Origin of the sequence: Pedobacter sp. BG31, from assembly GCF_042464845.1 — a bacterium.
GTDB classification, from domain to species: Bacteria; Bacteroidota; Bacteroidia; order Sphingobacteriales; family Sphingobacteriaceae; genus Pedobacter; species Pedobacter suwonensis.
Genome location: NZ_JBHNZK010000003.1, coordinates 115344 through 173014, shown reverse-complemented (window position 1 = coordinate 173014; position 57671 = coordinate 115344). Strand labels below are relative to the sequence as shown.

Annotated in this window: 49 protein-coding genes (2 of these 49 cut by a window edge); 27 read left to right on the top strand and 22 right to left on the bottom strand. The window is 39.3% G+C overall.

Annotated features, from left to right (window positions below; translation table 11 throughout):
• From ACFE6N_RS05890 to ACFE6N_RS05870, 5 genes are all read left to right on the top strand, one after another.
• A protein-coding gene (locus ACFE6N_RS05890; protein ID WP_378934716.1) for a glycerol-3-phosphate dehydrogenase/oxidase crosses the window boundary here: on the top strand, window positions 1–188 show its 3' end. The gene continues 1381 nt to the left of window position 1, outside the view; only the last 188 of its 1569 coding nucleotides appear in the window; its start codon lies off the left edge, out of view; its stop codon occupies window positions 186–188.
• A gap of 34 nt (window positions 189–222) precedes the next feature.
• On the top strand, window positions 223–1713 hold the full coding sequence (glpK, locus tag ACFE6N_RS05885) for a glycerol kinase GlpK (protein WP_378935024.1): 1491 nt from the start codon (window positions 223–225) through the stop codon (window positions 1711–1713).
• 208 nt (window positions 1714–1921) lie between these two features.
• On the top strand, window positions 1922–2665 hold the full coding sequence (locus tag ACFE6N_RS05880; protein ID WP_378934714.1) for an MIP/aquaporin family protein: 744 nt from the start codon (window positions 1922–1924) through the stop codon (window positions 2663–2665).
• Window positions 2666–2879: 214 nt separating this feature from the next.
• Entirely contained in the window at window positions 2880–3557 is a 678-nt protein-coding gene (locus tag ACFE6N_RS05875; RefSeq protein ID WP_378934712.1) for an exonuclease domain-containing protein, read from the top strand.
• Window positions 3547–4998 (top strand): DUF294 nucleotidyltransferase-like domain-containing protein, encoded by a 1452-nt coding sequence (locus ACFE6N_RS05870; RefSeq protein WP_145854695.1) that lies wholly within the window; start codon window positions 3547–3549, stop codon window positions 4996–4998. Before ACFE6N_RS05875 ends, ACFE6N_RS05870 begins: the two co-directional genes overlap by 11 nt.
• Window positions 4999–5231: 233 nt before the next feature.
• Here the strand turns inward: ACFE6N_RS05870 and rplT are convergent, their stop codons facing one another.
• From rplT to ACFE6N_RS05825, 9 genes are all read right to left on the bottom strand, one after another.
• A complete protein-coding gene (gene rplT / locus ACFE6N_RS05865) occupies window positions 5232–5576 on the bottom strand; it encodes a 50S ribosomal protein L20 (protein WP_025144714.1) in 345 nt (114 codons plus the stop codon).
• Window positions 5577–5649: 73 nt separating this feature from the next.
• A complete protein-coding gene (rpmI, locus tag ACFE6N_RS05860) occupies window positions 5650–5850 on the bottom strand; it encodes a 50S ribosomal protein L35 (protein WP_010600880.1) in 201 nt (66 codons plus the stop codon).
• A 29-nt stretch (window positions 5851–5879) separates the two neighbouring features.
• On the bottom strand, window positions 5880–6449 hold the full coding sequence (gene infC / locus ACFE6N_RS05855; protein ID WP_051691975.1) for a translation initiation factor IF-3: 570 nt from the start codon (window positions 6447–6449) through the stop codon (window positions 5880–5882).
• 17 nt (window positions 6450–6466) lie between these two features.
• Complete coding sequence (gene thrS / locus ACFE6N_RS05850; protein ID WP_145854697.1) at window positions 6467–8392, bottom strand: threonine--tRNA ligase; 1926 nt, start codon at window positions 8390–8392, stop codon at window positions 6467–6469.
• Between the two features lie 118 nt (window positions 8393–8510).
• Window positions 8511–9602 carry an acyltransferase family protein gene (locus tag ACFE6N_RS05845; protein WP_378934707.1) on the bottom strand — a complete coding sequence of 364 codons (1092 nt, stop codon included), beginning with the start codon at window positions 9600–9602 and terminating at the stop codon, window positions 8511–8513.
• A gap of 132 nt (window positions 9603–9734) precedes the next feature.
• On the bottom strand, window positions 9735–10634 hold the full coding sequence (locus tag ACFE6N_RS05840; protein WP_378934705.1) for a hypothetical protein: 900 nt from the start codon (window positions 10632–10634) through the stop codon (window positions 9735–9737).
• Between the two features lie 398 nt (window positions 10635–11032).
• A complete protein-coding gene (locus ACFE6N_RS05835) occupies window positions 11033–11770 on the bottom strand; it encodes a (Fe-S)-binding protein (protein WP_378934703.1) in 738 nt (245 codons plus the stop codon).
• A gap of 24 nt (window positions 11771–11794) precedes the next feature.
• Window positions 11795–13102 carry an MFS transporter gene (locus ACFE6N_RS05830; protein WP_145854701.1) on the bottom strand — a complete coding sequence of 436 codons (1308 nt, stop codon included), beginning with the start codon at window positions 13100–13102 and terminating at the stop codon, window positions 11795–11797.
• 150 nt (window positions 13103–13252) lie between these two features.
• Window positions 13253–15151, bottom strand: coding sequence for an ATP-dependent DNA helicase RecQ (locus ACFE6N_RS05825; RefSeq protein ID WP_378934701.1), 1899 nt, complete (start codon window positions 15149–15151; stop codon window positions 13253–13255).
• A 115-nt stretch (window positions 15152–15266) separates the two neighbouring features.
• On the opposite strand from ACFE6N_RS05825, the gene ACFE6N_RS05820 reads away from it, so the two are divergent.
• From ACFE6N_RS05820 to ACFE6N_RS05810, 3 genes are all read left to right on the top strand, one after another.
• Window positions 15267–16235, top strand: a complete 969-nt coding sequence (locus ACFE6N_RS05820) for a YhcG family protein (protein WP_378934699.1) — start codon at window positions 15267–15269, stop codon at window positions 16233–16235.
• A 14-nt stretch (window positions 16236–16249) separates the two neighbouring features.
• Window positions 16250–19477 carry an amidohydrolase family protein gene (locus ACFE6N_RS05815; RefSeq protein WP_378934697.1) on the top strand — a complete coding sequence of 1076 codons (3228 nt, stop codon included), beginning with the start codon at window positions 16250–16252 and terminating at the stop codon, window positions 19475–19477.
• A 142-nt stretch (window positions 19478–19619) separates the two neighbouring features.
• Window positions 19620–19883 carry a hypothetical protein gene (locus tag ACFE6N_RS05810; protein WP_378934695.1) on the top strand — a complete coding sequence of 88 codons (264 nt, stop codon included), beginning with the start codon at window positions 19620–19622 and terminating at the stop codon, window positions 19881–19883.
• A 68-nt stretch (window positions 19884–19951) separates the two neighbouring features.
• Here the strand turns inward: ACFE6N_RS05810 and ACFE6N_RS05805 are convergent, their stop codons facing one another.
• A complete protein-coding gene (locus ACFE6N_RS05805; RefSeq protein ID WP_378934693.1) occupies window positions 19952–22162 on the bottom strand; it encodes a B12-binding domain-containing radical SAM protein in 2211 nt (736 codons plus the stop codon).
• Window positions 22163–22366: 204 nt separating this feature from the next.
• Between ACFE6N_RS05805 and ACFE6N_RS05800 the strand changes: the two genes are divergently transcribed.
• Window positions 22367–23083: a hypothetical protein gene (locus ACFE6N_RS05800; RefSeq protein ID WP_378934691.1), complete on the top strand. Its 717-nt coding sequence runs from the start codon at window positions 22367–22369 to the stop codon at window positions 23081–23083.
• Here the strand turns inward: ACFE6N_RS05800 and ACFE6N_RS05795 are convergent.
• The 3 genes from ACFE6N_RS05795 to ACFE6N_RS05785 all read right to left on the bottom strand — a co-directional run bounded on the left by ACFE6N_RS05795 (window position 23074) and on the right by ACFE6N_RS05785 (window position 25051).
• Window positions 23074–23400 (bottom strand): DUF5615 family PIN-like protein, encoded by a 327-nt coding sequence (locus ACFE6N_RS05795; protein ID WP_378934689.1) that lies wholly within the window; start codon window positions 23398–23400, stop codon window positions 23074–23076. The genes ACFE6N_RS05800 and ACFE6N_RS05795 overlap by 10 nt on opposite strands.
• Window positions 23384–23626 (bottom strand): DUF433 domain-containing protein, encoded by a 243-nt coding sequence (locus ACFE6N_RS05790; protein ID WP_378934687.1) that lies wholly within the window; start codon window positions 23624–23626, stop codon window positions 23384–23386. Before ACFE6N_RS05790 ends, ACFE6N_RS05795 begins: the two co-directional genes overlap by 17 nt.
• 234 nt (window positions 23627–23860) lie before the next feature.
• On the bottom strand, window positions 23861–25051 hold the full coding sequence (locus ACFE6N_RS05785; RefSeq protein ID WP_378934685.1) for an NAD(P)/FAD-dependent oxidoreductase: 1191 nt from the start codon (window positions 25049–25051) through the stop codon (window positions 23861–23863).
• 54 nt (window positions 25052–25105) lie between these two features.
• On the opposite strand from ACFE6N_RS05785, the gene ACFE6N_RS05780 reads away from it, so the two are divergent.
• Window positions 25106–26245: a 5-(carboxyamino)imidazole ribonucleotide synthase gene (locus ACFE6N_RS05780; RefSeq protein ID WP_145854714.1), complete on the top strand. Its 1140-nt coding sequence runs from the start codon at window positions 25106–25108 to the stop codon at window positions 26243–26245.
• A gap of 69 nt (window positions 26246–26314) precedes the next feature.
• Window positions 26315–26815: a 5-(carboxyamino)imidazole ribonucleotide mutase gene (gene purE, locus ACFE6N_RS05775; protein WP_378934683.1), complete on the top strand. Its 501-nt coding sequence runs from the start codon at window positions 26315–26317 to the stop codon at window positions 26813–26815.
• A 68-nt stretch (window positions 26816–26883) separates the two neighbouring features.
• Here purE and ACFE6N_RS05770 read toward each other — a convergent pair whose 3' ends face one another.
• Window positions 26884–27447, bottom strand: a complete 564-nt coding sequence (locus ACFE6N_RS05770; protein ID WP_378934681.1) for a YqgE/AlgH family protein — start codon at window positions 27445–27447, stop codon at window positions 26884–26886.
• A gap of 46 nt (window positions 27448–27493) precedes the next feature.
• Between ACFE6N_RS05770 and pdxH the strand changes: the two genes are divergently transcribed.
• The 4 genes from pdxH to ACFE6N_RS05750 all read left to right on the top strand — a co-directional run bounded on the left by pdxH (window position 27494) and on the right by ACFE6N_RS05750 (window position 31091).
• Window positions 27494–28144: a pyridoxamine 5'-phosphate oxidase gene (gene pdxH / locus ACFE6N_RS05765; protein WP_378934679.1), complete on the top strand. Its 651-nt coding sequence runs from the start codon at window positions 27494–27496 to the stop codon at window positions 28142–28144.
• Between the two features lie 89 nt (window positions 28145–28233).
• A complete protein-coding gene (locus ACFE6N_RS05760; protein ID WP_378934677.1) occupies window positions 28234–29127 on the top strand; it encodes a 3-hydroxyacyl-CoA dehydrogenase family protein in 894 nt (297 codons plus the stop codon).
• 31 nt (window positions 29128–29158) lie between these two features.
• Entirely contained in the window at window positions 29159–30181 is a 1023-nt protein-coding gene (ruvB, locus tag ACFE6N_RS05755) for a Holliday junction branch migration DNA helicase RuvB (RefSeq protein ID WP_378934675.1), read from the top strand.
• 397 nt (window positions 30182–30578) lie between these two features.
• Window positions 30579–31091 (top strand): hypothetical protein, encoded by a 513-nt coding sequence (locus ACFE6N_RS05750; protein WP_378934673.1) that lies wholly within the window; start codon window positions 30579–30581, stop codon window positions 31089–31091.
• Window positions 31092–31166: 75 nt separating this feature from the next.
• Here the strand turns inward: ACFE6N_RS05750 and alaS are convergent, their stop codons facing one another.
• Window positions 31167–33785: an alanine--tRNA ligase gene (gene alaS / locus ACFE6N_RS05745; protein WP_378934671.1), complete on the bottom strand. Its 2619-nt coding sequence runs from the start codon at window positions 33783–33785 to the stop codon at window positions 31167–31169.
• A gap of 116 nt (window positions 33786–33901) precedes the next feature.
• Between alaS and ACFE6N_RS05740 the strand changes: the two genes are divergently transcribed.
• The 6 genes from ACFE6N_RS05740 (at window position 33902) to ACFE6N_RS05715 (ending at window position 42425) form a co-directional block, all read left to right on the top strand.
• Window positions 33902–34237 carry a MerR family transcriptional regulator gene (locus ACFE6N_RS05740; RefSeq protein WP_090979577.1) on the top strand — a complete coding sequence of 112 codons (336 nt, stop codon included), beginning with the start codon at window positions 33902–33904 and terminating at the stop codon, window positions 34235–34237.
• A 396-nt stretch (window positions 34238–34633) separates the two neighbouring features.
• Window positions 34634–36619 carry a helix-hairpin-helix domain-containing protein gene (locus ACFE6N_RS05735; RefSeq protein ID WP_378934669.1) on the top strand — a complete coding sequence of 662 codons (1986 nt, stop codon included), beginning with the start codon at window positions 34634–34636 and terminating at the stop codon, window positions 36617–36619.
• A 3-nt stretch (window positions 36620–36622) separates the two neighbouring features.
• Entirely contained in the window at window positions 36623–38710 is a 2088-nt protein-coding gene (locus tag ACFE6N_RS05730) for a ComEC/Rec2 family competence protein (protein ID WP_378934667.1), read from the top strand.
• A 1-nt stretch (window position 38711) separates the two neighbouring features.
• Window positions 38712–39488: an enoyl-CoA hydratase/isomerase family protein gene (locus ACFE6N_RS05725; RefSeq protein WP_378934665.1), complete on the top strand. Its 777-nt coding sequence runs from the start codon at window positions 38712–38714 to the stop codon at window positions 39486–39488.
• A 22-nt stretch (window positions 39489–39510) separates the two neighbouring features.
• Window positions 39511–40158, top strand: coding sequence for a DUF4412 domain-containing protein (locus tag ACFE6N_RS05720; protein WP_090979586.1), 648 nt, complete (start codon window positions 39511–39513; stop codon window positions 40156–40158).
• Window positions 40159–40256: 98 nt separating this feature from the next.
• On the top strand, window positions 40257–42425 hold the full coding sequence (locus tag ACFE6N_RS05715; RefSeq protein ID WP_378934663.1) for a S9 family peptidase: 2169 nt from the start codon (window positions 40257–40259) through the stop codon (window positions 42423–42425).
• A gap of 32 nt (window positions 42426–42457) precedes the next feature.
• Here the strand turns inward: ACFE6N_RS05715 and ACFE6N_RS05710 are convergent, their stop codons facing one another.
• Together ACFE6N_RS05710 and ACFE6N_RS05705 are read right to left on the bottom strand one after the other, a co-directional pair.
• Complete coding sequence (locus ACFE6N_RS05710; protein WP_378934661.1) at window positions 42458–43168, bottom strand: DUF3307 domain-containing protein; 711 nt, start codon at window positions 43166–43168, stop codon at window positions 42458–42460.
• Window positions 43168–43779 carry a SatD family protein gene (locus tag ACFE6N_RS05705; protein ID WP_378934659.1) on the bottom strand — a complete coding sequence of 204 codons (612 nt, stop codon included), beginning with the start codon at window positions 43777–43779 and terminating at the stop codon, window positions 43168–43170. The genes ACFE6N_RS05710 and ACFE6N_RS05705 overlap by 1 nt, the downstream gene beginning before the upstream one ends.
• A gap of 154 nt (window positions 43780–43933) precedes the next feature.
• Between ACFE6N_RS05705 and ACFE6N_RS05700 the strand changes: the two genes are divergently transcribed.
• From ACFE6N_RS05700 to pdeM, 4 genes are all read left to right on the top strand, one after another.
• On the top strand, window positions 43934–44968 hold the full coding sequence (locus ACFE6N_RS05700) for a ligase-associated DNA damage response exonuclease (protein WP_378934657.1): 1035 nt from the start codon (window positions 43934–43936) through the stop codon (window positions 44966–44968).
• On the top strand, window positions 44965–46554 hold the full coding sequence (locus ACFE6N_RS05695) for an ATP-dependent DNA ligase (protein ID WP_378934655.1): 1590 nt from the start codon (window positions 44965–44967) through the stop codon (window positions 46552–46554). Before ACFE6N_RS05700 ends, ACFE6N_RS05695 begins: the two co-directional genes overlap by 4 nt.
• A 329-nt stretch (window positions 46555–46883) precedes the next feature.
• Entirely contained in the window at window positions 46884–49361 is a 2478-nt protein-coding gene (locus ACFE6N_RS05690) for a ligase-associated DNA damage response DEXH box helicase (RefSeq protein WP_378934653.1), read from the top strand.
• A gap of 71 nt (window positions 49362–49432) precedes the next feature.
• The gene (pdeM, locus tag ACFE6N_RS05685; protein WP_378934651.1) at window positions 49433–50071 is read left to right on the top strand and encodes a ligase-associated DNA damage response endonuclease PdeM; all 639 of its coding nucleotides are present in this window, start codon (window positions 49433–49435) and stop codon (window positions 50069–50071) included.
• Here the strand turns inward: pdeM and trxA are convergent.
• The 5 genes from trxA to ACFE6N_RS05660 form a co-directional block, all read right to left on the bottom strand.
• Window positions 50068–50364 carry a thioredoxin gene (gene trxA, locus ACFE6N_RS05680; RefSeq protein WP_378934649.1) on the bottom strand — a complete coding sequence of 99 codons (297 nt, stop codon included), beginning with the start codon at window positions 50362–50364 and terminating at the stop codon, window positions 50068–50070. The genes pdeM and trxA overlap by 4 nt on opposite strands.
• 176 nt (window positions 50365–50540) lie before the next feature.
• Window positions 50541–51155, bottom strand: a complete 615-nt coding sequence (locus ACFE6N_RS05675; protein WP_378934647.1) for a hypothetical protein — start codon at window positions 51153–51155, stop codon at window positions 50541–50543.
• Between the two features lie 81 nt (window positions 51156–51236).
• On the bottom strand, window positions 51237–52595 hold the full coding sequence (locus ACFE6N_RS05670; RefSeq protein WP_378934645.1) for a dihydrolipoamide acetyltransferase family protein: 1359 nt from the start codon (window positions 52593–52595) through the stop codon (window positions 51237–51239).
• Between the two features lie 56 nt (window positions 52596–52651).
• Window positions 52652–53896 carry a competence/damage-inducible protein A gene (locus tag ACFE6N_RS05665; protein ID WP_378934643.1) on the bottom strand — a complete coding sequence of 415 codons (1245 nt, stop codon included), beginning with the start codon at window positions 53894–53896 and terminating at the stop codon, window positions 52652–52654.
• A gap of 4 nt (window positions 53897–53900) precedes the next feature.
• Window positions 53901–56471, bottom strand: a complete 2571-nt coding sequence (locus ACFE6N_RS05660; RefSeq protein WP_244278696.1) for a putative LPS assembly protein LptD — start codon at window positions 56469–56471, stop codon at window positions 53901–53903.
• A gap of 164 nt (window positions 56472–56635) precedes the next feature.
• On the opposite strand from ACFE6N_RS05660, the gene ACFE6N_RS05655 reads away from it, so the two are divergent.
• Window positions 56636–57499 (top strand): N-acetylmuramoyl-L-alanine amidase, encoded by an 864-nt coding sequence (locus tag ACFE6N_RS05655; protein ID WP_145861545.1) that lies wholly within the window; start codon window positions 56636–56638, stop codon window positions 57497–57499.
• 12 nt (window positions 57500–57511) lie between these two features.
• Window positions 57512–57671: the start of an N-acetylmuramoyl-L-alanine amidase gene (locus ACFE6N_RS05650; protein ID WP_378934640.1), read on the top strand. The gene runs 617 nt beyond the window's last position; the window shows 160 of its 777 coding nt (coding positions 1–160); its start codon is at window positions 57512–57514; its stop codon lies off the right edge, out of view.

Below are 57671 nucleotides of genomic sequence, written 5' to 3'. Positions count from 1 at the left end.
TAGAAGATATTTTAAGCAGGAGATTAAGGATCTTATTTATTGATGCACAGGCTGCTAAAGATATGGCGCCTAGGGTAGCCGCTCTACTTTGCAAAGAATTAGCTGCAGATGAAAACTGGAAAACCGAGCAAATTAAAACTTTCAATAAATTAGCTGATGGTTACCTTTATGATGAATATATAAAATAACTAAAAGGCAGAAACCGCTAACCAACTTTTAATGATGAGTAAATACGTCTTATCCATCGATCAGGGAACCACAAGTTCGAGGGCTATTATTTTTAATTATAATGGCGAAATTGTTGCCATCGCGCAGCGCGAATTTACACAGGTTTATCCTAAGGCAGGTTGGGTAGAGCATGATCCAATGGAAATCTGGTCTACACAATTGGCTGTTGTAACAGAAGTAATTGTTAGAGCAGGCTTAACCGTAGGCGATATTGAAGCTATCGGAATTACCAATCAACGCGAAACCACTGTGGTTTGGGATAAAGAAACTGGAAAACCGGTTTATAACGCAATCGTATGGCAAGACAGGCGTACTGCTGGCTATTGCGATGAAATTAAGGCAAAAGGGCTCGGCGATAAAATACAGCAGAAAACAGGTTTGATCATAGATTCTTATTTCTCTGCCACTAAAGCCCGTTGGATTTTGGAAAATGTTGAAGGCGCACGGGAAAAAGCAGAAGCAGGAAAACTGGCTTTTGGCACCATAGATACCTGGCTGATCTGGAAATTAACAGCAGGTGCAAAACATGTAACTGATGTAACCAACGCCTCCCGAACCATGCTCTATAACATCCATACTTTAAGCTGGGATGAAGAATTGCTCGAGCTTTTCTCTATCCCAAAAGCAATGCTTCCGGAGGTAAAATCATCAAGCGAGGTTTATGGTGAAACGGCAGGAAGAATACTGGCTGCAAAAATCCCGATTGCAGGGATTGCCGGCGATCAGCAATCGGCTTTATTTGGGCAAATGTGTACCGAAATCGGAATGGTAAAAAACACCTACGGCACAGGTTGTTTTATGCTGATGAATATCGGAGAAAAGCCAAAAATTTCTGTCAACAACCTGTTAACCACCGTCGCCTGGCAAATTAATGGCAAAGTAAATTATGCTTTAGAAGGCAGTATTTTTATAGGTGGCGCCGTTGTGCAGTGGCTGCGTGATGAAATGGGACTGATTTCTAAATCGGCTGACGTAGAAACTTTAGCTAAAAAAGTAAATGATACCGATGGCGTTTATGTGGTTCCTGCTTTTGCAGGTTTGGGCGCTCCGCATTGGGATCAACATGCACGCGGCACCATAACCGGATTAACCCGCGGCACGAACAAATCACATATTGCCAGGGCAGCATTAGAAAGTATTGCTTACCAAACGATGGATGTGCTGAAAGCGATGGAAGCAGATGCGGGTGTAAATATTTCAGAGTTAAGAGTGGATGGCGGCGCCACCACCAATGATTTGTTGATGCAGTTTCAGGCCGATCTGCTAAACTGTAAGGTAATCAGACCCGATGTAACTGAAGTAACCGCTATTGGCGCTGCCTACCTTGCCGGTTTAGCTACCGGTTTTTGGGAAAGTATCGATCAGATCCGTTCGCAATGGAAAATCAACAAAACTTTCATTGCTGAAGCAGGAATTGATAATACAGAACGAATAAAAGGCTGGAACAGGGCCGTAAAAGCAGCAAGGGTGAGTGCAGAAAGCTAGTAAACGACTATCGCAGAGGGCGATAAAACAAATTGCAATTCATCGAGACAGCTTGTAAGAGATTTAAAGCAGACCATTCGACTAACTCGGGATTGACAATTGATATTTATGCGGCAGCATCCTTAGCTTGGATTAAACAGATGCCTGCTGCAAATTGCTTTTAATTCTAAACGACCTAAAAATTAATTCAATCGCTTAAAATTTTATAATGAATGTATATCTCTCAGAATTTATAGGTACTGCAATCATGATTCTTTTAGGAAACAGTGTTGTAGCTAATGTAGTGCTTAAAGGCACAAAAGGTAATAACGGAGGGTGGATAGTTATTACAACTGCCTGGGCCCTGGCCGTATTTACAGGGGTTGTTGTTGCAGGTCCTTATAGCGGGGCACATTTAAATCCGGCAGTAACCCTCGCACTTGCCATTGGAAAAGGCTTTAGTTGGGCGCTGGTTCCATTTTATGTTTTAGCCCAGTTGGCCGGAGCCATGACAGGATCGTTTCTGGTTTGGTTGATATATAAAGACCATTTCGACGCTACTGACGATCAGGCTTTAAAGGCCGCACCTTTTGCAACTGCTCCGGCCATCAGAAACATGCCCTCGAATTTGTTATCAGAAATTGTCGGAACATTCGTGTTAATATTCGTGATTTTTTATTTTACCGATGCCAGCATGGGCACGAAAGAAACAGTGACCACACCTATTGGTTTAGGCTCCATCGGTGCAATCCCCGTAGCATTTTTAGTTTGGGTAATTGGTTTGGGATTAGGTGGAACAACTGGCTATGCCATCAATCCGGCGAGAGATTTGGGTCCGCGGATTATTCACTTTTTAATCCCAATGAAAGGAAAAGCAAGCAGCGACTGGGCATATGCCTGGGTACCGATTGTTGGTCCTGCTATAGGTTCGATACTGGCCGCTCTGGCATTTTTGCTCATTAGTAAATCGTGATATCTTCGGAAATACCCGCCGAATGCATTCAAAAAAAGTATTAATATGAACTGAAACGGACAGCGCTGTCTACAAAGATTCTGTTTAGCAGAGCTTCCTGGCTCCTGGTTTTGTTGTACTTTTCTCAAAGCAACACTCAATTTAATTATGCCGCTACCGAATAATACTTATCTTTGAAATAACATCCAGCTACTATTTATCTAACCAATCAGAATTGCAAGCATACTTCCTCGTTGTTGATACCGAAACCTCGGGCCTGCCTAAAAATTGGACTGCCCCTTATTCTAAAGAAAAGAACTGGCCTTATATTGTTCAAATTGCATGGATTATTTATGATCAGGCCTATCAAGAAATTAAGCGTGAGAATCACTACATCAAGAATACCGATTTCAGCATTGACCAGTCAGCACTAAAAATTCATAAAATCACCCCAGAATACCTGCATAAGTATGGAGAAAACAAAGATAAGGTGATGTTCCAGTTTGCTGACGATATAGAAAAGTACAAACCTTTGGTGATAGGCCACTTTATTGAACTTGATTATCATATGGTAAATGTCGAATTATACCGTCTTGGTAAAGAAAACATATTTAAAAACCTCTCATTTTTCTGTACCATGAAGGCAAGTGCACCTTATATTACCAATACCGTAATCAGTCACTTAAAACTGGATAAATTTTACACCATTTTATTTAATGAGGCGCCCGAAAACATCCACAACGCTTTATCTGATACACTGAACACTGCAAAGATTTTCTTTCACCTTTTAAAAACAGATAAAATTAACTTACCTTCAATTTACCAACAGGAGCATACCTTTAACATGGAGAAAGAAAAGAGAAAAGAATTTTCGTTTAAAAGAATTTTAAAGGAACTTTTTAATGGAAGATAGACTCGCCGATCGAATTTATACTGCCCGTATTGGAGATATTACTTTCAGAAAAATTGTGAGTTGTAGCCCCCACACACCAATTTTTGAAGCTGCGATTAAAATGTCGGAGCAAAAAACCAGCTGTCTTTTTGTTAAAAATGACGAAGGAGATTATTTAGGATTTGTAACTGACATTACTTTGAGAGATAATGTCATCGCCAGGCAATTGAGTGCAGATTTGCCTATTGATGAAGTAATGGATACCAATATCATGACCATAACACCAGATGCTTATGTGTATGAGGCTATACTGATGATGTTCAGCAAAAAATCGCGGTATCTATTGGTAAACGATAACGGAAATTTTGTTGGTTTTTTAAGCAGAAACCGCCTGTTGAGTGAACAAGCGGAGTCTCCATTGGTTTTTATCCAATCGGTAAAGTCCGCTGTAAATACAAACGATTTAAAACTTAAATGGCAGAAAGTACCGGGCATCGTATCTCAACTGCTAACGCGGGGTGTGCACTCGAAGATTGTAAACGAGGTAGTGACCACCATTGCCGATACCATCTCTTTTAAAATTATTGAAGATGTTATTGCTAAATTAGGTCCACCGCCTGCCAAATTTGTGTTTATGGTTTTGGGCAGTGAGGGTAGAAAAGAGCTGAGTTTAAAAACCGATCAGGACAATGCCATTATATATGAAGATACGGCGGAAGAAAATAGAGCGGCCGTACGCTCTTACTTTCTCGATCTGGCAACCCAGGTTTCTGATAAGTTGAACTTTGTGGGCTTTGTATATTGCGACGGCGACTATATGGCCACCAATCCAAACTGGACGCATTCATTATCGCACTGGAAGTATAATTATAAAAACTGGATTGAAGAAGCTCTGCCTGAAACTGCTGTGAAATTTGCTGCATTCTTCGATTGCAGGGCCATCTATGGGGATCTGGCAATCATGGAAAGCCTGAGGTCATTCGTAAATGAAGAGTTGCAAAAACCCATTGAAAAATTCTACGTATACCTCGCTAAAAATGCTTTGCTTTACGAGCCGCCCCTTACCTATTTTAAAAATATCAGAACGCAAAAAATTCATAAAAAAGAGGTATTTGATATTAAAACTGCCATGACCCCCATTGTCGACCTGGCGAGGGTATATGCTTTACAAAACAGGATTTTCCAAAAGGAGAATACCGGCGAACGTTTAAAGGCTTTAAGAGATCTGGGCGTTTTTAGTGAAAAGCAATTTAATGAGCTTTCCCAATCCTATTATTACCTGATGGGATTAAGATTAAAACACCAGGCCAATCTGATCATGAATAATCAGGCAGCCCCAAATAACTTTATTGAAATTGATAGTTTAACTAAAATTGAGAAGGTAACACTGATCGAAATCTTTAAAATCATCCTCAACTTTCAGAGTGGGATTAGAATGAAGTTTACCAATAGCCTGGGTTAGGCCGCAATGCGTAAGGCGTTTGATACTGATCGTTTATAATACGCAGCCGTCATGCTGAATAAATTCAGCATCTATTATCCTACTAACACTTTAACGGAAGACCCTGAAGTAAATTTACAGTCTGGCTTTCCGCTTGCGCTACAGGTCTGGGTGACGATCCTTTTTTTAAAGAAAAAGGTCCCGATTTGCATCGGAACCCTTTTAAAATATGAATATCGCTTAGGCGAAAATTTCTATTTTACTGCATCAATTACAGCTTTGAAAGCTTCTGGGTGATTCATTGCTAAATCAGCCAATACTTTACGGTTTAAACCGATTTCTTTTGAAGCTAATTTACCGATTAATTGAGAATAAGAAATACCGTGTTGACGTGCACCAGCATTGATACGTTGGATCCACAATCCGCGGAATTCTCTTTTCTTAACTTTACGGTCACGGTATGCATATTGCAAACCTTTTTCTACTGTGTTTTTAGCAACAGTATAAACCTTACTTCTTGCTCCCCAATAACCTTTGGCTAAATTAAGGATCTTTTTTCTTCTTCTTCTCGAAGCTACTGCGTTTACCGAACGTGGCATGTTGTTGTTGTTTTTTGGTAAGCGGCGTCCGGTTAAGGAACTTTAATGCCTGATACCTGGTGAAATTAATGAATTACTTTCCGATGCAAAGCATACGTTTTACGTTACCTGAATCTGCATCTGTTACAATTCCTGCATTTCCAAGCGCGCGTTTACGTTTAGTACTCATCTTGGTTAAGATGTGACTTTTGTATGCTTTGTTTCTTTTGATTTTACCTGTTCCAGTAAGCGAAAAACGCTTTTTAGCACTGGAATTGGTTTTCATTTTTGGCATAACCTGTTATTTAATTTATAAAATTGTTTTTATTTTTTTGCTACTTTAGGCGCAACGGTCAGGAACATCCGTTTACCTTCCAATTTAGGCAACAGTTCCACTTTTCCTACATCTTCCAAAGCCTGGGCAAATTTTAACAATAAAATCTCTCCTTGCTCTTTGTACACAATTGCCCTGCCTTTAAAATGCACGTAAGCCCTAACTTTTTCACCGTTTTCTAAAAAGCTCACTGCATGTTTTAATTTAAACTGGAAATCGTGATCGTTGGTATTAGGCCCAAAACGGATCTCCTTAATTACAGTTTGTTTGGCATTAGCTTTAATTTCTTTCTGCTTTTTCTTTTGCTCGTAAACAAACTTACTATAATCAATAATTCTACAAACTGGCGGTACAGCGTTTGGAGAAATCTCTACCAAATCCAATTCCAGTTCATCAGCAAGTGCCAAAGCTTTCGCCAAAGGATAAATCCCCGGTTCAACATTATCGCCAGCTAAACGCACTTCAGGCGATTTTATATACTGATTAATGTTATGCTCTGCTTCTTTTTTCTTAAAAGGTGGACGTGGTCCCCTGTTAAATCCTGGTCTTCCTAATGCCAAATTTGTATTATTTTAATTTAAACTGTTATTTCTTTTCTTAATAAATTGTTGAACTCTTCCAACGTCATTTCGCCTAAATCTCCCTCACCATGTTTACGAACAGAAACTTTTCCTTCTGCCATCTCTTTATCGCCGATAATGAGCATGTATGGGATCTTTTTAACTTCCGCATCGCGTATTTTGCGACCGATTTTCTCATCACGAAAGTCAATCAGCCCGCGAATATCGGAATTATTTAGTTCATCTAAAACTTTTTTTGCATATTCTTCATATTTTTCTGAAATAGGAAGAATAATAAACTGTTCAGGACTTAACCATAACGGGAAGTTTCCGGCACAATGTTCGATCAAAACAGCAATAAATCGCTCCAGTGAACCGAAAGGCGCACGATGAATCATTACCGGCCTGTGCTTCTGGTTATCACTACCGGTATATTCCAATTCAAAACGCTCAGGTAGATTATAATCGACCTGAATAGTACCCAATTGCCATTTTCTTCCCAAGGCATCCTTCACCATAAAATCGAGCTTAGGGCCATAAAACGCAGCTTCACCATATTCTACCACAGTGTTTAAGCCTTTTTCTGCAGCAGCTTCGATAATGGCCGTCTCTGATAATTTCCAGTTTTCATCAGAGCCAATGTATTTCGATTTGTTTTCAGGATCTCTTAAAGAAACCTGTGCGGTATAGTTTTCAAAACCTAAGGATTTAAATACATAAAGCACTAAATCGATCACTTTTTTAAACTCGTCTTTCACCTGCTCTGGCATACAGAACAAATGCGCATCATCCTGGGTAAAACCACGTACACGGGTTAAACCATGTAACTCACCACTTTGTTCGTAACGGTAAACAGTACCAAACTCTGCAAAACGAACCGGAAGGTCTTTGTAAGAACGTGGTTTGGTTTTATAAATCTCACAGTGGTGCGGGCAGTTCATCGGTTTCAAGAAGAACTCCTCTCCTTCCTGCGGAGTTTTGATTGGCTGGAAAGAATCTTTACCGTATTTTTCCCAGTGACCAGAAGTCACATATAAGTTTTTGTGCCCAATGTGTGGTGTTACTACTTGCTCGTACCCTGCTTTAGCCTGTGCTTTAGTTAAAAAGTTCACCAAACGTTCGCGCAAAGCAGTTCCTTTAGGCAACCATAGCGGTAAGCCCATACCTACTTTTTCAGAGAAAGCAAAAAGCTCCAGCTCTTTTCCTAATTTACGGTGGTCGCGTTTTTTTGCTTCCTCAATCATTAAAAGATATTCGGTAAGCTCGCTTGCCTTAGGAAAAGTAACCCCATAAATGCGGGTTAACTGTTTTTTAGTTTCATCACCTCTCCAGTAAGCACCAGCCACATTCATTAGTTTTACGGCTTTTACAAAACCAGTATTGGGAATATGTGGGCCACGGCATAAATCGGTAAATGAACCCTGGGTATAAAAAGTAATTTTACCATCTTCAAGGCCATCAATTAAATCCAATTTATACTCATCGCCTTTTTCGGTAAAGTACTTTACCGCATCAGCCTTGCTTACACTTTCGCGCACAAAAGTTTCCTTTTGTTTAGCCAGTTCGATCATTTTGGTTTCAATGGCTTTGAAATCATCCGAAGAAAATTCGCGGTCGCCAAAGTCTACATCATAATAAAAACCGGTTTCAATTGCCGGACCAATACCAAATTTAGTGCCGGGGTAAAGCGCTTCCAGCGCTTCTGCCATTAAGTGTGCAGAAGAATGCCAGAAAGTAGATTTTCCAGCTGCATCATTCCAGGTCAACAGTTTTACTGTAGAATCTGATTCAATCGGCCTGGTTGAATCCCAAACTTCGCCATTAACCTCAGCGGCTAACACGTTACGGGCTAAGCCCTCAGAAATTGATAATGCAATCTGGTGGGCAGAAGTGCCCTTTTCGTACTGACGGACCGAGCCGTCAGGTAAAGTAATGTTAATCATCTACAACTATGATTTAAATTTTAAATAAAAAAGTTTTAAAGATCACTTACAATGTGATTTTATTTTGTGCGAAGATATGGTTTTATTGATCAAAAAGCAAGATTCAATCCATATCACCTCAGGCTCCACTTACTAATTTACCTTTCAAATATTTACGTAAAGGTGTATCAACAAACCGCATAATGAGGTAAGCTAAAATAACAAGCAGGATTACCGAAACCGGAATCACACCAAAAAGCATCATACCTTTAGGTTTATCCACTGCTACATAGGTAAGATAAACCCATATAAATGGATAATGCGTCATATAAAGCGGATAAGATATTTCGCCGGATAATCTGCAGATCTTTCTTAAAGCCGGACCCAACGTTGCGCCCGCACCTAGCGAGACCAATAATGGAAAATAGAGCAACACAATTATAGATTCGCTAATCCAATTATAATCATCATTAAAAGGAAATAAAAAAGCTACCAATAATAGTGCAGTAATTCCCAAAAACCCTAATTCGTTTTTAATGATAAGGTTAAACCGGTAAACGAGCATACCGGCTGAAAATGAATACAATCCCCTTGCTCCACCGTCCCAGAAATTTTGTCCGCCCCAGCCACCGCTGAGATTTTTAGATTGTACAGCTACGTAACAAAGCACTGCTGCCCCAACCAAAGTAAGAGTTATCAATGCCTTTTTATTGATTTTATAAAGCAGCAGGATGTAAAATATATTAGCGATATATTCCCAAAACAGTGACCATGCTGGTGCATTTAAACAAAATAAATTGGTGTAACGCTCCGGCATAATTGGGTATGGGATGAGGAAAGCAGAGGTTAAAAATAACAAAGCTGTTTTACCGAAGCCATAAACAGGGTAAAAATCACTAAAAGGATCAAATAAAAAGGTTAGCAGGCCCAACACAGCACCAACAACCACCAAAGGATGTAAACGGATTAGTCTTAGTTTAAAAAATTGCGTAATACCAATGTGCGCCGCCCGGTTATCGTAGGCGTACGCAATGACAAAGCCCGATAAACAGAAAAAGAAATCAACAGCCAGGTAACCATGACCGATAAAATTTTTGCTATAATCGGTAATGGCAATTTCCATAAAATGGAAAATGACCACTACTATGGCCGCTATGCCCCTCAATCCATCCAAAATTTCAAAATGTTGTTTGGTGTGGAGCAACTCTGCCCTGTTTTCTGCTATAATCACTTGGTTAGGCTTTTATCTGAACCCAATTATAGGAAATATGTCAGCATTACAAATAATCGCTTCAAAAATGATACAAAAAAAGCCCCGAAGCTTAAAAACTTCAGGGCTTGATATATATTATTTGATTCTCAATTAATTTATTCCAAAAGCTCTTCCCTGGCCGCCACCTGCTGGTCTGTTCTGCCTAAAACGCTTCATCATATTTTCCATCTTGGTTTTATATTCTTCAGGGGTAATCAATTTTGCTTTTTTAGGTGCAGTAACATCTTTTGCACTTACATTTCTATATTCAATGCTCTTGGCAATCGAGCTGTTCCCTCTACCCTCAATAGCCAATACCGCACCTTCTGTCCACATATTTGGATTAGGAGAAAAATCGAAACCTAAATCGTTGGTATACCAGATTTTGGTTTCTTCCACCACATTTTTATCCATGTCTAAAATTTTGATGGCCCTGGTCGATCTTACAATGGCCTGGTGACAGGTAAAACCTAAAATCTGTTTGGTTGAGTCAGTTTTAACCACTTCAATTTTTGGAGCCTGAGCTATTTTTGCCCTTGTCGTATCATTTGAGTTGCCACCGCCCGTTCTGAAGGAAGAAATTGGACCGGAAGTAGATAGGGTTAACTTGCTCGGCATATAATAAGTCGTATCATTCAGATCGAATACTTCAGTTAAACTTTTATCAGCAAAGTTGTAATAGTATTCCCGATTGCCGCCGCCGCCACCAAAACGCATCATCATCCGGCCCATTCCGCCGCCGCCACCGCCTGCACCGTTGCTATCTTCCGTTTCTTCAACCGGCATATAACTGGCATTGGTTGCCGTAAATAATAATTCAAAATTGGTTTTGCTTGATGAAGGCATCCTCGCTTTCATCTGATCAGTTAACTGTATGCCATTGGCTGAAGCCATAGCTGCAGGATCTATGGTGTTTTCAAACTGTATAGCTCCCGAAGTTTTTTTCTTTTGTGCGTGCGCAACCGATACAATTGATAAAAATCCAAGTAGAGCGAAGGTTATTTTGTTCATGATGATTTTGTTTTGTGGATTAGATACGAAAGCTTAAAAAAGGTTTAACAAAGATATTTTAGATTATAATTCAAACGTGTTAAATTGTGTTAAAGTCAACCTCGATATGGCCTGCTCAAGCTATTTAAAGCAGATGTAATTTATTTTTTACAATAGATTTTTTGGAAACCAATTGCACAAGCTTTTCGGTAACGATAGTCCCGTCCTTTGCTTAATCCCGATTAAATCGACTTTATTCTAAAATCGATCTTTAAATCGGGATAACGCTGTCGGTCGGGTTTATTTAACCTAAAACAGTTTTCCTCGGTCTGTGTCCTCACAGACCGAAATTTTAATTACAATGGAAATGGTCTGTGAGGACACAGACCATGGAGAAAATCAAACCGTTTATGTTTAAGTTAATATTCCGTACTCTCCAGCCAGCCATTACAAAGCACATCCGCAATATGCATGGTTTTGATCGGCAGGTTATTTTTATCAATGTAACCTTGCAGGTGCAGAAGACAAGAAAGATCCGTTGATATAATATAATCAGCACCCTTAGCCAGGGCATGGTTCACTTTCTGTTCGGCCATTGCAGATGAAATGGCATCAAATTTAACGGCAAATGTTCCGCCAAAGCCACAGCACATATCCGTATCCTCCATTTCGATCATTTCCAGTCCATGTACTTTCGAAAGTAAGTGACGCGGCTCGTCTTTAATTTTGCACTCGCGTAACGCACTGCAAGAATCATGATACACTGCTTTCCCTTCCAGCTCGGCACCGAAATAATCTTTTTTCGCCACCTTAACCAAAAAATCGGATAATTCCCAGATGTTGGATTGCAAACTCCTGCATTTATTGTGAACAATGGTATTGGTAAACAGGTCGTTATAACCACCTTTTACCATTCCCACACACGATGCAGAGGGAGCAACGATATAAGTATTTTCGGAAAAATCGTTCAAGAATTTAGTTCCTACCTGTTTGGCTTCATCCCAATAACCCGCGTTATAGGCCGGTTGGCCGCAACAAGTCTGTTTCGAGTTGTATGTTACGTTACATCCCGACTTTTCTAATAATCTCAACGTATTGAAAGCGGTTTCGGGATATAACTGGTCTACAAAACAGGGAACAAACAATTCTACTTTCATCAACAAATTCTTTAGTCTGCAAACTTACAATTTTGCGGTTTCATTGCGCTCGGTTTTTTTCAGGAATGCTAAAAATACCAATCCAACTATAAAAAAGGATGCCAAAGCGATAATGGATTGGCGCATATTATGGGTTAAACCCTCAATAAATGCAAAACTAAATAAACCAATTACAATTGCCAGTTTCTCTGTAGCATCGTAGAAGCTAAAAAATGAAGCAGTGTCGGTTGTGTGCTCCGGAATATGTTTAGAATAAGTGGAACGGGATAAAGATTGTATTCCGCCCATAATCAGACCAACAATGGCGGCCAAAGCGTAAAATTGATATTGATTTGTTATGGAATATCCATAAATGCAACAACCTATCCAAATCAATACAACAATCATCAAAACATTAATATTTCCCAGTTTTTTGGCTAAAATCGACATTAACCACGCACCCAGAATTGCAACAAGCTGGATGATTAAGATCACAGCAATTAAGCTGCCCGATTCCAGTTTTAAAACCTTTGCACCGAAACCGGCAGCAGCGAGCATAATGGTTTGCACGCCCATTGAATAAAAGAAGAAAGCAATTAAATAGGTTTTCAAAAACTTCATTTGCTTTAACTGGCCCCAAACCTTTGCAAATTCACCAAAACTGCTTTTAATGATTCCTTTGTTAATGTATCCTGCGTTAGGAACATCTTTCGGTAATGCCTTGAAAGGTATCTGGGCAAATAGAAACCACCATATCCCAACCAGCAGAAACGATATCTGAGCTGGTAATGACTGATCCGTAATTCCAAACAGTTCCGGTTTTAGTACAAAAACAAAACAGACCAGCTGTAAAATCACACTGCCGATATAGCCGTATGAAAACCCCTGAGCACTTACTTTATCCTGATTATCCTTTGAAGCAATTATCGGCAAATAAGCATTGTTAAACATTACACCGCCCACATAACCCATCGCGGCCAGAACGAAGCATATAATTCCAGCTTCTAAAGTTTCTAATTTGAAGAAAAACAAACCCATACAGGAGAATGATCCGATATAGGTAAACAATTTCATGAAGAATTTCTTTTTACCCTTTGCATCAGCATAAGAAGATAATACCGGCAGCAATACGACCATTAATAAGTAAGCTACAGCAAGTGCATAGTTCGATAGTACGGTATTTATAACCGTTTTACCAAAAAAAGTTACTTCGTCGCCATGCAGTTTGGTTGTGGTAATGGCAACGTAGTAAACAGGAAAAATGGTCGAGGTAATAACTAAATTATAGGCAGAATTTGCCCAGTCGAAGAAAGCCCATGAGCGTATGGTTTTCTTATTGTCTTTTTCTATCATTTATTTTTCGCTTAGGAAAACTGCACTGATTGTTTGAGGATACTGGTTAAATAGTTCATTACAAAACTAATATTTTATTGCTAACTTGACAGGCATTTTTCTCACATCTCACATCTCACATCTCACATCTCACATCTCACATCTCACATCTCACATCTCCAAATAATACTTCTTCCCATCAGTTTTAATCTTCCCTGCATCCAGTAACTCTCTTATAGCATCAATTCTATCTGTTTCTGTGCCATTTTTAATATGACTAACCAAATCATCAAGGCTGAGCGTTTGTTGTTGGAGCAAAGAAATAATTTCATAATCGATTTCTTCACGTTCAGATTGGTGGTTTTCGGCTTTCTTTTCAGCCAGACAAACATCGCAGACACCACACTTTTTGGTATGATGTTCGTCAAAGTAATTAAGCAATTGAATGCTTCTGCACAAATTAGATGAGGCATAAGCTACCACCGCATTAATCTGTTTGTGTAAAATCTCTTTTCTCAGTTCCAGGTATTTTACATCCAGGTCAAAGTGATCCATATCTACCCTCGGTCTAACATACTGCAACTGCGGTTGATCTGTTTGCTGGATATAGGTAAGCAATTCAATGGTCTGCAATTTATTCAGCAAAGCAATAATATCATTATAAGATAAACCTGTTCTCTTGGCCAAATCCGCCTCATTAATTTTAACGAAACCATCAAAAGCGCCTCCATAAGAGCGTAAAATGGTCTTTATTATTCCATCATAAGCCTTATTTTCAATCTGGAAACGATAAACATCCTCATGGCCGGCAATAAACATTATCCTGGAAGGTAAAAAAACACTTTCAGAAAAGGTAAGATAGCCATCATGTTCTAAAAACTTTAGTGCAGAAATTGTTTTTAAAACATTTACATTAAACCGTTTGCAAAAATCAGCGATATCGAATGGAAAGGTTAAACCTTCACCCGCTCCAAATGCCAATTGAAAATAGTTGCCGAGATAATGATAGGTTTTTCTGATTTCATCTGGCGAGGGAAAGCTATCCAAATACCGCGACTCCAGGCCCATAATGTCGGATCGATTGGCCAATAAAACGGCGTAACTTCTTTTTTCATCACGACCTGCCCTGCCTGCCTCCTGGTAATAAGCCTCCAAACTTTCAGGTAAATCCAGATGCACCACAAAACGAACATCTGCTTTATCAATACCCATGCCGAAAGCGTTAGTAGCCACCATGATCCGGGTTTTATTATTCTTCCACTCTTCCTGCTTCAGAAAGCGTACATCGCGTTCCAGTCCGGCATGGTAAAAATCGGCTTTAATTCCGTTTCGGTTTATAAAATTGGCCACCTCTGCGGTTTCCCGTCGGTTGCGAACATACACTAAACCTGTACCTTTAACATTTTTACAGATATTGATCAGCTTTTTATATTTATCCTCATGATCAACAACCACATAACTTAAATTATCCCTGGCGAAGCTTTTTACAAAGACCTGTGGATCTTTCATTTCCAGTTTCTCTACAATATCCTTCCGTACAAATTCAGTAGCCGTTGCAGTAAGCGCTAAAACCGGGATATCTGGTAAGATTTCGCGCAGTTTGGATAGCTGCAGATATGGCGGACGAAAATCGTAGCCCCATTGCGAAATACAGTGTGCTTCATCAACCGCAATGAGGTTAACATTCATGTAAGAAATCCTGACCTGAACCAATTCTGAAAGCAATCTTTCTGGCGAGAGGTACAGGAATTTAACCTTGCCATAAATACAGTTGTCCAGCAAAATATCGATTTCGCGTTTACCCATGCCTGCATAAATGGCAATGGCCTCAATCCCTTTCGATTTCAGGTTTTCTACCTGATCTTTCATAAGGGCAATTAGTGGAGAAACCACGATACAGATTCCCTCCTTCACCAATGCCGGCACTTGGAAACAGATTGATTTACCGCCACCTGTTGGCAAAAGCGCTAAAGTATCTTTTCCTTCCAGAACCGAAGCGATAATATCTTCCTGTAGCGGCCTAAAAGCCTGGTGCCCCCAATATTTCTGTAAAATCTCTATTGCTGTCATAAATCGGCGGTATCAAAACTATACATTTAATCCAAAATCGCCACTTATTATTGTTGGAAATTGAAAAAATCATCTTCAGAAAAGATTATTAACTTTGCTAGATAAGAAGGATTAAATGTTAGAAACGCAGTTTGCAGATATTGTTAGCTTAATTAAAAATGCCCGGGCAGTGGCATTAAAAACAGTTAATTCTACATTAATAAACCTATACTGGAATATTGGTGAGTATATACATATCAGAGTTAGAAACGCCGAATGGGGACAATCAGTTGTGAAACAACTGGCAGAATTTTTATCAAAGAATGAACCTGATTTAAAGGGTTTCTCTGATAAAAATCTTTGGCGAATGAAACAGTTTTACGAAAGTTATAAAGATTACCCAAAACTCTCAACGCTGTTGAGAGAAATTAGTTGGACTCACAATCTGATTATTCTTTCCAGGTTAAAATCAATTGAGGAAAAAGAATTCTACTTAAAACTTTGTTCAAAAGAAAAATATAGTAAGAGAGAGCTTGAAAGACAGATATCTGCTAGTCATTATGAAAGATCTATATTGGGGAATACAAAACTCTCACCAATGGTGAGAGTTTTACAAAACGATATCGAAACCATATTTAAAGATACGTATGTATTTGAATTCCTTAATCTTTCCGAACCCCACAGCGAAAACGATCTACAGAAAAATTTAGTCTCAGAAATGAGAAATTTCATTCTTGAACTCGGTAAAGACTTTCTATTTATCAGCGAAGAATATAAAATACAGGTTGGGAATAGTGATTTTTATATTGATTTACTCTTTTATCATCGTGGCTTACAATGTTTAGTTGCATTTGAATTAAAGATAGATAAATTTAAGCCCGAACATTTAGGTCAGTTAAATTTCTATTTGGAAGCATTAGATAGAGATGTTAAAAAGTCAAATGAGAACCCGAGCATTGGCATTCTGCTTTGTAAAGACAAAGATAATGAAATAGTAGAATATGCGTTGTGCAGAACTCTTTCGCCAACTCTGGTAGCAGAGTACAAAACGCAGCTGCCAGACAAAAAATTGCTTCAAAGAAAAATACACGAATTATTCAAATAACCATCCAATATATAATGAAATACCTTTATTTTCTAGCCGCTCTTTCGCTATTGTTTTTCAGTGCTAATGCCCAGGAAAAAAAATGGGACATTGAAAAATACCAGGGAACAACCAAAAACTTCACTTTAAATACGGATGAAGGTACCTGGATGAACCTGGATGTAAGTCCCGACGGGCAGGAAATTGTTTTTGATTTATTGGGCGATATTTACGCAATGCCAATCACCGGAGGTGTGGCAAAGCTGATTAGCGGAGGTATTGCCTGGGATGTTCAGCCGCGCTTTAGCCCTAATGGAAAATACATTTCCTACACGAGTGATAAAAGTGGCGGAGATAACATCTGGATCATGAACCGGGATGGCTCCGGTAAAAAACAGATCACCAAAGAAAACTTCAGGCTATTGAACAATGCCACGTGGATGCCAAACAGCGAATACATCATTGCACGTAAGCATTTTACAGCAAGCCGTTCTTTGGGTGCAGGAGAAATGTGGATGTATAACATTAACGGTGGCGATGGTGTGCAGTTAACGAAGCGTAAAAACGACCAGCAGGATGCGGGTGAGCCCAATGTTTCCCCGGACGGAAGGTTCGTTTACTTTAGCGAAGACGTTAGTCCAGGCCCCAATTTCGAATACAGTAAAGACCCTAACGGAACCATTTATGCCATTCGCCAACTCGATTTAACTACCGGAAAATTAACCACCTTAATTGATGAACAGGGCGGTGCCTGTCGTCCGCAGGTTTCTCCAGACGGAAATTTAATTGCTTTCGTAAAACGCGTAAGGCTAAAGTCTACGCTATACGTCCAAAATCTCAAAACCGGAGAAGAATGGCCGATAAATGAAGATTTATCCCATGATCAACAGGAGACATGGGCAATTTTTGGGGTTTATCCAAATTTTGCCTGGACACCAGATAGCAAAAGCATTGTTTTTTATGCAAAAGGAAAAATCAGAAAAACGGAAATTGGTACCTTGATCAACACCACCATACCTTTTCAGGCAAATACGATCCAAACCGTACAAAAAGCGTTACATTTTGAGCAGCAGGTTTTCAATAATGAATTTTCGGCAAAAATGTTAAGGCAGTTAACCACCTCGCCCGATGGGAAAACAGTTGTTTTTAATGCAGCAGGATACCTTTACAAACAGGAACTGCCTGCCGGAATACCGGAAAGGTTGACCAACGGACTGGATTTTGAATTCGAACCGGCCTTTAGTCCTGACGGAAAATACGTTGTTTATACTACCTGGAGCGACGAGCTACGTGGAGCAATAAAACGGACGGATCTGAAATCGGGAAAAACCATTATGCTAACTGATGAAAAAGGGTTTTATTACTCACCGCAATATTCTACTAAAGGAGATAAAATCGTTTTCAGAAAAGGAAGCGGAAACGATGTTTTAGGCTATAATTTTGGCCGTGGCACAGGTATTTTTCTTATGCAAGCCAATGGTGGGGCCAAAACTTTAATTTCGGATAATGGAATCCGTCCGCAGTTTAACAATACCGATACCCGCATCTATTTCCAGAGTTATGCTGACGGGAAAAAAGCACTAAAGAGTATTGACCTGAACGGAGCAAATGAAAGAATTCATTTCACTTCTCAATATGCAAACCAGTTTGTGATTAGTCCAGACAATAAATGGCTGGCATTTAATGAATTATTCAATATTTATATCACACCGATGATTAATATTGGTACAGCACAGGAAGCCTCTGCAGGCAATAAGGCTATCCCTGTTACCAAAGTGACTACAGATGGCGGAACCTATATTCAATGGAGTGCAGACAGCAAAAACCTGCATTGGACATTAGGCCCAAAGTATTTTACCATCGACGTAAATAGTGCCTTCAATTTTGACGGAACTACACCCAAAACTGAGGCTTCTGCCATTGATATTAACCTCGTATTGAAATCTGATGTTCCTACGGGGATACTGGCATTTAAAGGAGCTAGGATTATTTCGATGAAAGGCGATGAAGTGATTGAAAACGGCACCATCGTTACAGATGGAAACAAAATTACAGCGATAGGAAAAGCAGATGCGGTAACTATCCCGGCTAATGCCAAAACCATTGATGTTAATGGTAAAACAATCATGCCGGGGATTGTTGATGTTCATGCCCACTTAAGGACGAGTCCGGATGGAATAACGCCACAGAGCGACTGGAGTTATATGGCCAACCTGGCTTTTGGAGTAACCACTTCGCACGATCCGTCAAGCAATACCGAAATGGTTTTTAGCCAGAGTGAAATGCTTAAGGCTGGTAGAATGGTTGGTCCGCGGGTTTATTCTACGGGATCTATTTTGTATGGTGCAGATGGTGATTTTAAAGTGGTGATTAATAGTTTGGATGATGCACTGGCTCACCTGCGCCGTTTAAAAGCGGTGGGTGCATTTTCAGTTAAATCATATAATCAACCACGTAGAGAGCAGCGTCAACAGATCCTGGAAGCGGCCCGTCAGCTCAAAATGGAAGTTGTACCCGAAGGTGGTTCTACATTTTTTACGAACATGAACATGGTTGCAGATGGACATACCGGCATTGAGCACAGTATACCGGTTTTGCCAGTATATAAAGATGTTACTACCATTTGGAACAACACGGAAGTAGCCTACACCCCTACGTTAATTGTAGCTTATGGAGGTCAATGGGGCGAAAATTACTGGTATGACAGGACCAACGTTTGGGAAAACGAAAAACTGATGACTTACACGCCACGTTCAATTATCGATGCACGGGCAAGACGAAGAACCACCTCTGAATATAGCGATTATAACCACATCGAGGTTGCCAAGGCCACCAAACAAATTGCTGATGGCGGCACCAAGGTTAACCTCGGCGCACATGGGCAGATTCAGGGTTTGGGAGCACACTGGGAGCTGTGGATGCTGGTTCAGGGGGGCTTTAGTCCAATGCAGGCCATTAGGGCGGCAACTTTAAATGGCGCAAGCTATTTGGGCATGAACAAAGAAATCGGTTCATTAGAAGTAGGTAAACTGGCAGATATGGTCATTATGGATGCCAATCCTTTGGATGATATCCGGAACTCTGAAAAAATCAAATATGTGATGATTAATGGCCGGCTTTACGATAGCGCTACCTTAAACGAAGTAGGAACCAGAGAAAAATTAAGAGCTAAGCTGTGGTTCGAGAATGCAAAAGGAAATGGTTACATTATTCCAAATGGGGAATCAGAAACCTGGACTTTTACGGTTCCACATTGTGATTAATCAGTTAGTATCTGTAATATCTAATTGAATAATATAAGATGCATATCATCATCAAATGATGATATGCATTTATAATCAAGAAATAACAAACAAACGAACTGTTAACAGTAGTTGCATTGTTAATAGACTAATAAATACCGATATGAAACCGAACAAGCTTTATAGTATAGCGTCAATTATATTCTTAATCTTGAGCATAGCGGTATTCTCTTCCAGCGGATATTACGTTTTAGGTATTCAGACTGTAAACCTGTTTTTAGCACTAATTGCAATGGCCTATATCACCGCGTTTATATCGGTAATGAAAAACAGAAAATCGGTTATTTCGTGGTTGCTTTTAATCGTAAATTCGATCGTACTCATTTGCATCATTTACTTTTTGACGCACTTTAAAATGAAGATGTAGCGATATCTTTATAAGTTTTTGTCATTCTGAACGCAGTGAAGAATCTTTTAAAACGAGCCGTCAGTGTTTTATAATACCAGTAAACCGTATGCTCTTAATGTATTGATTGGTTTAGAATACCAGAAAAGTTCAAAATTCTCCATTTGCTGTTCAAAATCTGCCTTAACTTCCTGAAAAGTATATACTTTTTCATTTGAGACCGAAATTTTATTCAAAATGGCAGTTAACCACTCGCCTTCCTTTTTATTCGTCTGAATGGCAAAAGTTTCCTTTTTATCATGAAAGGTAAGCGAAGCCATTTCCCATGTATTTCCTTTTTTTGATTTCGTAAAATAATCAGCAAAGGGCTTTCCTCCTATCCATATTACTTTTGCAGTAGGTTTAGTGGTAAACTGATCACTGTCAATCAATGCCTTTTCAATAAAATTAGCAGGAATTTTTGTTCTCGGGATTTTAAAATCAAACCAATCCTGCAATTCGTAATCAAAACAGATACCATGCATAAAATTGAACAGCGATTTTTTTAGCCCATAACTGAATTTATCGTGATCGATCCCGGTTTTATCGGTATAACTGATGTCGTTATTCGCAAAGGTCCCGATGACTTCAGTATCTTTCACCACGCCGAATTTTTCAGGATACATGCCGACAGGGCTATGCGCCGTCATGGCAAACTGGTGCCAAAAGCCTGATTGTAATATTCCAGCTTCAAACAATTGCCGCACCATCTCTAAACTATCAATCGTTTCCTGTACGGTTTGCGTAGGATATCCGTACATCAGATAAGCATGGACCATAATCCCTGCTTCGGTAAAATTACGGGTAACCTTTGCTACCTGTTCTACTGTTACTCCTTTATCAATCAGTTTTAACAAACGATCAGAGGCGACCTCCAATCCTCCCGAAACCGCAATGCAGCCTGAAGCCTTTAACAACAAGCATAAATCCTGCGTAAAACTTTTCTCAAACCGGATATTCGTCCACCAGGTAACTGCTAATTTCCTCCGGATAATTTCCAAAGCGACTTCGCGCATTAATGCCGGCGGTGCCGCCTCGTCTACAAAATGAAACCCATTCTGTCCGGTTTTAGCATATAAATCTTCAATACGGTCAACAATTAACCTGGCTGCAACAGGTTCATAAACCTTAATGTAATCGAGTGAAATATCACAAAAAGTGCATTTGCCCCAGTAACAGCCATGGGCCATAGTAAGTTTGTTCCAGCGTCCATCACTCCACATACGGTGCATCGGGTTCACAATTTCGATTACCGAGATGTATTGATCCAAAAGCAAACCAGTATAATCTGGAGTGCCTACATCAGCCTGTTTATAATCGTTCCTGAAAGCATCGTTGCGATAAACTACTTTACCCTTTTCGAGCAAAAAAGTTCTTTTATAAAAGTGGGCTTCTGTTGGAATAGGGTGCGTAATATTATGATATAACAATTCGATAGGCAACTCGCCATCATCCAAAGTAATGTAATCGAAAAATTCAAAAACCCGAACATCTGATAAGGATCTTAATTCGGTATTGGGAAAACCACCACCCATTGAAATTTTAATTTCGGGATGATTGGCCTTTATCCATTGTGCACAGCGAAAAGCACTGTATAGGTTGCCGGGAAAAGGAACAGAAATCAGGAATAGTTTAGGCTGAACTGTTTCAATTTTATCCTTTAAAACTGATATTAAGATCTGATCAATGTAAGTGGGTTCCTTTGATAACGCGTTATATAACTCGTCAAAAGAATTTGCGCTTCTGCCCAGCCGTTCAGCATAACGGCTAAAACCAAAATTTTCGTCTACGCATTCTACAATGTAATCAGATATGTCTTCCAGGTAAAGCGTGGCCAGATGTTTTGCTTTATCCTGCGTACCCATCGCCCCAAAAGCCCAATCTAATTCTTCCAACTGCAAAAAACGGGAAGCCTGTGGCAAAAAATCATCGCTGCAGATCTGTAAAGCCAATGTTGGATTCTTGCCCTGTAAAAACGCAATTACGGCATCAATGGTTTTTAAATATTCATCCTGTAAAGCGAAGATTCGTTTGGCGTTATCACTTATGTGTTTCTGATTATCTACATTACGTTCAGTGTGACGGAAAAAATCTTGCAGTCCCTTTTTAGAAAATAGCTCTAGAATGACTTCAATTCCTAAATCGGCCTGTGTAGCACTGATATTTTTGGTGTTCAAAAAACCTTTTATATACGCCGTTGCCGGATATGGAGTATTCAGTTGGGTAAAAGGTGGCGTAATGGCAAAGATTTCGGTTTTCAAAAGGAATTGTTTTCTGCAAAAGTACATGATTTCCGGAAGTTTATTATTGTAATTTTAAGACTACCGCGCTAGCGAATAATGAACTCCAATTAATTTCTTGCGTTTTTGTAATTGCCGAACCTGATAATTGCTTTTAACTGAATAATAAACTAAAAGGCAGATTAACACGTTTTATAATTACATCAACACCTTTTTTCTACCTGGATGAAGATCTTTTGCCTTTACTTCCTGATGCTGTGCGTGCAAATCAGCTTTGCACAGAAAACCTTTACATTCCCAAAAATTAAAACACAAGGAACTTCCATTGAACAGGTTACGCCTGTCAACTGGACAGCCATAAATCAGGCTCATGGCGATTTAGACAACGATGGTTCAGATGATTTAGCGGTAATCTTTGAATACAATAAGACAATCAACGAAACACGGGCATACGGCGATAACAATAGTTCGATTATAAAGGAAACACAGAAACCCAGGATACTGGCCATATTTTTCAAAGATCAGTCAACTGGAGCACTGACTTTATCTATACAAAACAACGATTTTATTTTACGTTCAGAAGAAGGTGGTAAATTAGGAGATCCTCTACAGCAAATTGCGGTCAAAGATCAACAACTTTACCTCCGTTTCCAGGGTGGTTCTGAGTGGCGCTGGGAATTAGGCTATACCTTTAAATTTAAAAATGGAGATTGGTTTTTAACCAGCGCGATTAACCTTTATTTTAATCAGAACACAGGAGACATGACCGAAAGAGTTTATGATTTTAGAACCCGGGAATTATTTACCACTGTTGGGAACCTGCACAGAAGAGATATTGCCAACCGGAAAACCAGCGAAGTTTTATATTTTTCACAGTTAAGGACTTTCAGGACATTTAAAAAGCCATGGGCATGGGAAATTATGCCAAATATTTATTTGTAAGTAATAATATTAACGCCAGCTTTTAGATCGGATTTTTGCAATGACAAAACCTGAGGAACAAGTTCTTTTAGCGTTAAATAGGTATTGTCTAATGCATTTAAAACAATGATCGGCAGTGTATACTTTGCGAAATTTTGCTGAAACTGCAAATTCTTATCGAACGTGATCAGTATATGAAAATCATTTGCAATCATTAGTTTTAGCAATTCACCATTCTTAACGCCATTCCACCCCATATCCCTAACGGTATAAATTTCATACTCGGGAAAATGTTCTTTTAATCTTTTAGGAAGATTTTCATCAAGAAGCAATCTCATATATTTTATCTATATGACCAGAAGTTAACAACTTATTTGCAACTTCTAACACACTAACCACTTGAATCTTAGACACACTTGGAAAGTCTTCTAAAAATTCATCAATGGTAATTCCCTTCTCTATATGAAAAAATAAGGTTTCAACAGGAACTCTTGTACCCGTAAAAACAGGCAAACCGCCTAAAACATCAGTATTGGCTGAAATGATATTTTTTAATGATTCCATAGTATATCAAATTTACTAAATTGTAATGGCATAATCTAATAACTTTTCCGTTTTCGCCAAAGGCACTGTTTTTTATTAAATAAAATTGATAGAACAGAAAACCCGGAGCGTAGTGAGGAATTATGGGGATAGCAGAGCTGCAGTAACCGAAGTATCACGACGCTCATTTTCGAAAAAATATTGAGCACCCTTCAAACCTATCAGGTTTTTGAAACCTGACGGGTTTAATAACCATTAAATATTCTGCGCAATTACAAAACCACTGGCCCAGGCCCATTGAAAGTTATAGCCACCAAGCCAACCGGTTACATCCAAACACTCGCCACCGAAAAACAGGTTTGGGATTTTTTTGCATTCCAAAGTTTTAGAAGAAATTTCGTTCGTATCGATTCCTCCGCGCATTACCTCAGCCTTATCATAACCTTTATCTCCTGCAGGCTTTACCTTAAAATGGTGGATGGTTTGTTCTATTAGATCAATTTCCCCTTTGGTTAGTGCAGCAACGGGTTTATTCAGAGGCAAAAATTTGCCCAGTGCATCCGTAAATTTCCTGGTATAAATCCGGTTTAGCAATGTAGACACTAAGGTTTTGCCGTTTGTTTTCCTTTCTGCGTCCAATAACGAAACTATATTTTGGTGTGGCAGCAAATTTAAATTGACTGTCTGTCCCCTCCTCCAAAATGAAGAAATTTGCAAAATAGCAGGCCCGCTCAGTCCCCAGTGCGTAAAAAGAATATTCTCTTCAAATGATATTTCGTCATTGCTCACTTCACAAAAAACGGCATTGCCCGAAAGTTGTGCAAACCACTCTTCGTCTTTTCCGGTAATGGTTAAAGGAACCAGGGCCGGTGCAGTTTCAACAATTTTTAAGTTGTGTTTTCTGGCAAAGCGTAAAGCAAAATCAGTAGCCCCCATTTTCGGGATCGGTAATCCACCGGTGGCAATGACCAGTTTCGCCGCACTTAGCGCAACCGTTTTACCATTCCTTTCATAATTAACCCTAAAGCCATCAGGTAGAATTTCAATTTCTTTTACATCAGCACTGCACCTGATTTCCTGTCCAAAGTCTTCACAAATAGCCGTAAAAACCTGTACCACATCTTTGGCATTTTTTTGATCCGGGAATAATTGCCCTAAAGTTTTTTCTTTTCCTTCAATGCCATAAGTTTCAAAAAAGCTAATGGTATCGTCAACCGTCCATTGGGTAAAAGCAGATTTTACAAAGTGCGGGTTGGCCGATATAAATTGCTCTGCTGATGCGAATTGGTTGGTATAATTACAGCGGCCACCTCCTGAAATTAAAATTTTTGCGCCAGGTTTTTCATTTTTCTCCAGCACAATAACCCTCTTGCCCAGATAGCCTGCCTGCACTGCGCACATCAGTCCACACGCGCCTGCCCCAATAATTATTGCATCAGCATTCATCTATAAAATTTATTATGGTTACTTTTGCACAAAAGTAGCATTATTTTCAAGCGCATGGCAAAACAGATTAGCGAATTAAAATTAGGTATTTTAGGTGGCGGGCAACTGGGCAGGATGCTCATTCAACAAGCCATAAACTATAATGTAACCACATTAGTTTTAGACCCGGATCCTGATGCTCCCTGTAAACACATTTCCAATTATTTCGAAAATGGCTCCATCACAGATTTTGACACCGTTTATAATTTTGGCAAGAAAGCTGACATCATCACCATTGAAATTGAAAAGGTAAATATTGATGCACTTGAACAGCTCGAGAAGGAAGGCAAAAAAGTATTTCCGCAATCAAGGGTAATTCGTTTAATCCAGGATAAAGGAGTACAGAAACAGTTTTTCAAAGAGAACGATATCCCGACCTCTCCTTTTCAGATTGTAAATACAAAGGAAGATATGGAAAACTGCAATATTCCGTTTCCATATATATTAAAACTGCGTAAGGATGGTTACGACGGTAAAGGAGTAATGAAAATCAATGGTGCCTCCGATCTGGAAAAAGCTTTTGATGCACCTTGCATTGTTGAAAAACTGGTTGATTTTGAAAAAGAAGTAGCCGTAATTGTGGCACGTAATGCCAATGGCGATGTGAAGACATTCCCAATGGTGGAAATGGAATTTAATCCGGAAGCCAATCTGGTTGAGTTTCTCATCTCACCATCCACTTTTGCTGAAAGTTTGCAACAAAAGGCCGAAAACATCGCTAAGAATATAGCTTCAGCAATGAATATTACCGGTATTTTAGCGGTGGAAATGTTTGTATGTAAAGACGGTGAGTTACTGGTGAATGAGGTTGCTCCCCGCCCGCATAATAGCGGTCATCAGACTATTGAAGGCAATTACGTTTCTCAGTTCGAACAACATTTACGCTCCATTTATAATTTGCCGCTTGGCGATACCAGCAGCATTACCAATGCCATTATGATCAATCTGCTTGGAGAAAAAGGTTTTGAAGGCGTGGCCCAATATGAAAACCTGGAAAAAGTACTCGCCATAGATGGTGTGTATGTTCACCTATACGGCAAAAAGTACACAAAACCTTTCCGCAAGATGGGCCATGTTACCATTGTTGATATCGACAGGGAAAAAGCGATTGAAAAAGCAAGGTTTGTACAAAAAACACTAAAGGTAATTGCTTAAGCCCCTACCGCGCCGAATTGGAGCTAAAAGCAGGATAAAGAAATAAATTTAGAAGAAATAAAAACAGATATGAGTCAAGGAAATTCAAATTCAGCATTAGTAGGGATTATTATGGGAAGCAAATCAGACCTGCCGGTGATGCAGGATGCTGCTGATGTACTAAAAGAATTTGGAATCAGTTACGAAATTACGGTAGTTTCTGCACATAGAACACCAGAACGTATGTTCAATTATGCTAAAGAGGCTCAGGGTCGTGGCTTAAAGGTTATTATTGCAGGCGCTGGTGGGGCTGCCCATTTACCTGGAATGGTAGCTTCGATCACTACCTTACCCGTAATCGGTGTCCCGGTAAAATCATCAAACTCTATTGATGGTTGGGATAGTATTTTATCTATCTTACAAATGCCTAACGGTATTCCGGTAGCCACAGTAGCTTTAAATGCAGCTAAAAATGCGGGCCTGCTGGCATCTCAGATTTTAGCTACCGCTGATGAATCTTTAACGGTTAAAATGCAGGCTTATAAAGATGAGTTGAGAAAAAAGGTTGAGGAAAGCGCTGATAGCATTTAGTTTAGAGTCACAAGTTGGGAGTTTGGAGCAATAGCGTTAACTCAAAACTCCAAACACCCAACTCCAAACTAGTTCAAACTCGGATCTACCGGAAAATTACTGATATGAGCATACTTTGGTCCCAGGTTCACAATCACATCGCGCCAAAGTTTTTCGTCATCATTACTAAAAATCAGATCAGGGTTAAAGTTATCACTTACCATCCAGGCATTTTGCTGTAGTTCACGATCAAGCTGACCACCATCCCAGCCCGAATATCCCATAAAAAATTTCACTTCGTCCTGCTGTATCGCATTGGTATTAATCAGGATCTTAAGTGTTTCAAAATTTCCACCCCAGTATATACCGTTTCCGATTGGTTCGCCACTTTGTAACCTGTCATAACACCTGTGGATAAAATGTAAGGTATCTGCCGCAACAGGACCACCGAAATAAATATAATTTTTGGCATCCCATAAATCGGGAATTACATCATTCAATACCAGATTGCCTACCTGATTAAGAATATAACCTACAGTCCCATCCGCACCATGTTCCGTCAATAACACAACAGATCTTTTAAAATTGGGATCGGCCATAAAGGGTTCTGATATGAGCAAGCGACCGGTTTTTGGTTTTATATTGTTCAGCATGATGATAATCATTTGTTACACCGTAAAAGATGCCTATTTTTGTTAAATGCAAGTTACAAATGAATTTCTACAAAACCTGCGCCAAGATTACAAAAGCGCTTCACTAGATGAATCTGACGTTGATCCAGATCCGATTGTTCAGTTTCAAAACTGGTTTCAACACGCGGTTGATGCTCAGATATACGAACCTAATGTAATGACTTTGGCCACTGCAGATAAAGCTGGCAGGCCCGATGCCCGCATTGTTTTACTTAAAGGTGTTGATAAAGACGGCTTTCGGTTTTTTACCAATTACCTAAGTGCCAAAGGAAAAGAGCTAAAACGTAATCCTTATGCTGCTTTAGTATTTTTCTGGCCCGAATTGGAAAGACAGGTGAGAATTGGAGGTACCGTAGAAAAACTGGATAAAGAAACCTCGGAAGCCTATTTTAATACCAGACCGGTTGCCAGTCAGATTGGCGCGGTAGTTTCGCCGCAAAGCCAGATTATTCCAAACAGGGCATTTCTGGAAGAAAAAGTTGAAGAACTGAAAGCTAAAAGTGCCGAAAAGGGTATTGTTAAACCGGCACATTGGGGCGGTTATATTGTAAAACCAACCAGAATAGAGTTTTGGCAAGGCCGAAGAAGTCGGTTGCACGATAGGATAAACTTTGAACTGGTAAAAGGAAGCTGGACAAAAACCAGGTTGGCACCATAACCTTTTTTATAAAATTAATATAGATTGGTTTTGCAACAAATCTTTTTTACCAAATCGTTTATTAATAATTTCCGTTTAATCATTAAAGAATGAAACAAATAGCAGTTATCGGATCTGGAACTATGGGAAATGGCATTGCCCATACCTTTGCACAATTTAATTACAAGGTCAACCTGGTTGACATCAGCCAGTCTGCGTTGGATAAGGCCATGCAGACCATCACCAGGAACCTTGACAGACAGGTTGCCAAAGGAACCTTAACAAACGAGCAGAAATCAGCTTCATTGGATAATATCACTACTTATACCTCAATAAAAGATGGGGTTCAAAATTGCGATTTAATTGTTGAAGCTGCTACAGAAAACATCGACTTAAAGCTGAAGATCTTTAGGAAGTTAGATGAATATGCGCCTGCACATGCCATTCTGGCTTCCAATACTTCTTCTATATCAATTACTCAAATTGCTGCTGTAACCGGCAGAGGTGAGCAGGTAATCGGAATGCACTTTATGAATCCCGTGCCGGTGATGAAGTTAGTAGAAGTAATAAGAGGTTATGCCACAAGCGATGAAACAACCAGCACCATTATGCAGCTGTCTCAGCGTCTGGAAAAGGTTCCTGTGGAGGTAAACGATTATCCGGGTTTTGTGGCCAACCGAATTTTAATGCCCATGATTAACGAGGCCATCTATACGCTATACGAAGGTGTAGCGGGTGTCCAGGAAATTGATACCGTAATGAAACTCGGAATGGCACACCCGATGGGCCCCTTGCAGTTAGCCGATTTTATTGGCCTGGATGTTTGCCTGGCGATATTAAAAGTATTAAACGATGGTTTCGGAAACCCGAAATATGCACCTTGCCCACTACTGGTAAACATGGTGGCAGCGGGCAAAAAAGGTGCTAAAACTGGTGAAGGCTTTTATCAATACATTTCAGGGTCAAAAGACCTCATTGTTTCTGATAAATTTAAAAAATCCTAATTTTTTTAGCATTTAATTTTATATTTGCTGCATGAATGAGCATCTGGACCCTGAAGCAAGCCACTTAACCCCTACCGATCGCGATATTGAAAGGGTTTTAAGGCCTCAGGCATTTGAAGATTTTACAGGACAAGAGAAAGTGATGGAAAACCTGAAAATTTTTGTTCAGGCAGCTAAACTCCGTGGCGAAGCTTTAGACCACGTGCTTCTGCATGGTCCTCCGGGATTAGGTAAAACCACACTTTCTCATATCATCGCCAACGAAATGGCAACCGGTATCAAAGTAACATCAGGCCCTGTATTGGATAAACCCGGCGATTTGGCTGGCTTATTAACCGGCCTGGATGAAGGTGATATTCTTTTTATTGACGAAATCCACCGTTTATCCCCTTTGGTTGAAGAGTATCTATACTCAGCCATGGAAGATTTCAAAATCGATATCATGCTCGAAACTGGTCCTAATGCCCGTTCAGTGCAGATATCACTTAATCCTTTTACATTAGTAGGTGCAACCACACGCTCCGGCTTGTTAACAGCACCCCTGAGAGCCCGTTTCGGAATTAATGCCCGTTTGGCTTACTATGACGCTAAATTACTCACGACAATTGTACTCCGCTCCTCCGAAATATTAAAAACGCCCATCAGCGATGAAGGTGCCTATGAAATTGCCCGACGCAGCCGCGGTACGCCCCGTATAGCCAATGCCTTATTACGCAGAACCAGAGATTTTGCACAGATTAAAGGAAATGGAACTATCGAAACCGAAATCGCCCGTTATGCATTAGACGCATTGAACGTAGATGAACATGGTCTGGATGAAATGGATAATAAGATTCTGGTTACAATTATTGATAAATTTAAAGGCGGTCCGGTGGGCTTAAAGACCATTGCCACTGCCGTTGGAGAAGATGAAGGTACTATTGAAGAGGTTTATGAACCATTTTTAATTCAGGAAGGCTATATCATGCGTACATCACGTGGACGAGAAGTTACCGAGGCTGCATACAAACATTTAAAGAAAAATTTTCCTGGACAAACGGGAAAGCTGTTTTAGGAAACGTTGGTTGCGTCAAAATTGCCACCTAAACTAACGTCCAACCGAATGAAAAAGTCTATTGACTGACCTCAAAAACCTCACTGCTACGGTTGAGGTGCAGACCGTAAATAAAATTAACTGCCATTCCAGCGCAGGCCGGATCTTAAGGGCTTGGTACCACTCATTACCATTTCCATCAGACGTGTATTGAACGGAATAAATAGAAAGAAGCAATATCTTTTACAATAAACATCGCTTTATTCACTCAATTGGGCATGATGATTTACATTCGGTAAACACCGAGCTGTTTAACAAAAAAACCAAATTGAAGTTCCTTTTTTATATATCTGTTACAATAGAAGTTTTGGCACAGCGTTTGAATTGTTTGAACCACACACAAATAAATTGGATTATTATGAAAAAGTTATTCATCATCTCCGCGATTTTAGGTATCGTGGCGTTAACTTCTAATCAATCTAACGCTCAGGTAAATATTAATGTGAACATTGGTCCTCAACCAACATGGATTCCTGCTGGTTACCAAAACGTTAATTATTATTATCTTCCAGAAGTTCAATCTTACTATTATGTCCCTCAAAGGCAGTTTGTTTATTTGAATGGCAACCGTTGGATCAGATCAAGGTATTTACCTGCCAGGTATAGGGGTTATGATCTGCATCACGGACGAAAAATTGTAATGCGCGGAAACAGTCCATACCGTGATTACCACAGGCATAGGGTAACTTATGTAAGCCGAAATAACTATTACCGCTCATCTTATGGCGGCGGTGTTGACAGGATCAGAAACCGCGCACCAAAGCATCATTATAAACCACATCACGTTGACCATAGACACCATGATAAAAGGATAAATACAAGTTTATTATCCAGAGGTTACCGAGAGAAGCATGGTCATGGCAGACATTAAAATAAAAAAGAGGCTTTAAGCCTCTTTTTTATTGAGAAAGCAAGCTGACATGAATCAGCGCAGCTTTTTTTCATTCTATTGATGTGGAATAAAACTTTCTGCTTTTTCCAGAACGACCTTTAAACCTGACGGATTTTTACCTCCTGCTGTAGCATAAAACGGCTGTCCACCGCCACCGCCCTGTATTTCTCTACCCAGTTCGCGAACGATATTTGAAGCATTTAATCCTTGTTTCACCAACTGATCAGCAAGCATCACTGTTATTCCTGGTTTGCCATCAATTTCTGTTGTGAAAACCAGGAAAAGGTTATCAACCATATCTCTTAACGAGAAAGCCAGGTTTTTAACGGCCTCAGCGCTTTGCAGATCAATGTGTTTAGCAATCAGGTTAACGCCATTTATTCCTCTTACATGATGTACAATATCGTGTTTCAACGTATTTACACGTTCTATCGTCGATTTTTCAATTTCCTTTTTCAGTTTTGCATTTTCATCAAGTAATGCCTGTACAGCTGCAGATAAATCTTTGCTCCCGTTTAGTAAAGCTTTTAAATGACCCAATTCTTTTCTTTGATCGAGGAAATACTGTTCAGCTTTATCAGCGGTTATGGCTTCGATCCGGCGAACGCCAGCTGCAACAGCGCTTTCTGAAACAATTTTAAAGGAGCCGATCTGTCCGGTCGCTTTTACGTGCGTACCGCCACAAAGCTCTTTGGAAAAATGATCGTCAAAAGTGATCATGCGGACAAAATCGCCATACTTTTCGCCAAATAATGCCGTAACACCACTTTCAATAGCATCTTGATAAGGAACATTCCGTTGTTCCTTTAACTTAATGTTTTGCCTGATTTTCTGATTTACAATTACTTCAATCTGTGCTAATTCCTCATCAGTCACTTTAGCAAAGTGAGAAAAATCGAAGCGCAGATAATCTGCATTCACCAACGAGCCTTTCTGGTTAACATGTTTTCCCAAAACCTGTTTTAAAGCGGCGTGTAACAAGTGTGTAGCCGAGTGGTTATCTTCAGTTAAGATACGTTTATCTTCATCTACAACTGCCCAGAATTTTCCTTCCAGGTTATCGGGCAATATATCGGTAAAATGAACAGTCAGACCGTTTTCTTTTTTTGTATCTGTGATGTCTACCCAGAACTGGCGGCTATGGTCTTCTAAACGCCCGGTATCGCCTACCTGACCACCACTTTCGGCATAAAATGGCGTTTGGCGCAATACAATCTGATACTGTTCTTTCCCTTTAGCTTTTACTTTACGGTATTTTAATATCTCGGTTTCAATTTCCAAATCATCATATCCCACAAACTCACTTTGATCATCAGCATTTACGATATTCCAATCACCTGTATCAATGGCAGTTGCGGCACGGCTATCGTCTTTTTGTTTTTTAAGGGCCTGTTCGTAGCCTACAAGATCAACACTCCAACCTTTTTCGCGAGCCATTAATTCCGTTAAATCAATAGGGAAACCAAAGGTATCTGATAATTCGAATGCAAAAGCACCTTCAACCACATTATTTGCAGCCTGGTATTTTTCGAAACGCTGAATACCTGTAGATAAAGTCCTCAAGAAAGAAACCTCTTCTTCCAGCACCACTTTTTGTACAAAATCCTGCTGCGAAATCAGTTCATCAAAAACCCCTTTAAATTGATCAGCCAATAAAGGAACCAATTGATTTAAAAATGGTTCTTTAAAGTTTAAAAAGGTATAGGCATAACGTACAGCCCTGCGTAGAATCCTGCGGATGACATAACCGGCTTTATTATTAGAAGGCAACTGACCATCTGCAACCACAAAGGAAATGGCACGGATGTGATCGGCCATGACGCGCATGGCAATATCGGTTTTCTCGTCGGCACCATATTTAATACCCGATTTTTCAGCGATAAACTGAATTATCGGTTGGAAAACATCGGTATCATAGTTGGAGGTTTTTTCCTGTAAAACGCGCACCAAACGTTCAAAGCCCATTCCGGTGTCAACATGTTTGGCTGGCAAGCTCTGCAATGAACCGTTTTTTAAACGGTTAAACTGCATAAATACATTGTTCCAGATTTCGATTACCTGAGGGTGATCTGCATTGACCAGCGTAGCCCCATCAACCAAAGCTCTTTCTTCATCCGTACGGCAATCTACATGGATTTCTGAACATGGTCCGCATGGCCCTGTATCGCCCATTTCCCAAAAGTTATCTTTTTTGTTTCCAGGTAAAATATGGCTTTCGTCTACATATTGTTTCCATAAATCGTAGGCTTCCTGGTCTTTCTCCAGCCCTTCTTTTTCATCGCCTTCGAAATAAGTAACATATAATTTATCCTTCGGGATTTTATAAACCTCCGTCAACAATTCCCAACTCCAGGCAATCGCCTCCTTTTTGAAATAATCGCCAAAGCTCCAGTTGCCCAACATTTCGAACATGGTATGGTGATAGGTATCAATACCAACTTCTTCCAGATCGTTATGTTTACCCGAAACACGTAAACAGCGTTGTGTATCTGCAACCCGAGAATATTTTATAGCGGCTTCCCCTAAAAAAAGATCTTTAAACTGGTTCATACCGGCGTTGGTAAACATTAAAGTGGGATCGTTTTTAACCACTATCGGTGCCGAAGGAACAACGTGATGTTGTTTCGATTCAAAAAAACTAAGGAATGCCTGTCTAATCTCTTTTGCTGTCATTTCAATATTATTGGAGGGAACAAAATTAAAATTTTATTGCGTTAATAAGGAAAAATCAAGCTACATTTGAATACTTTAATTAAATGATATAAAACGCTCATAATCAACAATAAAATATGCCTTATAAAGAAAGAGACATTAATAAAATGTATTATACCATGGGCGAGGTGACTGAAATGTTTAATGTCAACGCATCGCAGATCCGTTTTTACGAAAAGGAATTCGACATCCTCCAGCCCAAAAAAAACAAAAAAGGCAACCGCCTTTTTACGCCTGAAGACATTGAAAATCTAAAAATTATTTTCAACCTCGTTGATGAAAAAGGTTTTACCTTAAAAGGTGCTAAAGAATATCTGAAGAATAATAAAACGGGTGTGAAAGAGAATCAAAAAATTATTGACTCATTGGAAAAACTGAAAAGTTTTCTGGTCAATCTGGCACAAGAACTTTAATTATCCTGTTAAGTTACCCAAATAGTATATATTCCCACATTAAATCAACTATTTAAAAATACATTTTTGTAGTTTTTAATGATTTCCTTATATTAGAACTACCAATACAAAATCACCCTAATTTTTTATTAACCAGCTTAAACCCTGCTTATGAAAATTTTGTGTGTAGTATTGCCCGCCTTTTCATCCTATTCATTATTTCCAAAAAAGCATTTTGGTATCGGTTCCCCTGTATTGAAAAGTAATCTGCTTCCGCAGACAAGTCTTTTAAGGAACACGCTTATTCTCATCCTACATTTGATAAGGCATTGGTTTACTGCCCTTTATCATCGACTGTTAATTTTAAGTAATTGTGCTTTTAGGTTTTTAACTGCTGCTTTAATAATGATCGGCTTTATGGCAAATGCGCAAACCAATACACAGGAGGAAGATATACGTGATATTTTGGAAAGCGTGGCCGAAAACCTTCCCGATGATTACGATATGACCGAGTTGGTTGATGTATTGGAAAGGTATCGTAAACACCCAATTAACCTGAACAGAACATCGGTTGATGAGCTAAATACGCTGGTATTTTTATCTCCGCTGCAGATTGCAAATTTCTTTACCCATATCAAGGAAAACGGCCCACTTGCCGATGTGCTGGAATTACAAAGTATCCCTGGCTTTGATGTTAAAACGGTTCAAACCCTGCTCCCATTTATAACCTTAACCGACATGACTGATTATCAGCAACTCGGTTTTAAAAACCTTATTCATGCAGGTGAGAATGACATCATGATGCGACTGGCGCGAACCCTGCAAAAACAAAAAGGCTACACCGATTTACCTGGAAACCGGTATTTAGGTTCACCAGAAAAATTTCAGATGCGATATCGGTATCAATACAGCTCAATTCTATCAGCAGCCTTCACCTTAGATAAAGATGCGGGAGAAAAATTTATTGGCAAACCTTTCGATTTTTATTCAGGTAACATCGCGCTATTCAAATTGGGCAAATTAAAAAAATTGGTGATTGGCGATTATACGCAGCAGTTTGGACAGGGCCTAACCTTATGGTCGGGTTTTTCTTTTGGCAAAGGACCTGATGTTACCAGCGTAGCTAAAAAAGATTTGGGTTTAAGACCTTACAATTCTACCAACGAATATTCCTTTTTTAGAGGTGTGGCTGCAACCCTTAACTTATTTAAAAATGTAGATATAACCCCATTTATTTCTTTCCGCAAGCTGGATGCGAGTCAAAAGTTAGATGCCGATGGAAATTTAGTTCAGTCAACGATCAATCAGACCGGTTTGCACAGAACACCTACAGAGCTTAAAAATAAAGGTGTTTTGGCACAGACCGTATTTGGCACCACCATTCAATATGCTAAAAACGACCTTGCCATTGGTGCAATTGCCTATCATACCCATTTTAAGAGTCGTTTTATCACACAGACTGCAGCTTATGACCGGTATAGTTTTACAGGAAAATCTTTAACCAATCTGGGTTTATTTTATAATTATACCTATAAAAACATGTATCTATATGGGGAGGGCGCTAAAGGTTTAGGTGGTGGCTTTGCTTATATTAATGGTGTATTGGTGAGTTTATCATCGACAGTTTCTGCGGCTTTAACCTATCGCAATTATGCCAAAGATTACCATAGTTTCTTTAATCAGGCAGTATCCGAATCCAGTGAGGCGGTAAATGAAAGGGGCTTATATGCAGGATTAAATATCAACCCAAATAAACGTTGGGCATTCTCTTTTTATGGAGATTTATTCCGGTTTCCCTGGTTAAAATACCGTGTGGATGAACCTTCGAAAGGCTATGAAGTTTTAGCGCAAGCCATTTATATGCCCAGCAAAGCTTTTAAAATTCTGGTCCGGTACAAATCAGAAAAAAAGCAACAGAACACCGATCTGAATGTACCGGTAAAGTTTTTAGACGACGCAAAAAGAGATGGCTACCGTACAGAAACGAACTGGCAACTGAATAAGAACTGGCAATTTCAAAACCGCCTGGAGATTTCTCAATATAAGAAAGGAAGTGCCAAAAGGGAATTTGGATACCTCATTTATCAGGATGTAGACTATTCCCCAATGTTTGGCAGGTTAAGTGGAAATGTACGGTTTGCATATTTTAATACGCCGGGTTATAATAGTAGAATTTACGCTTACGAAGATGATGTGCTATACAGTTTTGCCTTTGGAATGTATAATGGAAAAGGGTTTAGAACCTATCTGAACCTAAGATATAATGTGATCAAAAAGCTTAATGTGTGGTTTCGATATGGGCTGTTTATTTATCAGGACGTAAAAACGGTAGGTACCTATCTGGACGAGATTAAGGGTAATCAAAAATCGGAGGTTAAACTTCAGGTACGCTATCAATTTTAACCGATGTTTAAAACGGAATATATTTTTGCCAGAATCCTCTTGCCTTTTATTCTGGGTATCTGTATTTTTTATTATTTCCCGGCATTAACATCTGTTAAATGCTTGATCATCATTGCATTCACTATTTTAACAGGGCTCTTATTCTTAAATGTTGTTTATAAAAAATACAATGTATACCGTTATAAAGGCACCGTTGGTTTTTTAATTTACATTTTTTTCTTCAGCCTTGGTGGCTTATTTTGCCTGCTCAAAAATGAAAGGTTAAAACAAAACTACTTTGCAAACAACGGGTGCAATCATTTTAAAGTTTGGGTAAATAGCGAACCTCAACAGAATCATGATATTGTACGCTTAAAGGTTGAAATACTATCCGGGTATCTGAAAAATAAGCAGATCAATGCATCAGGCCAATTGTTGCTGAACGTCAAATTAGATAGCCTGAAACCCCTCAGGATAAAATACGGCGATGAAATGATGATCTCAGTTAGATACACCCAAATAGAACCTCCATACAACCCTGCAGAATTTGACTTTAGAGCTTGGCTGGCCAGTCAGCATATATATCATCAGGCATTTATAGATCAGGATCACATAATTAGCACCAAAAACAACGTTGGCAATCCGATAAAAAACATAGCATTAAGCTTAAGGGAAAGGCAAGTTGAAAAATATAGAAGTTTGATTGAAAGTGATGAGGCTTTTGCCGTGGCCTCTACCCTTATTTTAGGATACCGTGCTGATTTAAGTAAAGAAACTTTGTCGGCTTACTCCAAAACAGGAACCATTCATGCTTTATCCGTTTCAGGGGCGCATGTAGCCATCATCTATGTCATTTTGGATTTTATGTTTTTCTTTTTGAATAACAACCGGACGTTAAGAATAGTGAAACTGATGTTCATCTGCACCTTGATCTGGGGATATGCCTTGATGACCGGTTTATCACCCTCTGTCGTCCGTTCAGCGATCATGATCAGTATTTTAATCGCGGCCAAAGTTTTATCGAAGAAAACCAATAGTTATAATGTATTGGCCTTTTCGGCATTTTGTCAACTCGTTTACAATCCATTTTTAATCTGGGATGTGGGCTTTCAACTTTCCTATCTCGCCGTATTTGGCCTGATTTATCTTCAGCCAAAAATATACAAGCTTATCTACACTGATAGTTGTTGGTTGGATAAACTATGGAGTTTGACATCTATGTCTCTTGCTGCGCAAATAGTCACATTTCCATTGAGTATCTATTATTTTCATCAATTCCCCCTTTATTTTTTATTTGCTAATCTTTTCATAACCATTCCGTTAATATTAATGATGTATTTAGGGATTGCTGTATTAATCCCATCGTTCGGATTTCTGGCTCCGGTATTCGAATGGATTATAAATTTTACAAATGCAGTGCTAAACTGGATCGCCAATTTGCCATACGCCAGCTTTCCATCCATATGGATTGATCTGCCAGAATTTATGTTATTGAGTTTCTCGCTGGGCATGTTCATTTATGCATTGACAAAACTTAACAAGCGATTTTTATTTGGCTCTTTATTATTATTTGTCTGTTATCAACTTTTGATTTTGCGCGATGACCTGATGGTTTTTCAGCAGCGGAAAATTATTTTCTTTTCGTTGAGAAAAAATTATGCAGCCGCCTTTATTGATGGAAAGGAAGCGGTTTTGGTTTCGGATTTAAATCGTGAAGATAAAAACTATACCTTTTCGGTTGAACCTGCATTATCTCAGCTGCAAGTAGATAAAATACATTTTATAAGTTTAAAAAAAGATACTGTTTTAAAGCGCTTCGTATCAAACAACAATCAGATTGCCTTTTTTCAATATAAAATGCTCTTGGTTGGTGAAGATCTGAATGATAAAGAGATCAATGGAAATGCCAGCTTTTCCAGCATCTGGGTAAGTGGAAATACCAAATTTAATTTAGCAAAAATACACCGAGATATTAAATATAAAACGGCAATAATAGATGCGACCAATAAAGATTATAAAATTCGGATCTTTAAAAAAGAATTCGAGAATAATAATATGGATGTATATGTTTTAAAGAAAAATAAAGCATATTTGGTGCAACTAAGCCAATAACATGGAAAATCTGGTTTTATATCAGGTTGCTGAAAGGATAGCAACAATAACAATCAACAGGCCCGAAAAGAGAAATGCGCTAAACCCACAACTTGTTGCCGAGTTAACTGCAGCATTTATAAGGGCATCAGAAGATGATCTGGTGAAAGTGGTCATATTGAATGCAAATGGCGATGCGTTCAGCGCAGGTGCAGACCTGGCCTATCTTCAAAAATTACAATACAATACATTTGAAGAAAACGTAGCCGATTCCAATCAGTTAAAAAAACTCTTCACAACGATTTATTATCTGCCAAAGGTTGTGATTGCTCAGGTAGAGGGACATGCTATTGCCGGTGGCTGTGGTTTGGCAACCGTTTGCGATATTATTTTTGCAACCCCTGAAAGTAATTTTGGCTATACCGAAGTAAAAATCGGCTTTGTTCCGGCTATAGTTTCCTGTTTTTTAAAACAGAAGGTAAGCGAATCCATCGCCAAAGAAATTTTACTAACCGGCAAAACTTTCTCTGCGGAGCAGGCATTAAAATATAATTTGATCAATTTTGTAACAAATTCATCCGATATCCATCAAAAAACACGAGAATTTGCATTAAGTTTGTGTACAGGAAGTTCGGGCAATTCGCTGATGATAACCAAACAGCTGATTACCCAAACGGTTAATCTGCATTTAGAAAAGAGTTTGGAAACCGCAGTACAGATTAATGCGAGGGTAAGAGAAAGTGAGGATTTTAAAAAAGGGATCTCGTCATTTTTAAATAAAGAGAAAATTAATTGGTAAATAACTTAACAACAATAAAAACATGTTCAAATCAATCAAAACCAGCATTGTAGCTTTAATCTTAGTGAGTACAGCTATAATTGCCCATGCACAAAAGAAAGTTGCTGAAGGTACTTTAGTATTTGCTGTAACGGCAAATGGTACCACAACTGAAGTTAAAACTAAATTTAATGGCAACTTAACGAAAATCGAAATTGAAAATGGCCCCGCCCTGGTAAATATCATTTCGAATACAGCGGATAAAACCGGATTATTATTGATTGATGTTCCGGTAGCTCAAAAACAGTTTGCAGTAAAGGTGAGCAAAGCAGAAACAGAAGCACAGGAAGCTTTAATGCCAAAATATTCTGATTATAAAGCAACTGGCGAAAAACAGACCATTGCCGGATTTAATGCAGAAAAGTATACCTACAAAGATGACAAAGGCGGAGCGCATGAATTATGGGCAACAAAAGATGTTGATATTGCTGCAATTACAAGTGGAGGCCTATTTAAAGGCTTGGGTGCACTTCCTGTAAAATATTCTGCATTAATTAACGGTGTAAATTCTGACCTGGTTTTAAAATCTCTTTCTGAAGCCAAAGTTGGTGCCATTAATACTGAAGTGCCTGCCGGTTATGAAGTAGTAACTATGGAAGATTTGAAAGCCATGCAAGGTGGTGGTGAATAATTAACCAATTCAAGGTAATTTACAGCTTTTTAACTGCAGGCTTTTTATTTAAATTAGCCCGAAAGTTAAAAAGCTTTTTTTATGTCCAAAAATTATATATGATTAAAAAATTATTATTCAGATTATCAGTTGCTTGTATAGCATTTTGTTCGCTTATTGATGCAAAAGCTCAAAATATCAACTGGGCAAAAGACGGTAATTCCTACTATCAGATTGCAAATGGAGAAATTATTTCGGTTGCCCTCCCTAAAGGTGATAGAAAAACAGTCATATCCAGGGCACTGTTAACACCTGCCGGAAAAGCTAATGCCATTCCGGTAAGGAGTTTTCAACTGTCTGACGATGGTACAAAAGCATTAATCTACACCAACAGTAAAAAAGTTTGGCGTTACGATACCCGTGGTGATTATTGGCTGGCTGATTTAACTGCGAATAAGATTACCCAGATTGGAAAAGACAAACCAGCCTCATCATTAATGTTTGCTAAATTATCGCCTGATGGCAGCAAAGTAGCTTATGTAAGCAAACATAACCTATATGTAGAAGACGTTGATGGTACTGGGGCCAAAGCTTTAACAACTGATGGTACAGAACGCATGATTAATGGTACTTTCGATTGGGTTTATGAAGAAGAATTTGATTGCCGGGATGGCTTTAGATGGAGTCCGGATGGTAAATCTATCGCATATTGGCAGCTGGATGCAACCAAGATCAAAAATTTCTTAATGATCAATAATACCGATTCTATTTATCCATTTACCATTCCTGTAGAATATCCAAAGGTGGGTCAAAACCCATCTGCCTGCAAAGTTGGCGTAGTTGATATTACGACAGCCAAAACCAACTGGCTAGATGTTCCTGGTGATCATATTCAGCACTATATTCCACGCATGCAGTGGGTACCCAACAGTAATAATATTATTTTACAGCAGCTGAACCGTGAGCAGAATGAAAGTATCGTATTTATCTGTAATGCAGCTACAGGATCGGCAAAAGCTGTTTATACCGAGAAAGCCAAAGCCTGGATTGATGCACAGGATGAATGGAAATGGTTAAACGATAACAAAGAGTTTACCATTGTATCGGATAAAGATGGCTGGAACCACCTGTACAGGATTAGTTTGGATGGGAAGAAAGAAACATTGGTTACAAAAGGTAATTATGATGTAATTGATGTAAAACTGATTGATGTAAAAAATAACCAGGTTTATTTTCTGGCCTCGCCAACAAATGCAACCCAAAAATATCTCTTTAAAACCAAATTGGATGGAAAAGGTAAGCTGGAGCAGGTTACACCATCTGTTTTACCGGGCACCCACAATTACGACATTTCACCTAATGCGGCTTTTGCCCGCCATTCTTATAACAGTTCGGTTGTTAGATTCATTACAGAATGGATGAACTTTACTACCGGAAATCCATTTACAATGGATGGAAGCATTACTTCGCAACTGGCGAAACAATCGGTATCGAAAAACAAGGTTGAGTTTTTTAAAGTAACGACCGAAGATGGAATTGAAATGGATGGGTGGATGAAAAAGCCGGATAATTTTAATCCAGATAAAAAGTATCCCGTTTTATTTTATGTATATGGTGAGCCTGCAGGTGCAACAGCGCTGGATGTTGACGGTGCCGGCACAAATCATTTATATGACGGCGATATGGCTAAAGATGGTTATATCTATATTTCAATGGATAATAGAGGTGCACCTGTTCCGAAAGGAAGCGCCTGGCGTAAAAGCATCTATAAAAACATTGGTGTAATTAATATCCGCGATCAGGCGATGGCCGCTAAAAAATTATTGGCTACCCATGCGTATATGGATAAAGACCGTGTAGCGGTTTGGGGATGGAGCGGAGGCGGCTCTTCTACATTAAACCTGATGTTCCAATATCCTGAAATTTATAAAACAGGTATTGCTATTGCGGCGGTTGGTAATCAGTTAACCTATGATAATGTTTATCAGGAACGTTATATGGGTACACCTTTTCCGAGCAAAGAGGCATACATTAAAGGTTCGCCAATTACACATGCTAAAAACCTAAAAGGCAATTTGTTGTATATCCATGGCACGGGCGACGATAATGTGCATTATCAAAATGCCGAAATGCTGATTAATGAGTTAATTAAAAACGGAAAGGTTTTTCAACTGATGAGTTATCCAAACCGTACCCACAGCATTTCTGAAGGTGAAGGTACCAGCAAACACTTATCTTTAACCTACACTAAGTTTTTAAAAGAAAATTGCCCTCCGGGAGCAAGATAGAAATTTAGAAGCAGCTTTCGGGCTGCTTTTTTTTATGCAATAAACATTTGAATCAGCATGGCCGTTACAATGGCGATGCCAAAGCTTAATAAAGTTCCAATCAGTACATATTCGGTTAATTTGAGATCTTGTTTTTCTTTTAAATCACCGAACCGGAATATGGATTTCGCTGCAAGTAAAAAACCAACGGCCTCAAAATGGTTGGTAAGAATAAACAGAAAAATCAAAGTCCTTTCCAATATCCCGATGTATTTGCCCGCGTTCTCCAACGATTTGGGGCTGTCAGGCTGGTTATTAGGAATCCATTTAGCAATAATCACTTTCATGATAATTGATGTTGGGAGGGTTAAAAATAAAGCGCCTGAAATAAGTACCCAGGTGTGCAGATCGTTTAAAAAACCAATATTCAAACTTCCCCTATAGAAAAGATGCCATACAGCTACAATCGAGCTGAAATGCAAAACCTGATCAACAAAAAACAGTATCCGTGCATTTTTATGGGTTTGAAAGATGGATTTTAGCGCATCAATAATCAAATGGATTACACCTATTGTTAATGCCGTTTTCCAAACATTAAAGCTCAAAAAAACAATAAATATCAAAGCCACATGGATCATTACATGCAAATAGAGCTTGCCTGACTTTAATTTTTTTCTTTCCTTATCTTTTACCCAGGCATTAGGCTGCAAAAAGAAATCCCCGATTAAATGGGCAAGAATAAGTTTGATTAAATAGATGTCCATTATTTTAAAATCATTTTGTTCAATTTTTTACGGTAAATCCTGTCCATTTCCATGATTTCGCTGTAATGTGCGCGTTTTAATGCTTCACTAACCGATGATTGCGTCCGGCCTGAAATAGCGGCCAGTTCGCTCTGCAATAAATCGTTATTTTCCAGGGCCATTTTTACCATTTCGGCAGCTACAACACCCCAACTATCCATAGCAATCAACGATAACTTGATTAAAACATTAATTTCCTCGTCAAAATCAGCAGAATCTGTTTTAACTGCTAAATTAACCTTAGCCTGTTTTAAACTGTCAAAAGCCGTTCCTGAATACACAAAAGCATCTCCACTGGATTCTGAAATTTTTTTACGTTTAGTTTTTATTGCTCCAATTCCGATTCCCATTCGTACATCTGCAGGTTTATTTACCTTGATGCAGGCTTTTAAATAGGCCGCGGTTTTGATGGCATTTTCTGGTCCTACTTCTAACTGAAAGCTATCTCCCCGATAAATTTCCCACTTACCACTATGATCAGAAACTACTTTTAAGGCCGTTTTCAGGTCCGATAACCAGCTGTCTTTAATTTTTCTTGAGCCTATAATATCACCTGTTATAATACAAATCATATTACAATATCGAACTTATTATTCATATTTTAAAATAATATCGGGTATTTAGCCGATATTTCAAATTATCGGGTATTTAGCCGATATTTCAAATTATCGGGTATTTAGCCGATAATCATCCAAAACTAATCATTGGTTTTATTGTTAAGTAGCTATGGCATTAATAGAATTTACCAAAAGAGGAATCTACTGTAAGCAGGGTGATTTTTACGTAGACCCCTGGTGGCCTGTAGATTATGCAGTAACTACACATGGCCATAGCGATCATGTTCGTTTCGGAAATAAATACTACCTCTGCCATACGTTAACCAAACCCATCATCAAACGCAGGATCAGTGAAGATTTAAACGTAGAAACACTGGAGTATGGAGAAAGCATTACCCGTAATGGCGTAAATATTTCTTTTTTTCCGGCCGGACATATTATTGGCTCTGCACAGGTGCGATTGGAATACAAAGGTGAAATTTGCGTCATCTCTGGTGATTATAAAATTGAAGATGATGGCATCACCACACCATTCGAGGCTGTAAAATGTCATTCTTTTGTTTCAGAAAGCACTTTTGGTCTGCCAGTTTACAAATGGCAAAAACAGGAAATTGTTTTCAACAGAATAAAGAACTGGGTTAATGATAACATCAATCAACAGAAAACAAGTGTATTAATTGCCTATAGTTTGGGCAAAGCGCAGCGTTTAATTAAAAACCTGGCCGGCAATACCCCTATTTATGTACATAACAGCATTGCCAACCTTAATGAAGTGATTATAGAAGCTGGTGTAAAGCTTCCCAAAACCATTAGGATTACTCCTGAAACCACAAAAGACGAGTTACAGAAAGGAATTGTAATTGTACCGCCCGCCATGCGCGATAGCCGCTGGATCAAAAATTTATCCCACCCGGTTACCGGTATATGTTCTGGCTGGATGCAGGTACGGGCACACCGCCGCTGGCAAAGTGCTGATGCCGGCTTTGCGCTGAGCGATCATGCAGATTGGCCAGGCTTAATGGAAGCCATTACTGCAACAGGTGCCGAAAAAGTATATGTTACTCATGGTTTTACAGCCGCTTTTAGCCGCTTTTTAAATGATGAGGGAATAGAAGCCGCAGAAGTTTTAACCAGGTTTGGCCAGGAAGATGATGAAGAAAACAAAGTTGATTTAGCCGGGCAGAACGAAAATAAACAACCATGAAACGCTTTGCAAAACTGATCCAGCAGCTCGAACTGAGCAATAAAACCAACGATAAAATCTCGGCCCTGGTTGATTATTTTAACTATGCCGATGATCAAGATAAGGTATGGGTAATTGCCTTATTTACCGGTAAAAAACCCAAAAGACCAATTAAATCAGCCTTGTTGAAATACTGGGCGATAGACATTACCCAAACACCAGAATGGTTATTTGCTGAAAGCTACGCTAATGTTGGCGATTTAAGCGAAACCATTGCTTTACTATTGCCCCCTGCTGAGAATACCTCTGACTTTCAATTACATAAATGGGTTGAAGATTTGCACGATTTAGAAGGTAAAGATGATGAAACCAAAAAAGATTTCATTTTAAGTGCCTGGAATAAACTCGAAACACAGGAACGTTTTATCTTTAACAAACTGATTTCAGGTAATTTCAGGATTGGTGTGTCCAATAAAATGCTAGTGAATGCTTTGGCCAAACAAAGCAGCTTAGATAGCGCCCAGATTATGCACAGCATTATGGGACAGTGGAACCCTTATGAAATTACTTTTCATGAGCTGATTAATGGCATCCATGTAAATACAGATAATTCCTGGCCTTACCCCTTTTGCCTGGCATATGCACTGGAGCAAGAGCCTGAAAAACTAGGCGATATTGCTGAATGGCAGGCCGAATGGAAATGGGATGGTATCCGCGGGCAGATTGTAAAGCGGAATGGAGAACTCTTTATCTGGAGCCGAGGAGAAGAGCTGGTTACAGAACAGTTTCCCGAATTGCATTTTATGATCGATGTTCTGCCTGATGGTGTAGTTTTAGACGGCGAAATACTGGCAGTACAAGATAAACAGGTTTTATCATTTAGCACATTACAACAGCGTTTAAACCGGAAAACGATTAGTAAAAAACAACTGGACGATGCACCCATCGGATTTTTTGTTTATGATATTTTAGAATATGGAGCTAAGGATTTCAGGGAAGAACCTTTAAGCATAAGGCGTAATACATTAGAAAAGCTGATCGGTGGTTTAGACGAAAGTCCGGTGATGATATCTCCTGTGATCAATTGCAGCTCGTGGGAGGAGCTGGCAGATTTAAGACAAACCTCGCGTTCCATTAACAGTGAAGGCATTATGCTTAAAAAATTAAATTCTCACTATCATAGCGGAAGAAAACGGGGCGATTGGTGGAAATGGAAAATTAACCCCTATACCGTTGATGCAGTAATGATTTATGCGCAAAAAGGAAGTGGAAGAAGGGCTAATTTTTTTACTGATTATACCTTTGCCGTTCGTGACGGCGAAAATTTGGTGACGATTGCCAAAGCTTACTCCGGCTTAACAGATAAAGAAATTAAAGAAGTAAATGCTTTTGTAAACCGTAATGCAATTGAAAAATTTGGTCCGGTACGTACCGTAAAACCCGAACTGGTTTTTGAAATTGCGTTTGAGGGAATTGCAGAAAGCAAACGACATAAGGCAGGTTTAGCTTTACGTTTTCCACGTATATTGCGGTGGCGGAAAGATAAAAAAGCTGATGAGATTAATACTTTGGAGGACTTAAGGCAACTATTGCAATCTACCTTATAGCGCCGCTGCCACCATGGTCTGTGTACTCACAGACCATTACATTATAACTTGAAAGATTTCGGTCTGTGAGGACACAGACCGAGGAGTCGGAAGATACCGGTCTGTGGAATATAAACAGATGAGAAAGATTTAATTTGGACGACTGGCCTGACAATGTTAAACCCGACAGAAGCGGCACCCTTTTTTGCTTAATATAATTAATGTTATAATAAAGAATCACAAAAAAGGTAAAGCATATGGCGGGACTGTTGTTACAGAAGAACCACTGTTATTGCTTTTCAAAAAAACTAAAAACATATCAATATTAAAATCATAGGGAAAGACAAAGCATGGACCAAACCAAAACCAAAGGTTATAAAAAGATAAAAGCCTGGTTAAAGGCAAATAAACGCAGGCCTTTTCAATTTCAGGAAGATGCCTGGCAGTATTATCTTAATGGCTATAGCGGTTTGGTAAATGCGCCCACAGGTTTCGGAAAAACATTTTCACTTTTTTTGGCTGTAGTAATTGAAGCTTTAAATGCTTCAGCAACCCATAATAAAAAAGCAAAAGACCGTTTGCAATTGATCTGGATTACCCCACTCCGTTCTTTAGCCAAAGATATTGCGAGGGCAATGCGCGAAACTTTGCTGGAACTGGAATTGGATTGGCACGTTGGTGTACGAAATGGCGATACTTCGCAGGCAGAAAAAGTACAACAGAAAAAATCGATGCCCGAAATTCTTTTGATAACCCCGGAAAGCCTGCACCTGTTGCTGGCACAAAAAGGTTCATCAACACTGTTCCGAAATCTTAAATGCATTGTAGCGGATGAATGGCACGAACTTTTGGGCAGCAAACGGGGCGTACTGGTTGAGTTAGCCGTTTCCCGCATTAAAGGTTTGCAAAAGCTGGAAAAAAACCAATTCTTGAGGATTTGGGGAATTTCAGCAACCATCGGAAATATTGAGGAGGCTTTAGATGTATTGACGCCGGATTTGGCAGCCAAAAGAGTGATTGTTAAGGCCGATCTGGAAAAGAAAATCCAGATCAAATCCATCCTGCCCGATGATATCGATACATTGCCCTGGGCGGGGCACTTGGGTTTAAAGCTCGCTTATAAGCTCTTACCCATTATAGAGAAAAGTAAAACGACCTTAATTTTCATCAATACCCGCGGACAATCGGAAATGTGGTACCAGCATTTACTGAACATTGAACCCGAACTTGCGGGACGCATTGCCATACATCATGGATCGATAGATTTTGAACTCCGCAACTGGATTGAGGATGCACTACATACCGGACAGCTCAAAGCTGTTATTGCTACATCATCGTTAGATCTGGGCGTAGATTTTAAGCCCGTGGATACAGTGGTTCAGGTAGGATCGCCAAAAGGTGTTGCCAGGTTTTTGCAAAGAGCAGGACGTTCCGGCCACTCCCCTCATGAAATTTCCAAAATATATTTTTTACCAACCCACGCTTTAGAACTGGTTGAGGCGGCAGCAATTAAAGAAGCTGCTAAAACAAACAATATAGAGAGCCGTGAACCCTTTATTATGGTATTTGATACCTTGATCCAATATTTGGTTACGCTGGCCATAGGCGATGGATTTGATGATAAAATTATTTACGAAGAGATTAAGAATACCCATGCCTTTAAACTTATATTACCTGAAGAATGGGCCTGGGTAATGCAGTTTATTACCTCAGGAGGAGATAGTTTAAGTGCCTATACCGAATTCAAAAAAGTAATTAAAGATGAAGACGGACTTTGGAAAGTAAAGAGCAGACAACTGGCCATGCGGCACAGGTTACATATCGGAACCATTGTAAGTGACGCGATGTTGAAAGTGAAATTCATTTCTGGCGGTTATATCGGCATGGTAGAAGAATATTTTGTAACCCGGTTAAAAGCCGGAGATAATTTCCGCCTAGCCGGAAGGGTTCTGGAGTTTGTTCAGGTGAAAGATATGACCGTTGTTGTGCGGGTGAGTAAACAGAAAAATGCAATCTCTCCTAGCTGGAATGGTGGTCGCTTACCGCTATCTTCCAATTTAGGATCAGTTTTAAGAAAAAAATATAATGAAGCCTTGGACAAAACCCATCAGGATGAGGAACTAGACACGGTCTATCCACTATTCTTATTACAGGAAAAACGTTCCCATGTTCCCAAAAACGACGAGTTACTGATAGAGCTTATTAACAATAAAGAAGGTTTTCACCTCTTTGCCTACCCTTTTGAGGGGCGATTGGTACATGAAGTTTTGGCGGCCCTGGTGGCTTATCGCCTGAGTAAACTGTTGCCTATCAGTTTTTCTATTGCCATGAACGATTATGGTTTTGAACTTTTAAGTGAGACAGAAATCCCTATGGACGAATCGATTGCCTACGAAGTTTTTTCACCTAAGAATTTAACTGAAGATATTACACAAAGTATCAACTCAACTGAAATGGCGAGACGAAAGTTTAGAGATATTGCCTGCATCTCCGGACTCGTTTTTCAGGGCTATCCTGGCAAATATGTCGCCAATAAACACCTCCAGTCATCTGCTGGTCTGTTTTTCAATGTTTTTAGCGATTACGATAAACATAATTTACTTTTGCGACAGGCATACGATGAGGTTTTTTACCAACAACTGGAGGAACCGAGATTGGCAGCCGCTTTAGAAAGAATTCAGAATGGAGCGATTATCATCACTAATCCAAAAAGTTTTACACCGCTGTCTTTCCCCATCAAGGTGGACAGTTTGCGTGAAAACATGAGTTCGGAAGAATTAGAACAGCGGATTACCAGAATGAAAGCCGAAGCAGAGAGAATTAGATAAAAACATTTTCTTGTAACCTGTCTAAATTAAAAGATCCTTCGACAGGCTCAGGATGACAATAGCGTAAATAAATGACCATTATAAGCCAGGGTGAAGAGTTGATTTTAGATAAAGAAAGGGCTTTGTTCTTACCCAAACATCAGCTTTTGGCAATAAGCGATTTACATTTGGGCAAATCTGCCCATTTTCGTCAGGCCGGTTTGCAAGTGCCGGCAACCATTGCCCAGACAGATCTACAACGTTTAAGCTGGTTAATTAAGCAATATCAGCCTGAAACATTGCTGATCAATGGTGATATGTTTCACCATGGTTTAAATACAGACATTGAAGAGTTTTCTATTTGGAGAAAGCAATACCAGGAACTTAATTTTTTATTGGTAAAAGGAAATCACGACAGGCTTTCGAACGCGAATTATGCGGAAATGGGCATCGAAATACATGAACCCAGTTTTTGTTTGGGGCCGTTTTGTTTTATTCATGATGCCCTACAATGTACCGAAGATGAATTATACCCCATTAGCGGACACATACATCCAGGGGTTACCATAGTCGGGAAAGCAAAGCAAAGGTTAAAATTCCCTTGTTTTTATTTTGGAAAGGAATACGCCGTTTTACCTGCATTCAGTTTATTTACCGGACTCTATAATATCTATCCTAAAACAAGCGAGCGTATATTTGCAGTCACGCCAAAAAGTGTATTGGAGGTTTAAGTATGGGCATCAATCACCTGTTTCAGTTGTGAAGCCTGCAGTACACCGCTTTGCCTCCATACCTGCTTGCCGCTTTTGAACAAAATCAAGGTAGGAACGCTCTGAACATTGAACGATGAAGCCGCTGGCTGATTTTTGTCGATATCTACTTTAATAATAGATACCGAGTCGCCTACCTGTGATTTTAATTGTTCCAGGATCGGTTTCATCATTTTGCATGGACCGCACCACTCCGCAAAAAAATCAACCAGCACTGGTTTATCACCGTTAATTAAATCTGAAAACTTAGACATGATAATTATATTTACTAAAAAAACAAGGGTTAACTGGATTGGTTTTTAACGAAAATTCGTCATTGCGAGGAGAAACGACGAAGCAATCTTTATATAGTGGTTCATTAAAAAACTTTCAATCAATAAGATTGCTTCGTCGGCTGAAAAAGCCTTCTCGCAATGACGAATATGTGAGTTTAAGCGCTCACAGGCAGTTCCGCGGCTAAAGCAGTAACCCAATCTTCAAACAGAGCTTTTTCAATTTTTATGACCTCAGCTGCATGGTTTTCCCAATCATCAGAAAAATTAACCAATTGGCTCATCATTTCCTCCAGATGTCCCTCTTCCTCCAGAATAATCGATTTCACATTTACCCTGCTTTTTGCTTCATCAAGAGCTGCCTGATAGATTGGATACAATTCATCGGCACGTACTTCAATGGCATAAGTAACAAATAAATAAGCAGCGAATTTTAAATCATAACCTGAAAGATTAAATACAGCTTTTAAATAGCGACAAACTGCAATATCCAGGGCATGTAAATAGTATTTAGTATGATTTGGCGATAACAGCTCGGCGTTGGTATAAGTTTTACAAAGAGCCTCATCAAGCTTCGAAATCTGCTTTTTTAAATAGTAAGCATGACGGTGTTCTTCTGCAGCATGTTTAAGAATAATGAGGTTTACATTTTCTTTATGTTCTGAAGCGGAGATCTTCTTCGCACCTGCATTTTCCATATAAGATAACGTATTTAACCATTTGGCATGCAACACATTATCTGAAACTATTAATTTTAAATTTGAAGCTAACATTATTGATTGTTTAACTACTAGGTTGTTCTAATTTTGTGAATTACACCAATTGAAAGCCGTTAATTGAAAACTGCGAAATGATTAAATTTCCCTGTTTAAATCCCAGCTTTCTAAATAATCTGCCACCCTACGCACAAACATTCCGCCCAACGAACCATCTACAACCCTGTGATCATATGATAGTGACAAGAACATCATGTGCCTGATCGCAATTACGTCGCCATGCTCGGTTTCCAATACGGCAGGTTTCTTTTTAATCGCACCTACCGCCAAAATAGCGACTTGGGGTTGGTTAATAATCGGCGTCCCCATCACATTCCCAAAACTACCTACATTGGTTAAGGTAAATGTTCCGCCTTGTGTTTCGTCAGGTTTTAACTTTGAATTTCTTGCTCTTGCAGCCAGATCGTTAACAGCCTTGGTTAAGCCTACCAGGTTTAGCTGATCAGCGTTTTTAATTACCGGAACAATTAAGTTGCCACTTGGTAAAGCCGCGGCCATACCAATATTGATATTCCCTTTTTTGATGATCTGGTTTCCATTCACCGAAACATTGATCATCGGGAAATCTTTAATAGCTTTGGCAACCGCCTCCACAAATATTGGGGTAAACGTTATTTTTTCATTTTCACGTTTCTCGAAACTGTTTTTGACTTTATTGCGCCACAATACCATGTTGGTTACATCTGCCTCTACAAAAGAAGTAACATGCGGCGATGTTGCTTTACTCATTACCATATGATCGGAAATGAGCTTGCGCATCCTATCCATCTCGATAACTTCATCTGCACCATTAACACTTGTGGTAGAAGGTTTATTTACAGATGGAGTTTGTGGGGACTGATCATTTTTTTGAAGTACAACTTCGTTAACCGGTGGAGCAGGTGGAGTTAATACCACTGTAGCCGTTTTTGTGGTGCCACTATTTTTCCGGGCAATATAATCCAATAAGTCATCTTTATTTAAACGTCCGTCAACACCAGAACCTTTTATGGCATCTAATTCAGCCAATGGAATATTCTCCTGGGCTGCAATGCTCTTAACCAAAGGAGAATAAAAGCGATCGGATGAACTATAGTCGGTTGTGTTTACCGCATGAACTTCATCTGGCAACTGTTCAATTCCAGGGATAGCAGCGATCTTTTCTTCTGCTACTGGCTCTTCTGCAACAGGCGCTTCAACTTCAGGAGCGTCGCCACCTTCCGTTTCGATAATGGCAATTACATCCCCTACCTGGGCAACTTCATCTTCAGCAAATAATTGTTTTACCAATTTACCGGCAACCGGCGACGGAACCTCAGAATCTACCTTATCAGTAGCGATTTCTAAAACGGTATCGTCTAATTCAATAACATCACCAGGTTGTTTTACCCATTTAATCACCGTTGCTTCTGCAACACTTTCACCCATTTTTGGTAACAGTAGTTCGTATTGAGCCATATTAAATTACAGTATTATATATTGGTAACGTTACAAAAATACAGTTTTTATTCTTTCTAAACTGTTTCTTTAAGGAGATTTAATAACATCGCTAAAGCCGAAGCGGCAGAACGTTCGATGTTTTGAATCCGTTTGTTACTGAAATTAAACACCTTAGCTACCGTTTTGTGTTTTGAAGAAACTGCAATCCAAACCGTACCAACCGGTTTTTCTTCTGTCCCACCGTCCGGACCCGCAATACCACTTACTGCAAGTGCATAATCCGTTTTGAAATGTTTAATTGCTCCTTCCGCCATTTCAGTTACGGTTTCTTCGCTTACTGCACCGAAATTGTTTAAAGTGCTTTCTTTTACACCCAGAATGGATTCCTTAAGTTCGTAGGCATATGCAACTGCCCCGCCCCAATAAACTGATGAAGATCCGGGATGCTGCGTAATTAAATGTGCAATATATCCGCCAGTACAACTTTCGGCTGTTGATAAAGTGACCCCTTTACTTTTCATCAGATCCAGAATCGCTTTTTCCATGGGAATATCTTCATCCGTTACCACAAACTTATTCACTTTAGAAATGATCTGCCCGGCGTAATTCTCAACTTCTTTATTCAATTCTGCTTCGTTATGGCCTTTGGCCGATAAGCGTAAGCGAACTTGTCCCAATTTTGGCAGATATGCGAGTTTGATATGTGTCGGCAGGTTATCCTCTATTTCTTCAATCTCTTTGGCCAGAAATGATTCTCCGATATTTGCCGTAAGAATAGTTTTGTGTACAATAAACGGCAGCTTAAATCGCTTTGTAATCCTTGGAAGAATCTCCTCATCCATGAGATACATCATCTCATAAGGTACGCCTGGCATTGATACAAAAATCGTATTGTTTTGTTCAAACCACATACAGGGCGCAGTACCATTTTTATTAACAATAACGTCACAACCATCGGGGACATCGGCTTGCTGTATATTGATATCCAATAACGGGCGCTTATATTTTTCGAAAATCTGACGGACCATTTCCAATGCAGCGGGGTCATTGCGGAAGCCCATATTAAAATACTTTGCCAAAGTTTTTTTAGTAATGTCATCTTTGGTTGGTCCCAGGCCACCGGTAATTAATATCAAATCTGCGCGTTTCTCAGCAAGTTCGAGTGCTTCTAAAATATGCTGTTCGTCATCAGAAACCGAGGTAATCTGCTTAACGGCAACCCCAATTAAATTTAACTGTTTAGCCATCCATGCAGAATTGGTATCAACGATCTGGCCAATGAGTATCTCATCTCCAATGGTAATAATTTCGGCTAGCATAAATTTATCGGTATGTGTTGTAAAAACCCTGTCTTTTGCTCAATTTTAAGTCCTGTAATATAGATGCCTTAACCTTTATGGTTACGGAATAACTTTTATAAGCACCATACGGAACCCAGTTTACACTCATATCCCAGCAATGTAAATCGCGGTAAATAGCCAAATTCATAGGCGTTAAACCATTGTTCTTAAAATCGTATCCTGAATTAAAGGTAATCTTCCATTTTGGTGTTAAATTAACATCGCCATTAAAGTTTAATGTATTCGAAACGGTATTAATGTTTCCATCATTTGAATATTGAAAACTGTAGGAGAATGAAAAATTCCAGGGAATGTTAAAATCAACGAATGCATTCGGATCGCGGCTGATCGCGGCTAACTGCTCAGACTGTATATCTGTTAGCCCCTTCTTGTTGGCCGCCGCCCCTAACTTGTCATTAGCCTCATTTTTACGTTTCAAAGCCTCCGGATTTAAACTGTAGTCGAATGAAAAACCAAAATTGGCCAGGCGCGGCAAAAATTTACCACTTTGCCAGAAATAACGATCTTGTCTGATCCGGCGTGTAGAACCTGGTATGGTATCGGCCGCTAGCGAATATGGATCTAACGTTCCGTTATAGTTTATCCCTAATTTATCAGTGAACTGAGACCGTCCGCTAAAACCAATTGTAGACAACTTATAAGATGTAGCCAGGAAATTATACGAGCCACTAAAACTCAAACCTTGAATGATCGGAATTTTTTTAGAACCTGTTCCGGTTGTATCATTCTTATTCCTCACCTTTAATTCTACCGTATTATCCAGGCCAAAACCGATAGATGCATTAGGACCGCCAAACGAGCCTTGCTGCGCCATGCCATCAAAAATAGAATATTTTAAAGGCTGTCCACTGGTATAAATCTGATTTCCATTCTGATCTATTGCCGGTCGGAAAGGTCCGGCACCTGCTTTTGTAAAATCTGGTGAATAAGAAAAAGATACGTTTGGCGTCATTACATGACGCAATGCCTGAATCTTACCTGCAGGATTAAAATCCCTTCTGCCATATATTTTCGTCGACATACTTGTTGATAAGCTATAACTACCGGCTCTTTTAAAACCACTAACGGTATCTTCCCTAAAAGAAAAAGTATTATCGGCAAAACTCGTATATCTTCTGTTCACACTCTGAAAATTCCATACCTCGTTATAGGTGCCGCCCAAACTAAAATTAAGGTATTTCAGGGCCGTAAACGACATATTTAAAGGTATACTGTGTGCGAAACCACTTCTCAGCCGTTTTAAACCATCATTTTGAAACAGCAAACTATCAAAAGTGTCGATACGGTTTGTTCCTTGTAAACTATAACCCACTGTAATTTTTTGATACCATTTTTGTTCGCCAACAGCGCTTTTAGAACTAAACGGATTAAAAGTAGGCACGTTAAAGGTCATTTCCGGCAGTCTGAGCGATATTGCCCTGGTACTTAAGGTCTGATCACTTGATGCAGCCAAAGAGAAATTCATACCGTTTGAATAGGCCTTTGCATAACTGATGCTACTACTTGTTGAATTAGTGGCGATGGTATTAATATCATAAGTAGTCCCAGCTGCTGTATTTCTATAATATCCCTTTCTTCCTGTTGAAACGAGCCTTACACTTGCGCTGAACGTTGTACCTGGGTTAGCATTGGCATTTTGACTGTGGCTCCAGTTAATACTGAAGTTTTTGGTCGGATTGTTAAATGCATCAGTCCCTTCCAAACCATCTTTAAAGCTAGCGTAAGCCAGATTAATATTACCATTAAACTTGTATCTTTTGGTGTAGTTACTGAGCAAACTTGTTTCATAAGAACCATTGGTATAAATAGAACCGAGAAGTTTAGCATCCCAATAATCATTTAATCCGAGATAGTACCCCCCGTTTTGCAAGAAAAAGCCCCTCGTTGCGTCTTCACCCGGTGTAGGCAGGATAACGCCCGACGTTCGTTTATTCGGTTTAGGAAAAAATGCAAATGGCAACCCCAAAAAGGTGGGAACATCTTCGATAATCATGTAAACCGGACCGGTAATGATCTGTTTTTCTGTTACTACCCCTTTAGAAATCATCAACCCAAAATGCGGATGAGGAAGGTTACAGGTACTGTACATCACGTTTTTAACGTGTAGTTCATCATCTATCTGCTTTTTACTTTGCCCACCGGAGAAAAAGCCGCCCTCCTGTTCAGAAAAAACGCCGTACACTTTGGCCCGGGTTGTTTCTGAATTGTAAAAAATAGAATCGGCAATCGCAGTACCTTCAGCACCCGATTTAAAGATGGGTTTTCCGGTATACCTACCGGTTTTTGGATCTTTAACACCACGGGCATAAATAGAATTTTGCTTTTTATCATATTTGATATAAGCCGCATCCAGCTCAAAATCACCATATACCACCCTTGCGTTTCCATACAAATAGACAATGCTTTTGTCAGCACTCATTTTAACGGAATCTTCGGCTTTGTATTCAACCTTCTGGTCGATACTACTATTATTTTTACCTGTCTTTTTAACTGAATCTTTTTTGACAGTGTCTTGCTGAACGATCTGTTGCAATGAAAAACGAGAAAATGCGTTAGCTTTACTAACAACATGTGTTAATAAAATGACAGATATTAGAAAAATAGAGCTCTTGAGGGGTTTCAAATTCGTATTTGAATGTTATTTTTGCACAAATGTTTAATCAAAAACGTTCAAAATTAGTGAAAAATATACCATTGATGTATCTTAAATCCATTTTAACCATTATTATTTATCTGACGCTATCAAATTTAACTGATAATCAAGTGCTTGCACAGGGTTATAAAATTAAAACAATTGTGATAGATGCCGGTCACGGTGGTAAAGACGGTGCAACTCACGGGGTGTATTCAAAGGAAAAAGATGTGGCGCTTAAAACCGCGTTAAACCTTGGTCGTGCTCTTCAGGATAGCTTAAAAGATATAAAAGTGATTTATACCCGTGAGACTGATGTGTTTATTCCGCTTTATGAGCGGATCAACATCGCAAATAATGCAAAAGCAGATTTATTTATTTCCATTCACTTAAATGATATGCCGGTTAGGGTATCCAGAGTGGTAGATTATTATAAAAAAGTAAGAGGCAGAAAAGTACCGGTTTACCGTACGGTTACCTCTAAAAGTACTTCAACCAGGGGAACTGAAACTTTTGTGTCCGGAACGGGCCGTTTAGGGGAGCAGGATGAAGTGATAAAACGGGAAAATGCATCGATGTTTCTGGAAGAGAATTACCAGAAAAACTATGAGGGATTTATTGCGAATACCCCTGAAAGTGACATCATGTTATCCTTAATGAAACAAACCAACAGAGAAAGAAGTTTAAAGTTTGCATCATTGCTCCAACAGGAATATGTAAATGCCGGACGCATCAACAGAGGGGTACAGGAAAAAAGCCTTGCGGTATTGGCACGTGCAGCAATGCCAGCAGTATTAACTGAGATAGGTTTTGTGAGTAACCCTGAAGAAGAAGATTACATGAATTCTCCTGAGGGACAAAATGAAATTGTAAGTGGAATTGTTAAAGCAATTAAAAATTATAAACGTATAGCCGAAACATCATTTTAATAACGTGCCTGCATGAAGTTTAAACTGCTGATCACAATCATCTTATTTTCGTTACTGGCTGGTCAAAAAGCACCCGCTCAGGGCTATAAGATCAAAACAATTGTTATTGACCCCGGTCATGGCGGAAGAAAACCCGGTGCATCAGGTAGTTTTTCGAAAGAAAAAGATATAG

Coding starts and splice junctions, on each gene's coding strand:
- glpK (WP_378935024.1), top strand. CDS start 223: ATGAGTAAATACGTCTTATCCATCGATCAGGGAACCACAAGTTCGAGG.
- ACFE6N_RS05880 (WP_378934714.1), top strand. CDS start 1,922: ATGAATGTATATCTCTCAGAATTTATAGGTACTGCAATCATGATTCTT.
- ACFE6N_RS05870 (WP_145854695.1), top strand. CDS start 3,547: ATGGAAGATAGACTCGCCGATCGAATTTATACTGCCCGTATTGGAGAT.
- rplT (WP_025144714.1), bottom strand. CDS start 5,576: ATGCCACGTTCGGTAAACGCAGTAGCTTCGAGAAGAAGAAGAAAAAAG.
- rpmI (WP_010600880.1), bottom strand. CDS start 5,850: ATGCCAAAAATGAAAACCAATTCCAGTGCTAAAAAGCGTTTTTCGCTT.
- thrS (WP_145854697.1), bottom strand. CDS start 8,392: ATGATTAACATTACTTTACCTGACGGCTCGGTCCGTCAGTACGAAAAG.
- ACFE6N_RS05840 (WP_378934705.1), bottom strand. CDS start 10,634: ATGAACAAAATAACCTTCGCTCTACTTGGATTTTTATCAATTGTATCG.
- ACFE6N_RS05835 (WP_378934703.1), bottom strand. CDS start 11,770: ATGAAAGTAGAATTGTTTGTTCCCTGTTTTGTAGACCAGTTATATCCC.
- ACFE6N_RS05830 (WP_145854701.1), bottom strand. CDS start 13,102: ATGATAGAAAAAGACAATAAGAAAACCATACGCTCATGGGCTTTCTTC.
- ACFE6N_RS05825 (WP_378934701.1), bottom strand. CDS start 15,151: ATGACAGCAATAGAGATTTTACAGAAATATTGGGGGCACCAGGCTTTT.
- ACFE6N_RS05820 (WP_378934699.1), top strand. CDS start 15,267: ATGTTAGAAACGCAGTTTGCAGATATTGTTAGCTTAATTAAAAATGCC.
- ACFE6N_RS05815 (WP_378934697.1), top strand. CDS start 16,250: ATGAAATACCTTTATTTTCTAGCCGCTCTTTCGCTATTGTTTTTCAGT.
- ACFE6N_RS05810 (WP_378934695.1), top strand. CDS start 19,620: ATGAAACCGAACAAGCTTTATAGTATAGCGTCAATTATATTCTTAATC.
- ACFE6N_RS05800 (WP_378934691.1), top strand. CDS start 22,367: ATGAAGATCTTTTGCCTTTACTTCCTGATGCTGTGCGTGCAAATCAGC.
- ACFE6N_RS05795 (WP_378934689.1), bottom strand. CDS start 23,400: ATGAGATTGCTTCTTGATGAAAATCTTCCTAAAAGATTAAAAGAACAT.
- ACFE6N_RS05790 (WP_378934687.1), bottom strand. CDS start 23,626: ATGGAATCATTAAAAAATATCATTTCAGCCAATACTGATGTTTTAGGC.
- ACFE6N_RS05785 (WP_378934685.1), bottom strand. CDS start 25,051: ATGAATGCTGATGCAATAATTATTGGGGCAGGCGCGTGTGGACTGATG.
- ACFE6N_RS05780 (WP_145854714.1), top strand. CDS start 25,106: ATGGCAAAACAGATTAGCGAATTAAAATTAGGTATTTTAGGTGGCGGG.
- purE (WP_378934683.1), top strand. CDS start 26,315: ATGAGTCAAGGAAATTCAAATTCAGCATTAGTAGGGATTATTATGGGA.
- ACFE6N_RS05770 (WP_378934681.1), bottom strand. CDS start 27,447: ATGCTGAACAATATAAAACCAAAAACCGGTCGCTTGCTCATATCAGAA.
- pdxH (WP_378934679.1), top strand. CDS start 27,494: ATGCAAGTTACAAATGAATTTCTACAAAACCTGCGCCAAGATTACAAA.
- ACFE6N_RS05760 (WP_378934677.1), top strand. CDS start 28,234: ATGAAACAAATAGCAGTTATCGGATCTGGAACTATGGGAAATGGCATT.
- ruvB (WP_378934675.1), top strand. CDS start 29,159: ATGAATGAGCATCTGGACCCTGAAGCAAGCCACTTAACCCCTACCGAT.
- ACFE6N_RS05750 (WP_378934673.1), top strand. CDS start 30,579: ATGAAAAAGTTATTCATCATCTCCGCGATTTTAGGTATCGTGGCGTTA.
- alaS (WP_378934671.1), bottom strand. CDS start 33,785: ATGACAGCAAAAGAGATTAGACAGGCATTCCTTAGTTTTTTTGAATCG.
- ACFE6N_RS05740 (WP_090979577.1), top strand. CDS start 33,902: ATGCCTTATAAAGAAAGAGACATTAATAAAATGTATTATACCATGGGC.
- ACFE6N_RS05735 (WP_378934669.1), top strand. CDS start 34,634: ATGGCAAATGCGCAAACCAATACACAGGAGGAAGATATACGTGATATT.
- ACFE6N_RS05730 (WP_378934667.1), top strand. CDS start 36,623: ATGTTTAAAACGGAATATATTTTTGCCAGAATCCTCTTGCCTTTTATT.
- ACFE6N_RS05725 (WP_378934665.1), top strand. CDS start 38,712: ATGGAAAATCTGGTTTTATATCAGGTTGCTGAAAGGATAGCAACAATA.
- ACFE6N_RS05720 (WP_090979586.1), top strand. CDS start 39,511: ATGTTCAAATCAATCAAAACCAGCATTGTAGCTTTAATCTTAGTGAGT.
- ACFE6N_RS05715 (WP_378934663.1), top strand. CDS start 40,257: ATGATTAAAAAATTATTATTCAGATTATCAGTTGCTTGTATAGCATTT.
- ACFE6N_RS05710 (WP_378934661.1), bottom strand. CDS start 43,168: ATGGACATCTATTTAATCAAACTTATTCTTGCCCATTTAATCGGGGAT.
- ACFE6N_RS05705 (WP_378934659.1), bottom strand. CDS start 43,779: ATGATTTGTATTATAACAGGTGATATTATAGGCTCAAGAAAAATTAAA.
- ACFE6N_RS05700 (WP_378934657.1), top strand. CDS start 43,934: ATGGCATTAATAGAATTTACCAAAAGAGGAATCTACTGTAAGCAGGGT.
- ACFE6N_RS05695 (WP_378934655.1), top strand. CDS start 44,965: ATGAAACGCTTTGCAAAACTGATCCAGCAGCTCGAACTGAGCAATAAA.
- ACFE6N_RS05690 (WP_378934653.1), top strand. CDS start 46,884: ATGGACCAAACCAAAACCAAAGGTTATAAAAAGATAAAAGCCTGGTTA.
- pdeM (WP_378934651.1), top strand. CDS start 49,433: ATGACCATTATAAGCCAGGGTGAAGAGTTGATTTTAGATAAAGAAAGG.
- trxA (WP_378934649.1), bottom strand. CDS start 50,364: ATGTCTAAGTTTTCAGATTTAATTAACGGTGATAAACCAGTGCTGGTT.
- ACFE6N_RS05675 (WP_378934647.1), bottom strand. CDS start 51,155: ATGTTAGCTTCAAATTTAAAATTAATAGTTTCAGATAATGTGTTGCAT.
- ACFE6N_RS05670 (WP_378934645.1), bottom strand. CDS start 52,595: ATGGCTCAATACGAACTACTGTTACCAAAAATGGGTGAAAGTGTTGCA.
- ACFE6N_RS05665 (WP_378934643.1), bottom strand. CDS start 53,896: ATGCTAGCCGAAATTATTACCATTGGAGATGAGATACTCATTGGCCAG.
- ACFE6N_RS05655 (WP_145861545.1), top strand. CDS start 56,636: ATGTATCTTAAATCCATTTTAACCATTATTATTTATCTGACGCTATCA.